54 protein-coding genes (1 of these 54 cut by a window edge) are annotated in these 57,195 nt (G+C 67.4%); 44 read left to right on the top strand and 10 right to left on the bottom strand.

Annotation, left to right across the window (positions count from 1 at the left end):
* From ACX12F_RS21155 to ACX12F_RS21100, 12 genes are all read left to right on the top strand, one after another.
* Positions 1-1,347, top strand: partial view of a tyrosine-protein kinase domain-containing protein gene (locus tag ACX12F_RS21155; protein ID WP_459366300.1) — the 3' portion only. The gene continues 162 nt to the left of window position 1, outside the view; the window shows 1,347 of its 1,509 coding nt (coding positions 163-1,509); the start codon falls outside the window, past its left edge; it ends in the stop codon at positions 1,345-1,347.
* A complete protein-coding gene (locus ACX12F_RS21150; RefSeq protein ID WP_459366299.1) occupies positions 1,347-2,630 on the top strand; it encodes a lipase family protein in 1,284 nt (427 codons plus the stop codon). Before ACX12F_RS21155 ends, ACX12F_RS21150 begins: the two co-directional genes overlap by 1 nt.
* Entirely contained in the window at positions 2,627-3,295 is a 669-nt protein-coding gene (locus ACX12F_RS21145) for a YveK family protein (protein WP_459366298.1), read from the top strand. Before ACX12F_RS21150 ends, ACX12F_RS21145 begins: the two co-directional genes overlap by 4 nt.
* On the top strand, positions 3,292-4,554 hold the full coding sequence (locus ACX12F_RS21140; RefSeq protein ID WP_459366297.1) for an alpha/beta hydrolase: 1,263 nt from the start codon (positions 3,292-3,294) through the stop codon (positions 4,552-4,554). Before ACX12F_RS21145 ends, ACX12F_RS21140 begins: the two co-directional genes overlap by 4 nt.
* On the top strand, positions 4,551-5,780 hold the full coding sequence (locus ACX12F_RS21135; RefSeq protein WP_459366296.1) for an acyltransferase family protein: 1,230 nt from the start codon (positions 4,551-4,553) through the stop codon (positions 5,778-5,780). Before ACX12F_RS21140 ends, ACX12F_RS21135 begins: the two co-directional genes overlap by 4 nt.
* Positions 5,781-7,037, top strand: coding sequence for a lipase family protein (locus tag ACX12F_RS21130; protein ID WP_459366295.1), 1,257 nt, complete (start codon positions 5,781-5,783; stop codon positions 7,035-7,037).
* On the top strand, positions 7,009-7,905 hold the full coding sequence (locus ACX12F_RS21125) for a sialate O-acetylesterase (RefSeq protein WP_459366294.1): 897 nt from the start codon (positions 7,009-7,011) through the stop codon (positions 7,903-7,905). The genes ACX12F_RS21130 and ACX12F_RS21125 overlap by 29 nt, the downstream gene beginning before the upstream one ends.
* Entirely contained in the window at positions 7,892-8,467 is a 576-nt protein-coding gene (locus ACX12F_RS21120) for a YdcF family protein (RefSeq protein WP_459366293.1), read from the top strand. The genes ACX12F_RS21125 and ACX12F_RS21120 overlap by 14 nt, the downstream gene beginning before the upstream one ends.
* Positions 8,468-8,586: 119 nt before the next feature.
* On the top strand, positions 8,587-10,104 hold the full coding sequence (locus tag ACX12F_RS21115; RefSeq protein ID WP_459366292.1) for a sugar transferase: 1,518 nt from the start codon (positions 8,587-8,589) through the stop codon (positions 10,102-10,104).
* A gap of 37 nt (positions 10,105-10,141) precedes the next feature.
* Positions 10,142-11,371: a lipase family protein gene (locus tag ACX12F_RS21110; RefSeq protein ID WP_459366291.1), complete on the top strand. Its 1,230-nt coding sequence runs from the start codon at positions 10,142-10,144 to the stop codon at positions 11,369-11,371.
* A complete protein-coding gene (locus ACX12F_RS21105; protein WP_459366290.1) occupies positions 11,361-12,161 on the top strand; it encodes a biotin--[acetyl-CoA-carboxylase] ligase in 801 nt (266 codons plus the stop codon). Before ACX12F_RS21110 ends, ACX12F_RS21105 begins: the two co-directional genes overlap by 11 nt.
* 20 nt (positions 12,162-12,181) lie before the next feature.
* A complete protein-coding gene (locus ACX12F_RS21100; RefSeq protein WP_459366289.1) occupies positions 12,182-12,700 on the top strand; it encodes a PH domain-containing protein in 519 nt (172 codons plus the stop codon).
* Here ACX12F_RS21100 and ACX12F_RS21095 read toward each other — a convergent pair.
* A complete protein-coding gene (locus ACX12F_RS21095; protein ID WP_459366288.1) occupies positions 12,655-13,269 on the bottom strand; it encodes a GtrA family protein in 615 nt (204 codons plus the stop codon). The two genes, ACX12F_RS21100 and ACX12F_RS21095, sit on opposite strands and share 46 nt — an antisense overlap.
* Positions 13,270-13,410: 141 nt before the next feature.
* Here ACX12F_RS21095 and ACX12F_RS21090 point away from each other — a divergent pair, with 141 nt between their 5' ends.
* Genes ACX12F_RS21090 through ACX12F_RS21075 form a run of 4 tightly spaced genes read left to right on the top strand, consistent with a single transcriptional unit; the run spans position 13,411 to position 17,186 of the window.
* Positions 13,411-14,616: a 5-(carboxyamino)imidazole ribonucleotide synthase gene (locus ACX12F_RS21090; RefSeq protein WP_459370447.1), complete on the top strand. Its 1,206-nt coding sequence runs from the start codon at positions 13,411-13,413 to the stop codon at positions 14,614-14,616.
* Positions 14,609-15,133 (top strand): 5-(carboxyamino)imidazole ribonucleotide mutase, encoded by a 525-nt coding sequence (purE, locus tag ACX12F_RS21085; RefSeq protein WP_459366287.1) that lies wholly within the window; start codon positions 14,609-14,611, stop codon positions 15,131-15,133. Before ACX12F_RS21090 ends, purE begins: the two co-directional genes overlap by 8 nt.
* An 11-nt stretch (positions 15,134-15,144) precedes the next feature.
* Positions 15,145-15,969, top strand: coding sequence for a class I SAM-dependent methyltransferase (locus tag ACX12F_RS21080; RefSeq protein ID WP_459366286.1), 825 nt, complete (start codon positions 15,145-15,147; stop codon positions 15,967-15,969).
* 56 nt (positions 15,970-16,025) lie between these two features.
* Positions 16,026-17,186 (top strand): acyl-CoA dehydrogenase, encoded by a 1,161-nt coding sequence (locus tag ACX12F_RS21075; protein ID WP_459366285.1) that lies wholly within the window; start codon positions 16,026-16,028, stop codon positions 17,184-17,186.
* 9 nt (positions 17,187-17,195) lie between these two features.
* Here the strand turns inward: ACX12F_RS21075 and ACX12F_RS21070 are convergent, their stop codons facing one another.
* Entirely contained in the window at positions 17,196-17,912 is a 717-nt protein-coding gene (locus tag ACX12F_RS21070) for a TIGR03089 family protein (RefSeq protein WP_459366284.1), read from the bottom strand.
* A 1-nt stretch (position 17,913) separates the two neighbouring features.
* Positions 17,914-19,350 carry an LCP family protein gene (locus ACX12F_RS21065; RefSeq protein ID WP_459370446.1) on the bottom strand — a complete coding sequence of 479 codons (1,437 nt, stop codon included), beginning with the start codon at positions 19,348-19,350 and terminating at the stop codon, positions 17,914-17,916.
* 186 nt (positions 19,351-19,536) lie between these two features.
* Here ACX12F_RS21065 and ACX12F_RS21060 point away from each other — a divergent pair, with 186 nt between their 5' ends.
* Both ACX12F_RS21060 and manB read left to right on the top strand, forming a co-directional pair.
* Positions 19,537-20,430: a glycosyltransferase family 2 protein gene (locus tag ACX12F_RS21060; protein ID WP_459370445.1), complete on the top strand. Its 894-nt coding sequence runs from the start codon at positions 19,537-19,539 to the stop codon at positions 20,428-20,430.
* Positions 20,431-20,501: 71 nt separating this feature from the next.
* Positions 20,502-21,578 (top strand): mannose-1-phosphate guanylyltransferase ManB, encoded by a 1,077-nt coding sequence (gene manB, locus ACX12F_RS21055; RefSeq protein ID WP_459370444.1) that lies wholly within the window; start codon positions 20,502-20,504, stop codon positions 21,576-21,578.
* Here manB and ACX12F_RS21050 read toward each other — a convergent pair.
* From ACX12F_RS21050 to cofD, 3 genes are read right to left on the bottom strand one after another with little or no spacing between them, the layout of a single operon-like run.
* Positions 21,560-22,105, bottom strand: a complete 546-nt coding sequence (locus ACX12F_RS21050; RefSeq protein ID WP_459366283.1) for an NUDIX hydrolase — start codon at positions 22,103-22,105, stop codon at positions 21,560-21,562. The two genes, manB and ACX12F_RS21050, sit on opposite strands and share 19 nt — an antisense overlap.
* Positions 22,102-23,451, bottom strand: a complete 1,350-nt coding sequence (locus ACX12F_RS21045; RefSeq protein ID WP_459366282.1) for a coenzyme F420-0:L-glutamate ligase — start codon at positions 23,449-23,451, stop codon at positions 22,102-22,104. Before ACX12F_RS21045 ends, ACX12F_RS21050 begins: the two co-directional genes overlap by 4 nt.
* Positions 23,448-24,449, bottom strand: coding sequence for a 2-phospho-L-lactate transferase (cofD, locus tag ACX12F_RS21040; RefSeq protein WP_459366281.1), 1,002 nt, complete (start codon positions 24,447-24,449; stop codon positions 23,448-23,450). The genes ACX12F_RS21045 and cofD overlap by 4 nt, the downstream gene beginning before the upstream one ends.
* A 579-nt stretch (positions 24,450-25,028) precedes the next feature.
* Between cofD and ACX12F_RS21035 the strand changes: the two genes are divergently transcribed.
* A complete protein-coding gene (locus tag ACX12F_RS21035) occupies positions 25,029-25,250 on the top strand; it encodes a WhiB family transcriptional regulator (RefSeq protein ID WP_459370443.1) in 222 nt (73 codons plus the stop codon).
* Positions 25,251-25,271: 21 nt separating this feature from the next.
* Here ACX12F_RS21035 and ACX12F_RS21030 read toward each other — a convergent pair whose 3' ends face one another.
* On the bottom strand, positions 25,272-25,694 hold the full coding sequence (locus ACX12F_RS21030) for a metallopeptidase family protein (RefSeq protein WP_138231813.1): 423 nt from the start codon (positions 25,692-25,694) through the stop codon (positions 25,272-25,274).
* A gap of 119 nt (positions 25,695-25,813) precedes the next feature.
* On the opposite strand from ACX12F_RS21030, the gene ACX12F_RS21025 reads away from it, so the two are divergent.
* From ACX12F_RS21025 to ACX12F_RS20970, 12 genes are all read left to right on the top strand, one after another.
* Positions 25,814-26,245, top strand: coding sequence for a DUF3499 domain-containing protein (locus tag ACX12F_RS21025; protein WP_459366280.1), 432 nt, complete (start codon positions 25,814-25,816; stop codon positions 26,243-26,245).
* 116 nt (positions 26,246-26,361) lie between these two features.
* The gene (locus ACX12F_RS21020) at positions 26,362-27,741 is read left to right on the top strand and encodes a phosphomannomutase/phosphoglucomutase (RefSeq protein WP_459366279.1); all 1,380 of its coding nucleotides are present in this window, start codon (positions 26,362-26,364) and stop codon (positions 27,739-27,741) included.
* A complete protein-coding gene (locus ACX12F_RS21015) occupies positions 27,738-28,829 on the top strand; it encodes a TobH protein (protein WP_459366278.1) in 1,092 nt (363 codons plus the stop codon). The genes ACX12F_RS21020 and ACX12F_RS21015 overlap by 4 nt, the downstream gene beginning before the upstream one ends.
* Positions 28,830-28,834: 5 nt before the next feature.
* Positions 28,835-30,061, top strand: a complete 1,227-nt coding sequence (gene manA, locus ACX12F_RS21010) for a mannose-6-phosphate isomerase, class I (protein WP_459366277.1) — start codon at positions 28,835-28,837, stop codon at positions 30,059-30,061.
* A 21-nt stretch (positions 30,062-30,082) separates the two neighbouring features.
* Complete coding sequence (locus tag ACX12F_RS21005; RefSeq protein ID WP_459366276.1) at positions 30,083-30,994, top strand: cation diffusion facilitator family transporter; 912 nt, start codon at positions 30,083-30,085, stop codon at positions 30,992-30,994.
* Between the two features lie 182 nt (positions 30,995-31,176).
* Positions 31,177-32,370, top strand: coding sequence for an alkane 1-monooxygenase (locus ACX12F_RS21000; RefSeq protein ID WP_459370442.1), 1,194 nt, complete (start codon positions 31,177-31,179; stop codon positions 32,368-32,370).
* 2 nt (positions 32,371-32,372) lie between these two features.
* Positions 32,373-32,546, top strand: a complete 174-nt coding sequence (locus ACX12F_RS20995) for a rubredoxin (RefSeq protein WP_459366275.1) — start codon at positions 32,373-32,375, stop codon at positions 32,544-32,546.
* Positions 32,543-32,728 carry a rubredoxin gene (locus ACX12F_RS20990; protein WP_459366274.1) on the top strand — a complete coding sequence of 62 codons (186 nt, stop codon included), beginning with the start codon at positions 32,543-32,545 and terminating at the stop codon, positions 32,726-32,728. Before ACX12F_RS20995 ends, ACX12F_RS20990 begins: the two co-directional genes overlap by 4 nt.
* Positions 32,725-33,381: a TetR family transcriptional regulator AlkX gene (gene alkX / locus ACX12F_RS20985; protein WP_459366273.1), complete on the top strand. Its 657-nt coding sequence runs from the start codon at positions 32,725-32,727 to the stop codon at positions 33,379-33,381. The genes ACX12F_RS20990 and alkX overlap by 4 nt, the downstream gene beginning before the upstream one ends.
* 99 nt (positions 33,382-33,480) lie before the next feature.
* Positions 33,481-34,941: an adenosylhomocysteinase gene (gene ahcY, locus ACX12F_RS20980; protein WP_459366272.1), complete on the top strand. Its 1,461-nt coding sequence runs from the start codon at positions 33,481-33,483 to the stop codon at positions 34,939-34,941.
* 276 nt (positions 34,942-35,217) lie between these two features.
* Positions 35,218-35,739, top strand: coding sequence for a hypothetical protein (locus tag ACX12F_RS20975; RefSeq protein WP_459366271.1), 522 nt, complete (start codon positions 35,218-35,220; stop codon positions 35,737-35,739).
* A gap of 57 nt (positions 35,740-35,796) precedes the next feature.
* Complete coding sequence (locus ACX12F_RS20970; RefSeq protein ID WP_459370441.1) at positions 35,797-37,617, top strand: CocE/NonD family hydrolase; 1,821 nt, start codon at positions 35,797-35,799, stop codon at positions 37,615-37,617.
* An 18-nt stretch (positions 37,618-37,635) separates the two neighbouring features.
* On the opposite strand, the gene ACX12F_RS20965 is transcribed toward ACX12F_RS20970, so the two are convergent.
* Complete coding sequence (locus tag ACX12F_RS20965; protein ID WP_459366270.1) at positions 37,636-37,929, bottom strand: hypothetical protein; 294 nt, start codon at positions 37,927-37,929, stop codon at positions 37,636-37,638.
* Positions 37,930-38,023: 94 nt separating this feature from the next.
* Between ACX12F_RS20965 and ACX12F_RS20960 the strand changes: the two genes are divergently transcribed.
* Complete coding sequence (locus ACX12F_RS20960) at positions 38,024-39,709, top strand: HNH endonuclease signature motif containing protein (RefSeq protein ID WP_459366269.1); 1,686 nt, start codon at positions 38,024-38,026, stop codon at positions 39,707-39,709.
* A gap of 172 nt (positions 39,710-39,881) precedes the next feature.
* Here the strand turns inward: ACX12F_RS20960 and dctA are convergent, their stop codons facing one another.
* Entirely contained in the window at positions 39,882-41,270 is a 1,389-nt protein-coding gene (dctA, locus tag ACX12F_RS20955; protein WP_459366268.1) for a C4-dicarboxylate transporter DctA, read from the bottom strand.
* 98 nt (positions 41,271-41,368) lie between these two features.
* On the opposite strand from dctA, the gene ACX12F_RS20950 reads away from it, so the two are divergent.
* The 7 genes from ACX12F_RS20950 to secA all read left to right on the top strand — a co-directional run bounded on the left by ACX12F_RS20950 (position 41,369) and on the right by secA (position 50,791).
* Positions 41,369-41,998: a dTMP kinase gene (locus ACX12F_RS20950; protein WP_459366267.1), complete on the top strand. Its 630-nt coding sequence runs from the start codon at positions 41,369-41,371 to the stop codon at positions 41,996-41,998.
* 87 nt (positions 41,999-42,085) lie between these two features.
* Positions 42,086-42,772, top strand: coding sequence for a two-component system response regulator MtrA (gene mtrA / locus ACX12F_RS20945; RefSeq protein ID WP_020102929.1), 687 nt, complete (start codon positions 42,086-42,088; stop codon positions 42,770-42,772).
* Between the two features lie 43 nt (positions 42,773-42,815).
* Entirely contained in the window at positions 42,816-44,468 is a 1,653-nt protein-coding gene (gene mtrB, locus ACX12F_RS20940; protein ID WP_459366266.1) for an MtrAB system histidine kinase MtrB, read from the top strand.
* Positions 44,465-46,225, top strand: a complete 1,761-nt coding sequence (gene lpqB, locus ACX12F_RS20935) for an MtrAB system accessory lipoprotein LpqB (protein ID WP_459366265.1) — start codon at positions 44,465-44,467, stop codon at positions 46,223-46,225. The genes mtrB and lpqB overlap by 4 nt, the downstream gene beginning before the upstream one ends.
* Positions 46,226-46,273: 48 nt before the next feature.
* Positions 46,274-46,903 (top strand): ComF family protein, encoded by a 630-nt coding sequence (locus tag ACX12F_RS20930; protein WP_459366264.1) that lies wholly within the window; start codon positions 46,274-46,276, stop codon positions 46,901-46,903.
* Between the two features lie 307 nt (positions 46,904-47,210).
* Positions 47,211-47,879: a ribosome hibernation-promoting factor, HPF/YfiA family gene (hpf, locus tag ACX12F_RS20925; protein WP_459366263.1), complete on the top strand. Its 669-nt coding sequence runs from the start codon at positions 47,211-47,213 to the stop codon at positions 47,877-47,879.
* 131 nt (positions 47,880-48,010) lie between these two features.
* Positions 48,011-50,791: a preprotein translocase subunit SecA gene (secA, locus tag ACX12F_RS20920; RefSeq protein WP_459366262.1), complete on the top strand. Its 2,781-nt coding sequence runs from the start codon at positions 48,011-48,013 to the stop codon at positions 50,789-50,791.
* Positions 50,792-50,798: 7 nt separating this feature from the next.
* On the opposite strand, the gene ACX12F_RS20915 is transcribed toward secA, so the two are convergent.
* Positions 50,799-51,287: an Rv3235 family protein gene (locus ACX12F_RS20915; protein ID WP_459366261.1), complete on the bottom strand. Its 489-nt coding sequence runs from the start codon at positions 51,285-51,287 to the stop codon at positions 50,799-50,801.
* A 196-nt stretch (positions 51,288-51,483) separates the two neighbouring features.
* On the opposite strand from ACX12F_RS20915, the gene ACX12F_RS20910 reads away from it, so the two are divergent.
* From ACX12F_RS20910 to ACX12F_RS20890, 5 genes are all read left to right on the top strand, one after another.
* Positions 51,484-52,896: a WS/DGAT/MGAT family O-acyltransferase gene (locus ACX12F_RS20910; RefSeq protein ID WP_459366260.1), complete on the top strand. Its 1,413-nt coding sequence runs from the start codon at positions 51,484-51,486 to the stop codon at positions 52,894-52,896.
* Entirely contained in the window at positions 52,896-53,726 is an 831-nt protein-coding gene (gene ppk2, locus ACX12F_RS20905) for a polyphosphate kinase 2 (RefSeq protein ID WP_459366259.1), read from the top strand. The genes ACX12F_RS20910 and ppk2 overlap by 1 nt, the downstream gene beginning before the upstream one ends.
* Positions 53,727-53,735: 9 nt before the next feature.
* Positions 53,736-54,251, top strand: a complete 516-nt coding sequence (locus ACX12F_RS20900) for a DUF6912 family protein (RefSeq protein ID WP_459366258.1) — start codon at positions 53,736-53,738, stop codon at positions 54,249-54,251.
* Between the two features lie 110 nt (positions 54,252-54,361).
* Positions 54,362-55,504, top strand: a complete 1,143-nt coding sequence (locus ACX12F_RS20895) for a ferredoxin reductase (protein ID WP_459366257.1) — start codon at positions 54,362-54,364, stop codon at positions 55,502-55,504.
* A 93-nt stretch (positions 55,505-55,597) separates the two neighbouring features.
* On the top strand, positions 55,598-56,854 hold the full coding sequence (locus ACX12F_RS20890; protein ID WP_459366256.1) for a fatty acid desaturase family protein: 1,257 nt from the start codon (positions 55,598-55,600) through the stop codon (positions 56,852-56,854).
* Positions 56,855-57,195 lie beyond the last annotated feature (341 nt).

Here is a 57,195-nt window from a genome sequence, read left to right as displayed (position 1 = left end):
GTCACCGAGGCCTACCAGAACAACCTGTTCTCGCAGGACCGCGTGAACTCCTACGCCACCCTCGCCATGAGCGAACAGGTCGCCGCCCGCGCGGTAGATCAGCTGAAGGCGAACATCTCGGCGGGCGAACTGCGCGCCAGGGTCACCGCCGTCCCGCTGCCGAAGACCGTGTTGCTGCAGGTCTCGGTGACGGACAGGGACCCCGGTCAGGCCCAGACCTACGCCAGCGCGGTGGCAGATCAACTCGCCGGACTGGTCGGTGAACTCGAGACGTCCCGCCGGGGCGGCAGCCCCGCTGCCGGCGCCATCGTGGTCGACGAGGCCGGCTATCCGACCAAGCCCCTCGGGTACTCGATGATCACCCGCGTCGGCATGGGCGTCGCCGGTGGCACCGTCCTCGGTCTCCTGGTGGCGCTCGTGCTCGGCATCGTCGACCGCCGTGTGCGCGGCCGCGAACGGGTGGCCGACGCCAGTGGTTCGCTGCTCATGGGTGCGTTGCCCTCGGACTCTGCGCGGAGCAAGGCTCCGGTGGTCGACCTGACCGCCGAGAGTGCCTACGCGGAGGCTTTGCGTGAGCTCCGCAACAATTTGCGGTTCACCGTGCCGGCAAACCGCGATGAGCCCGCTCGGGTGATCGCGGTGGCCAGTCCGTCGCCGTCCGACGGCCGCACGACGGTTGCCGTCGATCTGGCCGCCGTCCTCGCCGAGACCGGCAAGCGCGTCGTGCTCGTCGACGGTGACCTGCGCAACCCGGCGGTGGCGCAGCGCGTGGACCTGACGCCGGCGGCCCGCCAGGGGGCGGCCGATCGCGGCCTGAGCACCGTGCTGGTCGGCGAGAACACCCTCGCCGAAAGTTTGATTTCCGAGGTTCCCGTCGGTCAGCATCGGATCGCGGTGTTGCCCGCAGGTCCGGCCACCACGCGTCCGGGCGAGCTGTGGGCGGGCGACCACACCGAGAGCCTGTTCGCCGAACTGTCCGGCCAGTTCGACTACGTCGTCGTGGATACGCCGCCCCTGGGCAAGTACAACGACGGTGCCGTCGCGGCCGCGCTTTCGGACGGTGCGTTGTTGGTCGGCCGCATCCGCCACACCACCAGCAGCGCCCTCACTCGCGCTGTGCAGACCCTGAAGTCTGCCAACGCGGTGCTGATCGGCTCGGTCGCCACCGATGAACCGGGCGAGTTCAAGATCCACATCGGCGGGTCCGACGGCGCCAAGTCCGCTGGGACAAAGGCCGGCGGCGGCAAGAAGTCGGCAGGCAAGGCGGCTGCGAAGGCGGCGCCTGAGTCCGCGCCCCAGGCCGAAGACCCGTCCGAGGCCACAACGGCGGCGCATCAGAAGCCGTGATGCGTCAGGTTGAGTTGCGGCGCACGATACTGGCACTGGCTGCGGTGCTGGTCACCGTCGCTGCGTGCGGCCAGTCGGCTCCGGTGCCGCCGCGTCCGGGTGACGACGTCCGTCCCACCCGGGACCTCACCCCGATGTTCCCGGGTGCCGAGGCGCTCCCCGCGCCCGATCTCACCGATGACGGCCCCGGCTCCCTGGTCGAGTTGAAGCCCGTCAAGGGTGACCGGAGCTTCGACGAGGCAGGTGCCACCGCGGCGCGCATCGTCTACCGGTCGACCAGTGGCGTGGACGGCCGGCCGATCCAGGTCAGTGCACTGATCGCGGTGCCCCCGGGCCCGGCGCCGAAGGGCGGCTGGCCGATCATCTCCTTCGGACACGACACCACGGGGCTGCTGCCCAAGTGCGCGCCGACCCTCGCCCCGCAGTTCTGGGGCTATTCCACTGGTATGGCGGTCTATCTGCGGCGCGGCTTCGCCATCGCCCTGTCCGACTACCAGGGGCTGGGCATCGACCCGGGTTCGGCCGCCCGGCAGCACTCCATCCTGGATACGGCCAGCCTGGGGAACAGCATCATCGATGCCGCGCGCGCGATCCATCGCGCCGTACCGTCCACCAGCACCAACTGGGGCGCACTGGGGGCCGGTGAAGGCGGCCTGGCCGCGTGGGCCGCGGCAGAACGCAATGGGGCGTACGGCGCGGGCATGAACATGGTCGGCGCGGTGGCGGTCAACCCGATCGCCGATCTGGCACCGCTCGCCGACCCGGACCGCACGGCCGCGCTGGCGACCGCCGACCAGTACCGGCTGCAGATTCGGATGCTGCAGAGCCTGCAGACCATGCAGCCCGACTTCGACCTCGACGCGCACCGCTCGGCGAAACTCAAGGACCAGTGGGACCTGGTGGTCGACTGCGCCCCGCGCGACGTCGCGGCCGCACAACTGGCACTGAATCAGTTGACTCCCAACGATTTCCAGGCCAAGGACGCAGCCGCCGTGGCGGACCTGAAGCGTCGCCTGGGCGCTGTCGCATTGCCCAGTCCCGCGGCGGGGCCGAATGATCCGCCGGTGCTGGTGGCGTTCGGCACGGCCGACACGGTGAACCCGCCGGCCGGCATCCTGATGGCCGCCGGGGCCGCCTGTGCCCGCGGCCAGCAGATCGTGATGATGCGCGGCGTGGGGGACACCGGCCAGATCAACGACCAGACGATGCAGAACGCGCTGGCCTGGCTGCAGGCGCGGTTCGACGGCGAGCGCGTCTCCGACGTCTGCGTGGGTGCGACGTGATCACCCCGACCGGTGTCCCGCGGGTGCGCGACTACTTCCTGTTCGTGAAGAACAGTTGGGTGCTGGTGCTCGTCACCACCATCGTGAGCGCGCTGGTGGGCTGGGTGGGCTGGGACAACGCGAAGCCCGAGTACCAGTCGACCGCGTCGGTGTTCGTCAGGACCGAGGGCAGCGCGTCGCCGCTGGACGCCTATTACGGCGACGCCAACATGCTCGGCCTGATGGAGACCTACCGGCAGTTGGCCACCAGCTCACAGATCACCGCGCCGGTCATCCAGAAGCTGGGCCTGATCGAGTCCGACAAGGAACTCGCCGCCCGGATCGTCGTGCTGCCCAGTGCCACCGCGATGTTGAACATCACGGTCACCGGCGGTGACGCCGACCAGACCAACCAGATCGCGCACGAGGTCGCCACCGACCTGGTCGCGGTGGGCAACCGGCTGGCCCTGGTCGCCGGTACCAGCGCGACGCTCGTCGTCATCGACGACGCCAGTCCGCCGCAGCGGGTCGGCGGGTTGTCGTCCTTCGTGATGACCGGGGCGGTGCTGGGTTTCGCGCTGTGCGTCCTCGCGGTGATCGCGCGGGCGCTGATCCTCGATCGGGTGCAGAGTCGCGGGCACCTCGAACGGGTGGTCGGTGACGCGAGCGCCGGGACGCCGGGATGAACTCGCGGCGGCTGCGGCGCGCGGTATCGGCCGGCCTACTCGTCGCGGTGTGCCTGACCGCGCCGGCCTGCCAGAGCGCTTCGGCACCGAAAAAAGCTGCGCCCGGCACGGTCCCGGGAATCGACCTCAAGCCCGACACCACGGGTGCCGGCCAGGTACCCGGCGCGCTGGTATCGGCGTCCACGTTCCCCACGCTGGATCTGCGGCTGAAATCGGCGGTGTCGCTCGCGGCCCGCATCGAGTACACGTCGACCTCCGGGATCACCGGTGAGCACACCGAGGTGTCGGGTTCGGTGTTCGTGCCGAACGGCACGCCGCCGCAGGGCGGCTGGCCGGTTGTCGTCTTCGGCCACGCGACGTCCGGCCTGCAGCGCGAGTGCGGGCCGTCCGGTTCGTCGACGCTGGCCGGGCTGTCCCTGCCGATCACCACACTGGTGAAAGCCGGCTACCTGGTGAGCCTGCCGGACTACCAGGGGCTCGGCCCGGGCACCGCGGGCCATCCGTACGCCGACGCCACGACGGTGGGCTACAACGTCATCGACGCCGCGCGCGCGGCGCACAAGCTGGTGCCGGAGTCCTCGGACCGCTGGCTGGCCGTCGGGGTGTCCCAGGGCGGTCAAGCCGCCTGGGCAGCAAACGAACTCGCCGCCCACTACGGCACCGGGCTGAACCTCGTCGGAGCCGTCAGCTTGTCGCCGGCCACCGATCTCACCGGACTGGCCTCCGGAGCCGCGGCCGGCAGGCTGTCGAAAGAGCAGGGCGCCATCCTGCAACTTATTCTCGCCTCCCTCGCGGCCGAGAACCCGTCGCTGAACCTGCAGGACTATCGCCGCGGTGCGGTCGCCGAGCACTGGGACGTCCTCGGCTCCTGCCGCAGCGAAGATGCCGCAGCCCGGGCCGCGGCAATCGACAAGATCACGCCCGACGATCTGCGGCCCGCGAGCCCGGAGGCGGCAGCGACCCTGCAGGGACTGCTGGCGAAGCGGAGCCTGCCCAAGGAGCCGACGTCCGCGCCGATGCTGGTGATGTACGGAGGGCAGGACACGCTGCTGCCGCCGGACTGGACGAACAAGGCGCTCGCCGCCGCGTGCCGCCTGGGTGACGTCATCGACATCATGTTCCAGCCGGCCAAGGGGCACGCCGACATCGATGTGGCCTCGTCCTACGACTGGATCAAGGACCGCTTCGACGGCGTCCCCGCGCCGAACAGTTGCCCGTCTTTCCTATCCACGGTATCCACGCAGGGAGCAGGACAGTGAACGCGCCGACCTCGGCACCGGTCCGGACCCGGGCCCGCATCATCGGGCTGGACGGCGCCCGCGGACTGTCGTGCCTGGGCGTCGCCGTCATGCACGTCACCGGTCACTACTCGCCACACACCGCCGCCCACTGGAAGACCAACCTGGTGGGGTTGTCGCTGATCTTCTTCTACGCACTCAGTGGGTTCCTGCTGTTCCTGCCCTACGTGCGCAACCTGATCGAGCAGCGTGAGCTGCCGAGCACCGCGAATTTCGCCGTCCATCGCATCGCCCGGATCCTGCCCGGCTACCTGGTGATCTTCCTGCTCTGCAACTACCTGCTCCAGATCGTCTACGTGCAGAACGCGTCGCTGCAGCCGACCCGCACCGAGGACGGCACCGGCATGATCACCGACCCCTGGCAGCTGATCGCCAACCTGACCCTGACGCAGTCCTACTTCCCGAAGTACTTCCAGACGGGCCTGAACCCGTCGTGGTCGCTGACGCTGGAATACGCCTTCTACCTGTCGATCCCGCTGCTGGGCATGCTGTTGTTCGCCCTCGGCCGGCGCGCCAAGGTGCGGCCGTGGCTGATCGTGTCGCTCGGACCGGCGCTGCTGATCGCGCTCGGATTCATCGGCCGGGCCTTCGTGCCCTGGATGATCTCGGCGTTGCACCTGACCGACCCGACACAGATCAACTGGGGCGCCAACTGGGTCGCGGTCTACACCAAGACGTTCCTGACCAACTCGGACACCTTCGCGTTCGGCATGGCCGCCGCGGTCCTGGTCGTGGCCATGGAGCACAACATGATTCGGGACAAGCTCAGCCGCCGCGTCCGGCTCTACAGCTTCCTGGCGATGTTCCCGGTGGGCGTGGTGATGCTCGGGCTGATCGCCCTGGCCAACCCGTACGCCACCTCGGCCCTGGCGCTGCTGTGCGCGCTGGGCATCCTGGTGATCGTGGCGCCGCTGTTCCGCGGCGAGCGGTCCGGGCTGGCCGAGCTGCTGGACACCGCACCGTTCCGGTTCGTCGGCAAGGTCTCGCTGTCGGCCTACCTCTGGCACTTCCCGCTCATGCTGCTGCTCGGGCGCTGGGGCTTGATGGCCGGCGACAACCTGCCCGGCATGTTGCGCAACGTCGCGCTGGTCCTGGCGGTGACACTGGTGGTGTCGGCCGTCACGTACTACGCAGTGGAAGATCCTGTCATGAAGTTCGCCAAGCGGTACCGCACCAGGTGGTCCTGAATGCGCCGTGCGATCCAGTGGGGTGCTGCGGTTGCCGCACTGCTCCTGATCGCGGCGTCGCTGCCGGTGATGTGGCAGGTCGGTAGCTGGGCGCTGGACAAACTGCGGCACGGTGGGATCGGCGACCCGGTGCCGATCCGGACCGCCGACCTCACGGCCTCCGGCCCGGGCAGCCTGATCAGCGCGATGACCATGCCCGCCCTGACCAACTCGGTGGAGGGCAAGGATCTGCAGGCCGCCCGCGTGGTCTACCGATCCACCTCTGGTGACACCGACGCACCGACGGTCGTGTCGGGATCGGTGTTCACTCCCATGGGCCGGGCGCCCGACGGTGGCTGGCCGGTGATCGCGCTGGCCCACGGCACCACCGGCATCGACCAGCCCTGCGCGCCGTCGCTGTCGGTGAATCTCCTGGGCAACGTCGCACTGGTACAGGGCTTCGTCCACCTCGGCTTCGCGGTCGCGCTCGCCGACTACCAGGGACTGGGTGCCCCCGGCGTCCACCCCTACACCGACAGCCGGACCGCGGGCCGCAACGTCATCGACTCCGTCCGGGCCCTGCGCCACACCTTCCGCGACATCTCCAGCAAGTGGGCCGTGTTCGGCGGCTCGCAGGGCGGCGGCGCGGCGTGGGCCGCCGACGAACAGGCCAGGACGTATGCTCCCGAACTCGACCTGATCGGCGCGGCCGCCAGCGTGCCGTCGGCGGATGTGGCGGGCATCGTCGACAAGGCCGGCATCTTCGATCAGGGCAAAGCCGGAACCATGACCAAGGACCAGGAAGCGGCGTTCCAGGCCATCATCGAGTCGCTGGCCCGGCTGCATCCGGACCTGAACCGCGACGACTACCGCCGGGGCGCGGCGGCCAGGTATTGGAAGGTGCTGACGGCGTGCTCGGGGCCCGACGTCGCCTACCGCGCCACCGCCATCGATGCGATCGGGCCGGGCGACCTCGCGCCGGTGGATGCGGCGGCAGCCGACCGGTTGCGTCGCTACCTGCAGGCTTGGGCGCTGCCGCAGCAGCCGTTGTCGGCCCCCATGTCGGTGGTCTACGGCGGCAAGGACACCTTCCTGGACGCGGAGTGGACCAAGGCCGCTATCGCGCGCGCGTGTTCGCTGGGCGGTACGGTGGTCTGGAATTTCCAGCCGGACGGTGGACACGCCGATATCGACGGTCCGGGTCAATTGCGGTGGCTGGCAGAACGATTCAGGGGAGGCGAGGCGGTCAATGACTGTCCTGCGCAGGGGACCACGTAATCCCGACGGCGACAGCCCGATTCATCAGCAGTTGCTGATCGAGGCGAAGTGCATCGTGAAGCGCCTCATCGCGCCCCGCGGCACACCCGTCGAGGCCCCGGAGCGGCCGTACCTGATCCTGCCCATCCTCGGGCAGTCCAACGCATTCGGCATGGGGCTGCCCGTCGAGCCCGACGGTTTGGACCGGCCACATCCGCTGGTGCACCAGTGGGCGATGTGCGGGCCGTCCAAAGGCACCGCGGTGCTGGCGACGCAGCCACTGCTGCACGAAATACCGTGCAAATACGTCGGTTTCGGCCCGACATTCGCCAAGCAACTCGCCGAGGCGACCGGGCGCCCGGTGCTGGTGATTCCCGGCGCCCGGGGCGACACCTCCTTCACCCCGAAGAACGGGCACACCTGGGATCCGGCCGACCGCAAGACCCGGGTGAACCTGTACCGCCGGGCCGTGGCGGCCATCGATGCGGCGCTGGCACGTTTTCCGGGTAGTGAGATCGCCACCGTCCTGTGGCACCAGGGGGAGACCGACGTGCCGCTGATCTCCGGCGCGCAATACCAGGCCAAGCTCGACTCGCTGATCGGGGACATGCGCGCGCGGTACGGCGCCGGCCTCCCGTTCGTCCTCGGACAGATGGTGCCCGAGGAGATGGAGTTGAGCGGCAAGCCCTACGCGGCCATCGACGCCGTGCACGCCGATACCCCGAACCGCTGGCCGCTGAGCACCTTCGTGCCGGGACCGCGCGATTCGTACAACAGCCCGGATGATCGGCATTACAGCGCCGCCGGCCAGCGCGAGTTGGGTCGCCGCATGTGGCAGCAGTACCGCGAGATGTGTGGCGGGCAACTGGCGGAATATGCCGCGCGCTGAACTCGGCCGAGTCATTCGTCGTGTCATCGCTGTGGTCACCATCGTGGTGCTCGTCGATGTCGGGCTGGCCGGCGTGGCGTTGTTCGCCAACGCCAAATCCGATCCACTGCAGCGGGCCGACGCGATCATCGTCCTGGCCGGCGAACATGACGGCCGCGAACAGTACGCGCTGAACCTGGCCCGGCAGGGCTGGGCGCGCACCGTCGTGCTGTCCGATCCGTACGTGCCCGGCGATCCGCAGATGAAGAGCGCCTGCGCGCCGGCGCCGGACATCGAGGTCATCTGCCGGAAGCCGGAGCTCCTGACGACCCGCGGCGAGGCCATGATGATGCGCCGGCTCTCCGAAGGCCGCGCCTGGCACCGGATCATCGTGGTCAGCTGGCGGTATCACCTGCCGCGCGCGCGGTTGGTCTTCCGCCAGTGCTATTCCACCAACCCTGGTTCGGTGGTTGCCGTGGCCCTGCCCCGGGACTATGACTTCTCGCCGATCGGGTGGGAACTGACGTTCTTCTATCAGTTTGCCGGGTTTGCAAAGGCCGCCCTCCAGGGGCACTGCGCTTGAGCTGCCTATTTTTCCGATCGGTGGTATTTTCGAGCAAACGATGCGATAGTAGTCGCAGTCCGCTGAGCGGGGACTATCTCAAAAAGCCAGCAAATGGGGAGGGGTAAGCGGCAGTGTCGGTGGCAGAAGAGCTCTTCGTTCCAAAGGCTTCTCCCGCGCCTCCCGTGCGCGCGGTTGCGCCTTTAGCTGACCGGGCCTGGCAGACGCGCTACCGCTGGTGCCTGATCGCATTCGATCTGCTCGTGGTCGTGTTGGCCCTGGCAAGTGCCCAGTTCGTCAAACTCGGTACACCGGATGCGTCCCTGGAATTCACCTCGACGTATCTGCACGTCTTCTCGTACTACTCGGTGCTGTCCCTGTTCGTCGCGGTGATCTGGCTGGCGATGCTGGCCGCGTACCGCACCCGGTCGCCGCGCATCGTCGGCGCCGGCGTGGAGGAGTACCGCCGGGTGTTCTCGGCGACGCTGGCCACCGTCGGCATCATCGCCGTCGCACTGATGATCTTCCGCCCTGAGTACGCCCGCGGCTACCTGGCCGTCGCGCTGCCACTCGGCCTCGTCGGCCTCGTCGTCGCCCGCACCATCTGTCGCCGGGTGCTCGCCCGGCTGCGTCGACGCAACAAGTGCGTCGCCAAGGTGCTGGCGGTCGGCGACCCGCGCGCCGTGCGGAATCTGGTGCAGTCCCTGCACCGCGAATGGTGGTACGGCTACTCCGTCGCCGGCGTCTGCCTCACCGGACGCAACGAAGGTGGCACCTTCGACGTGGCCGGGGTCGGCGAGCTGCCGGTGCTCGGCAACGAGTCCCAGGTCTCCGACGCCATCGCCACCGCCTCCTTCGACGCCGTGGCGCTGACCACGACCGATCATCTCGGCCCCGAAGGCGTGCGTGAGCTGTCCTGGGAACTCGACAAGCTGGGTATCGACATGGTCGTGTCCCCGAGCGTCATGGACGTCGCCGGCCCCCGGCTCACCATGCGTCCGGTCGCCGGCCTGCCGCTGATCCACGTCGAGCGTCCGCAGTACAGCGGGACCAAGAAGCTGCAGAAGCGCGCCTTCGATGTGTTCGTCGCGCTGTTCGCCCTCACGGTGACCTCGCCGCTGATGGTGCTTGCGGCCATCGCCATCAAGCTCACCAGTCGCGGCCCGGTGTTCTACCGCTCCGAGCGGATCGGCCTGGACGGCAAGCCTTTCCAGATGACGAAGTTCCGCACCATGGTGCAGGGCGCGGACCGCATGGTCGACGAGTTGATCAGCCTGGACCTCAACGAGAGCGGCAGCGGTGTGCTGTTCAAAATCCACGAGGACCCACGCGTCACGCTGGTCGGAAAGTACCTGCGGCGCTACAGCATCGACGAACTGCCGCAGTTCTTCAACGTGCTGCGTCGCGACATGAGCGTGGTCGGCCCACGGCCGCCGCTGCGCCGCGAGTTCGACACGTACAACGAGCAGGTTCGCCGCCGGCTGCTGGTGCTGCCCGGGATCACCGGGCTTTGGCAGGTGAGCGGCCGGGCCGACCTGTCGTGGGAGGACTCGGTGCGGCTCGACCTGTCGTACGTCGAGAACTGGTCCATCACCAACGATCTGCTGATCGCGGCCAAGACCTTCCGCACCATCATTGGCGGTTCTGGCGCCTACTGAACCCGCGCGGGCGACCGTCGGTGAATAATGCCCTTTGATGCGTAAAGCCCTGCCGTGGATAGTGGTGGCCGTCCTGGTCCTCAGTGGCGTCACCGCCGCGAGATACCTGCGACCGCTGGCGCTCATCGGGACCTCGAAGGTCCTGGACATGTTCATCCCGCTGTCGGGTGCGCCTGAGCCCATCGGTGCTGCCGATCTCACCGGCTCGGGCCCGGGCACCCTGCTGTCGGCGACCACCATGCCGGGGGTGACCAGCACCTTCGACGGCCAGGGGATTCGCGCCGCCCGCGTGGTGTACCACTCCACTTCGGGTGACACCGGCGCGCAGACCGTCGTCTCCGGGTCGGTGCTGACCCCGCTGGGGCAGGCACCCAAGGGCGGCTGGCCGGTGGTCGGCCTCGGCCACGGCACCCTCGGCATCGACAACAACTGCGGACCGTCGCTGTCACCGACCCTGATGAACCTGCTGCCCATCGCGAAAGTCGTGACCAATCTCGGGTATGCCGTCGCGTTGCCCGACTACCAGGGGTTGGGCGTCAAGGGCATTCACCCGTACTCCGACGCCCGCACCGCCGGCCTCAACCTGATCGACGCGGTCCGTGCGGCGCGGCATGTGTTCAGCGACCTCTCGACGACATGGGCGGCGTTCGGCGACTCCCAGGGTGGCGCCGCGGCATGGGCGGCCAACGAACAGGCCGAGCCCTACGCCCCCGAGCTCAAGTTGGTAGGCGCCGTCGCCGTGTCGCCCGCCGCCGATGTCAGCGGCCTGGTCGCCAAATCGCAGACGGGCACGTTGACCAGTGAGCAGCGGCCGGTGCTGCAGGCGCTGATCGAATCGCTGGCCCGGTTGCACAGCGACCTGAACCGCGACGACTACCGGCACGGTGGCGCCGCCCGTTACTGGAATGTGCTGACCGACTGCAGTGCGGGCGGGGCCTATAAGCGTGCCGTCGCCGCCGGGCAACTCGGGCCGCGCGACTTCCTTCCGGCCTCGCCCGGCGCCGCCGACCGGCTGCAGAATCTGTTGCAGGCATGGGCTATTCCGCAACGGCGGCTCACCGCGCCGCTGTACGTCTGGTACGGCGGTCAGGACCCGTTCATCGACGCCGTATGGACCAAGGCGGCGATCGGGCGGGCCTGCTCGCTCGGTGGCACCGTGACGACAGAGTTCGACCCGTTGGGTGGACACAACCCGCCCGCGGCGCAGGAGATGCTCGACTGGATGGCGGATCGGTTCGCCGGGAAGAAGGTAACCAATGACTGCTGACCTGCTGCCGCTGGACGCCGCGGCGATCCAGGCAGAAGCCGGCGCGGGCTGGCGAGTCGAGGTGGTGGCCGAAACCGGTTCCACCAACGCCGATCTGGTGGCGCGGGCGCAGTCCGGCGAGAACGTCGCGGGCGTGGCGCTGTTCACCGAGGACCAGACCGAGGGCCGGGGACGTCAGGGCCGCAGCTGGTCGGCGGTGCCGCGGTCGCAGATTCTGGCGTCGGTCGGCGTGGACACCACCGATGTACCGAGCGAAACCTGTGGCCTGTTATCGCTGGCGGCGGGGTTGGCCGTCGTCGAGGCGGTCGCCGAGGTGACCGGCGTGCATGCCGTGCTCAAATGGCCCAACGACGTTCAGGTGGGCACCGGCAAACTGGCCGGCATCCTCTCGGAGGTCGCGGGCTCCGGCGCGTACCCCGTCATCGTCGTCGGTATCGGGCTGAACGTGTCGTTGGCGGCTGACGAACTGCCCGACCCTGCGGCCGTCTCTCTGCTGAGCGTCGGTGTGGCACAACCGGATCGGCAGCGGCTGGCAGCGGTGCTGTTGAATCGTCTGCACGCCAGGATCGCCGAGTGGCGAGCAGGCGGAAACGTCGAGTTGCTGGCCGTCTACCGCAAGCACAGCTCCACCCTGGGGCGGTCGGTGCGTGCCGAGTTGCCCGGTGGGCGCGAGGTGGTCGGGCAGGCGACAGAGATCGACGCGGGCGGTGCACTGCTGATCGATTCGGCCGACGGCGTCGTCACGGTCTCGGCCGGTGACGTCGTGCATTTGCGTCCCGCCACAAGCTGAGCACGGCCTAGAGTCTGGGTATGGGTTACCCGGACAACGTGCTGGCCGCCGACGAACATGTTGTGCTGCATCGGCACCCGCACTGGAAACGACTGATCGGGCCGGTGCTGGTGCTGCTGGCCGGGACGGCGCTGGCCGCCTTCGTCGCGGCGGTGGTCAATCACACCAATTGGGACGCGAACGCCAAGAACATCATCTTCGCGGTGCTCGGGGTGATCTGGCTGGTGGTGGTCGGGTGGCTTACCGTGTGGCCGTTCTTGAATTGGCGCTCAACGCATTTCGTGATCACCGACCGCCGGGTGATGTTCCGGCGCGGGGTGCTGACGCGGTCGGGCATCGATATTCCGTTGGCCCGCATCAACAGTGTGGAGTTCCGGCACCAGATACTCGACCGGATACTGCGCACCGGCACCCTGATCATCGAGTCGGCATCCCAGGATCCGCTGGAATTCCATGACATTCCGCGCGTGGAACAGGTCCACTCGCTGCTGTATCACGAAGTCTTCGACACTCTGGGGTCGGAGGAGTCGTCCAGCTGAGGGTCGTCCGTGAGCTCGTCGTAAGCCTCGGCGAAACCGCCGATGGTCATGGTCGCCTCGAGCGTCATGTCGGGCGCGTGCTGCGCCATCTCGTCGGGGAACACCCAGCGGCGGAACGCCCAGAACCGGAACGCCATCTGCAGCAGGTTGCCGATGACGTACGCCGACACGAAGTCCGCGATGTTCTCGACGGTCAGCGACACGTTGGGCACCCGCAGCTGCAGCACGTAGCTGGAAACCCACAGCGGCGCCATGCTCAGCAGCACGCCCACACCACTGACCGCGAAGAACAGCAGGGCCTCGTGATGGCGTTCGCGGCCGCCGCGGTTCTGGAAACTCCATTCGCGGTTCAGCACGTACGACGCGATCACCGCGACGATGCCGGAGATGATCTTGGCCGTCACCGGCTTGGGCTCGAGCACGGTGAGCTTGAGCGTGTAGAAGATCCCCGAGTCGATGACGAACGTGGTGGCGCCGACTATGGCGAACTTGATGAGCTCGTGATGCCGTTCGGCAAACGGCCGAATCACTCGCGGTAGCCGGGCGATGGTGGCCTCGGTGAACGACATAAGCGGCAAGTTTACGGATAGTCGGTGCATTTCGCGTACCCGTGCAGGTAGTGGCTGGTAGCTAGCCGGCGTAGGCAGATTCGGGGGACACCTTTGGTGCGTGACAAACTAGGCGCCGTGACGCAACCCCCCGTCGTGGCAATGATCGGTGGCGGCCAGTTGGCCCGCATGACGCACCAGGCGGCCATCGCGCTCGGCCAGACCCTGCGGGTGCTGGCTGTCGCGGCCGACGAGCCCGCAGCCCAGGTGAGCCCGGCGGTGGTGCTGGGTTCGCACACCGACCTCGATGCGCTGCGCCGGGTGGCGGCCGGAGCGACGGTGCTGACGTTCGACCATGAGCACGTGCCCACGGAACTGCTGCAGACCCTCGTCGCGGACGGGGTCAATGTGGCCCCGCCGCCGTCGGCGCTGGTGCACGCACAGGACAAATTGGTGATGCGCCGGCGGCTGGCCGAACTCGGCGCGCCGGTGCCGCGCTACCGGGAGATGGCGACGGTCGCCGATCTCGATGCCATCGACGAGCTCGCCGGCGAAATCGGCTCTGGGACCGGCGTCGGCCTCGTCGTGAAGGCGAGCCGCGGCGGCTATGACGGCAAGGGCGTCACCTTGACCGATGACGTCACACAGGCCCGCGCCGCCGCCGAGGGCTATCTGGCTGGCGGGGTCGCCGTGCTGGTCGAGGAGAAGGTCGCCATGCGCCGCGAGCTGGCCGCGCTGGTGGCGCGTTCGCCGTTCGGGCAGGGCGCGGCGTGGCCGGTGGTGCACACCGTGCAGGAGGACGGCATCTGCGTCGAGGTGATCGCGCCGGCACCGCAGCTGGACGCGGAGGTCGCCACGTCGGCCGAACAGCTGGCCCTGCGGATCGCGGACGAACTCGGTGTCGTCGGAGTGCTTGCGGTCGAGCTCTTCGAGACGGTCGACGGTGCGCTCCTGGTGAACGAGCTGGCCATGCGGCCGCACAACTCCGGGCACTGGACCATGGACGGCGCGACGACCAGCCAGTTCGAGCAGCACCTGCGTGCGGTGCTGGATTATCCGCTGGGCGCGACCACGCCGCTGGCGCCGGTGACGGTGATGGCCAACGTGCTGGGCGCGCCGACCCCGCCGCAGATGAGCATGGACGAGCGGTTGCATCACCTGTTCGGCCGGCTGCCCGAGGCCCGGGTGCACCTGTACGGCAAGGGGGAGCGGCCCGGCCGCAAGATCGGCCACGTCAACATCGTCGGCGCGCCGGGTGGCTCGCTCGACGACGAGGCGTACGTGGCGGAGGTACGCGAGCGGGCCACGCGGGCCGCGCATTGGTTGTCGCATGGCGAGTGGACGGACGGATGGAGTGCACATGAGTGAGCACGCAGGCCAGAAGGCCGGCCCTCGGGTCGGCTTGATCATGGGCAGTGACAGCGACTGGTCGGTGATGGAGGATGCGGCCACCGCGCTTGCCGAGTTCGAGGTGCCGTTCGAGGTCGGCGTGGTGTCGGCGCACCGCACCCCGCAGCGCATGCTCGACTACGCCAAGACCGCCGCGGACCGGGGCGTCGAGGTGATCATCGCCGGCGCCGGTGGCGCGGCGCACCTGCCCGGGATGGTCGCGTCGGCCACCCCGCTGCCGGTGATCGGCGTACCGGTGCCGTTGGCCCGCCTCGACGGCATGGACTCGTTGCTGTCGATCGTGCAGATGCCCGCCGGCGTCCCGGTGGCCACGGTGTCGATCGGTGGCGCGCGCAATGCGGGCCTGCTGGCGGTACGCATCCTGGGGTCGGCCGATGCCGGTTTGCGTGCCCGGATGCAGCGCTTCCAGGAGGACCTGGAGCAGATGGTGCTCGCCAAGGACGAGGCGCTACGGAATCGGTTGCTGGGCAAGTAAGCTCACCATCGATGAAATCTTCATTCGCGCGGTACCGCAGCGTCGGCCACAAGTTCGTCACGGGATTCATGGAGCCGGAGGTGCTCCTGGTCGCCGGTGCCCTGGATGAGGCCCAGCGGGCCAGGTCCGTCGGCGGCGCCGTCGCCGAGATCGGCGTGCACCACGGCAAGCTGTTCATCGGTCTGAACCTGTTGCAGCGGGATGACGAAAAGTCGGTTGCCATCGACATTTTCGGCGACCAGGACCTCAACATCGACGGCTCCGGTGCCGGTGACCTGGCGAAGTTCACCAGCAACGTCGACGTGTGGTCGTCGATGGACGGCGTGGTGATTCACCAGGGCGACTCCACCAAGCTGGCACCCGAGGTGCTGCTGGAGGAGGCGGGTGGGCCCATCCGGTTCTTCAGCGTCGACGGTGGGCACACCGAGGAGATCGTCTACAGCGACATGCAGCTGGCCGAGGCCACGCTGGCAGACGGCGGCATCGTCATCGCCGACGACGTCTTCAACGAGTTCTGGCCCGGCGTCGCGGTGGGCACGCTCAAGTACCTCGATGACGGAGCCGGCCTGGCCCCGTTCGCGATCGGGTTCAACAAGGTGTTCTTCACCCAGCCGGAGTACTGCGACTACTACCAGGCCGAACTGGAGTCGGCAGCGCACCGTTCGGCTCGGATCCAGCACACCACCTCGGTTTTCGCCGGGCATCCGGTGCTGTTGCTCGGTCCGGTGACGGCCGTCGACGTCCTGCGCCGCAGTGAGACGCTGCGCAGCGTCTATCACCGCACTTACCGCGAGCTGGTCCGTGGTCTGCAGAAGGTATCGGGTCAGGGGCGGTAAAGTTACCGGCGAGTAGCAACCCGCATCTCGCCAAATGGGCAGGCAAGGAGCCGTCAATGTCTATCGGTAACCCGTCATTCGATCTGTTTCAGCTGCCGGAAGAGCATCAGGAGCTCCGGGCCGCGATCCGCGCCCTGGCCGAGAAGGAGATTGCTCCTTACGCCGCCGAGGTCGACGAGCAGGCCCGGTTCCCCCAGGAGGCCAGTGACGCGCTGACCGCGTCGGGCTTCAACGCCGTCCACGTGCCCGAGGCGTTCGGCGGCCAGGGCGCGGACTCGGTCGCCGCGTGCATCGTCATCGAGGAAGTCGCCCGGGTCGACGTCTCGGCGTCGCTGATCCCCGCGGTCAACAAGCTCGGCACCATGGGTCTGATCCTGAACGGGTCCGACGAGCTCAAGCGCAAGGTGCTGCCGGACCTGGTCGACGGCAAGCTGGCGTCGTACGCGTTGTCCGAGCGCGAGGCCGGCAGCGACGCCGCGGCCATGCGCACCCGCGCCAAGGCCGACGGCGACGACTGGGTCCTCAACGGCGCCAAGGCGTGGATCACCAACGGCGGCGCGTCCACCTGGTACACCGTCATGGCCGTGACCGATCCCGACAAGGGCGCCAACGGTATCTCGGCGTTCATGGTGCACATCGACGATGAGGGCTTCACCATCGGCCCGAAGGAACGCAAGCTCGGCATCAAGGGCAGCCCGACCGTCGAGCTGTATTTCGAGAACTGCCGCATCCCCGGCGACCGCATGATCGGTGAGCCCGGCACCGGCTTCAAGACTGCACTGGCGACGCTGGATCACACCCGCCCGACCATCGGGGCGCAGGCCGTCGGGGTGGCCCAGGGTGCCCTCGACGCGGCGATCGCGTACACCAAGGACCGTAAGCAGTTCGGCAAGTCGATCAGCCAGTTCCAGGGTGTCGAGTTCATGATCGCGGACATGGCGATGAAGACCGAGGCGGCGCGCCTGATGGTCTACAACGCCGCCGCCCGCGCCGAGCGTGGTGAGCCCAACCTGGGCTTCATTTCCGCGGCGTCGAAGTGTTTCGCCTCGGACGTGGCGATGGAGGTGACCACCAACGCCGTGCAGCTGTTCGGTGGCGCCGGCTACACCGTCGACTTCCCGGTGGAGCGCATGATGCGCGACGCGAAGATCACCCAGATCTACGAGGGCACCAACCAAATTCAGCGGGTCGTGATGTCCCGCGCCCTGCTGCGCTGACGTCAGGCGCTACAGGTCGGCAGTGACCTTCTCCGTCGCGCGGCGCCGATCCAGGGTGCCCGCGTCGGGGTGGGCCACCTGCACCAGGGACGCGCCGCCGGCGAACACCGCCAGCAGATTGGCCACGAGTTCGTCGGCGGTACCCCACGGGGCCGTCGACAGGAGGCGGGTGTCGGCGGTGAATCCCTTTGCCGCGGCCGTGCTCCGGGCCTCGGCGAGGACGTCGTCGACAGCACGGCCGGCCAGCGCCGGACCGGGCGTGCGTTCGGGCACGATCTGATCGCCGTGCACGCGCACGGATGTCGCGTAGTCGGTGACGCCGATCGGCAGGTCGGGGACGGGCTTGCCGAACGGGTCGAGGGACAGCACGACGACCTCGGCGGCGCCGGTCTCGTCGGCCGCGTCAATCAGGTCGGCGGTGCACAGCGCCACGTCACACTCCGTCGGAAGTGGTTGTCCGATAACCACTTCCGCGCCGATGTACCAGATGCCGAACAACACGCCCGCGGTCTGCCAGTGCGCGGGCAGCAGCACTGCGACCCGGCTGCCCGGGCCGGCACCGAGTTCGTCACGCAGCAGGTTGGCGGTCTTGGCGGCCCAGTTGCCCAGCGTCACCGCCGACACCTCGATGCGTTCGCCGGTGGCGTCGTCGTAGTACGTGATGCGCGGCCCGGCCGGGTCGGCGCGCAGCAGCGGGTCCAGGAGTGCGCTGGAGAGGTTGGTCACGTCAGTCGACGCACTTCGGATCGGACGTCCCCGCGGTGATGATGGGGGACGGCGCCACCGGGGCGCTGGAGCCGGAATCGGTGGTGTCGGAAGCGGATTGAGTCACGGTGTGGCTTCCGCCCTCCAGACCGGAGCCGGGGCCGGCGTAGTCGTGCGAAAGCACCACGCGCACCGCGCCGCTGGGCACCGAGGCGTTCTCCACGACGGGCAGATTGCCCAGTTGCTCGGCAATGGCGCGCGCTCCGAGGTCGTCCGCCTTCGCGGCCTGGATTTGGCTCGAGGTCACGTGGTCGGCCTCGTTGTTGCCGACTTTGCCTGCGACGAAGCCCTTTCCGGTGAGGACCTCCGACACCGCGGCGGCCAGTCCGTTGATGTCACTGTCGTTGACCACGTCGACGGTGGTGTTGCCCGGTGTGTAGGCCAGCTTCTCGGTCTTGCCATCGGCCTGGTCCTGGAGCAGGCCGGCCACCCACTGCTGCACCTGGTCGGGGTCGACCCGCACGACGCTCTGGGTGCCGTCGTCGCTCCAGCCGTCCTCGGCCAGCACCGGGATGGTGGCGAACGCGACGTTGCCCCCCGCGAGCTTCTGCATCTGCTGGACGAAATCCATGATGTCCCAACCGTCGGACAGCACGACGGACCGCTGTACGGCCTGCCGCAGCCGGCTCAGGGTGCTGGGGCTGGACAGGGTCTGCCCGGAGATGATGTCGTGCGCCAGCGACGCCATGAACACCTGCTGGCGCGTCACCCGGTCCAGGTCGCCGCGGGGCAGATCATGGCGCTGGCGCACGAAGCTGAGTGCCTGCGCGCCGCCCAGCTTCTGCCAGCCGGCCGGGAAGTTGGCTCCCGACAACGGTTCGTCGACGGCATTCTTCAGACACACGTTGACACCGCCGAGGGCGTCGGTGATCAAGGCGAATCCCAGCAACCCGACTTCGGCGTAGTGATCGACCGTGACGCCTGTGAGTTTTGCCACGGTTTTGATCAGTGCCTCGCGTCCGGCCTCGACGGCTTTGGGTTCCGCGGTGGCGGCATCCTCGCCCTGCTGTTCGACGAGTTCCTTCATCTTCTCGAGCTTCACCTGCCCGAAGACGCCGTTGATCTTGGTCTTGCCCAGCCCCGGCGCCTGTACATAGGAGTCGCGCGGGATGGAGATGGCGGTGGCCGAGCGCCCGTTGTTGGGGATGCGTACCAGGATGATGGTGTCGGTGTTGGTGGACACGTCGTCGCCGGCCCGCAGCGTAGCGAGTTCCTCCTCTGACAAGGGGTTTCCGTGCGCGTCGGTGCGGCTGTCCATGCCCACCAGGAGGATGTCGACGGCACCGTCGTCGCCACCGCCGCCGAGGGCCGCGGTGCTGATGCGGTTGATGCCAGATTCCAGCGAACGCAGGCTGCTCCAGGCCATGCCGGTGCCCACCACCACGAGCACCGTCGTCATGACGGCGAGGATGCGGAACAGTCGACCTGGCACCAGGACAGGCTACTGGCGAGCGGTTGCTGAGGCCGGTAGCCCGGGGTTCGGCGGGTCACACCCTGGTGCGGCTACGGCCGTCGGCCCGCTAACCTCTAGCCCGTGATCGAGCAGCCTTCCGGACCGCCAAGGACGCAGTCCGACAGATCACCTGTGCCGGACCGCCCGCTGCTCGTGGTGACGGTGACCTATTCACCTGGCCCGCATCTGGACCGTTTCCTGAAGACATTGGCGCACGCCACCGAGCGCCGGCTGCTGGTGGTGATGGCCGACAACGGATCGACCGACGGCGCGCCCGAGGCGGCCCTGGAGCGATATGCCGACGTCGAGCTGTTCCGCACGGGCGGCAACCTCGGCTACGGCACCGCGGTCAACCGCGCGGTGGCGGCCTACCTCGACACGCCGGACAGCGTCGTCGACCAGGAGTTCTTCGTGGTGGTCAACCCGGACGTGCAGTGGGGCCCGCACAGTATCGACGAGCTGTTCGCCGGTGCGGCGCGCTGGCCGGCCGCGGGTTCGGTGGGGCCGCTGATCCGCGACCCCGATGGTTCGGTCTATCCGTCGGCGCGGCATCAGCCGAGCCTGATCCGCGGCGGCATGCACGCGGTGGTGGGCCCGTTCTGGAAGTCCAATCCATGGACGGCGGCCTACCGCCAAGACCGGCTGGAGCCCAGCGAACGTGCGGTCGGTTGGCTGTCCGGTTCGTGTTTGTTGTTGCGCACCAAGGCGTTCCGGCAGATCGGCGGGTTCGACGAAAACTACTTCATGTACATGGAGGACGTCGACCTCGGTGACCGGCTGGGGCGCGCGGGCTGGCAGAACGTGTACGTGCCGGCCGCCGAAATCCTGCACGACAAGGGGCATTCCACCGGGCGCGACCCGGCCCGGAATCTGGCCGCGCACCACCGCAGTACCTACACCTTCCTCGCGGACCGGCATCCACACTGGTGGCAGGCCCCGCTGCGGTGGACCATCAAGTCGGCCCTGACCGCGCGTGAGCGCGCGGTGGTGGGCAATTCCAGGCGTAAGCGCCGTCGGGCAAACTAGGCTACCTGCGACGACGTTGAGTCATGCTGAAAGGACGCGAGTTGAGTGATCCCGAGCTGAATGCGGCCGCGGTGAATCCGGTTGACGTCGACGCGGTCATCCTGGTGGGTGGGCAGGGCACGCGGCTGCGGCCGCTGACCCTGTCGGCGCCGAAGCCGATGCTCCCGACCGCGGGTGTGCCGTTCCTGGCGCACCTGCTTGCCAGGATCGCGGCTGCGGGCATCCGCCATGTGGTGCTGGGCACTTCGTACAAGGCCGAGGTGTTCGAGCAGGAATTCGGCGACGGTTCCAAGCTGGGCCTGGAGATCGAATACGTCGTGGAGGACGAGGCCCGGGGCACCGGTGGCGGTATCGCCAACGTGGCGCCCAAGCTGCGCCACCCGACCGCCATGGTGTTCAACGGCGACGTGCTCTCCGGTCTGGACCTCGGCGCGATGCTGGCCAGCCACCTGGAGCGACAGGCCGATGTCACGCTGCATCTGGTGCGGGTGAGTGACCCGCGGGCGTTCGGTTGTGTGCCAACCGATTCCGAGGGTGTGGTGACGGCGTTCCTGGAGAAGACCCAGGACCCGCCGACCGATCAGATCAACGCGGGCTGCTACCTGTTCCAGCGTGCGGTGATCGACGAGATCCCCACCGGCCGTGAGGTGTCGGTCGAACGCGAGGTGTTCCCGAAGCTGCTCTCCGACGGCTTCAAGGTGTGCGGTTACGTCGATGCCACCTACTGGCGCGACATGGGTACCCCCGACGACTTCGTCCGCGGCTCAGCGGATCTGGTGCGCGGTATCGCGCCGTCGCCGGTGCTTGACGGGCACCGCGGCGAGAGCCTGGTGCACGAGGGCGCTGCGGTGGCGCCCGGCGCACTGTTGATCGGCGGGACCGTGGTGGGCCGCGGCGCCGAGATCGGTGCCGGTGCCCGGCTGGACGGCGCGGTGATCTTCGACGGCGTGAAGATCGAGGCCGGGTCGGTGATCGAGCGGTCCATCGTGGGGTTCGGCGCCCGGATCGGCCCGCGTGCGCTGATCCGCGACGGCGTGATCGGCGACGGTGCCAACATCGGCGCCCGCTGCGAGCTGCTGCGCGGCGCGCGGGTGTGGCCGGGGGTCACCATCCCGGACGGCGGAATTCGTTACTCGACGGACGTCTGAGCGGCCCGCGCGAGCCGTTCCAGACCAGGGTCCGGGCCCGGCAGGGCGTCCAGCGGCCACCAACGCAGATCCAGGGATTCGTCGCTGCAATGGATTTCGGCGTGCTCCGGCGCGACAGCCAGATATTGCACGTCGAGGTGCCGGGTCGGCACGCCCAGTGAGCATGTCAGGGCGTGGACGTGCAGCGCGGCAGGTGCCTGCGCGATCCGCAGTCCGGTGATGCCGGATTCCTCGGTGGCCTCGCGCAGCGCGGCGGCCCGGATGTCGGTGTCGACGTCTTCGCAGTGGCCGCCGAGTTGCACCCAGCGGCCCAAGCGCGGGTGCAGGGTGAGCAGGGCCCTGGTCCGGGTGTGGTCGAGCACGAGCGCCGACGCGGTGATGTGCCCGGGCTCGCACGCGCGCCGGCAGGCGTCGGGGCGGGCTGCGACGAATGCCGCGACGGCGTGCCGCAGGCTGTCCTGATCGGCGTCGGGCGCCGGCCAGTTCCGTAGCGCCTCGACCACCGAGGCATGCAGAGAGTCGCTCATCGGCGGACCAGCAGCTCGTGCGTCGCCACCGGCTGCCGCGGCTGACGTGGTTCGGCGGTCTCGAGGTGGTGGCCGATGGCGATGGCGCCCAACGGTTCCCAGTCGGCCGGCAGGTCGAGCTCGGCGCGCACGATGTCGGCGGCGAAGATCGTCGAACCGATCCAGCAGCTTCCGACATCGCGGGCCGCCAGGGCGACCAGTAGCCCCTGCACCGCCGCGCCCACCGCGACGGTGAACATGGTGTGCTCGGCGTCGGTGCGGGCCACGTCCGGATAGCTGTGCGCGCCGTCGGGTACCAGGAACGGGATGACGAGTTCCGTTGCGTCGTAGAGGATTTGACCGCGGCCGACACGCCGGTCGACGGAGTCGGCCGGGCGACCATCGGAGGTGAGGTCGGTGCGCCACTTGTCTTTCATGCGGTCCAGCAACCGGATTCGTGTGTCGTGGTTCTGCACCCAGACGAAGCGGACCGGGCGCGTGTGGTGCGGCGCGGGCGCCGTGAGGGCCTCGGCGACGGATTCCTCGATGAGTTCCGGTGCCACCGGCTCGGCGCTGAAGGTACGCACCGAACGGCGCATCAGCTGAGCCTGCCTGCGGCCCAATGCCAGTGCTTCCTCGGTGCCCAGCCAGAACAGGTCCTCCTGACCGGCGCGCACCAGGGTCCGGCCGTTCGAACCGTCGTCGCGCGGTGACAGGCCACGCACCACGGCGACCGGGATGCCGGTCAGCTTGCCCTTGACCAGATCGGCGGCGGCCGCGATCTCGTCGGCGATGGCGACCTCCGTCACCAGCAGTTCATTGCCGTGGGTGTCCTGGACGCCCGAATACCCGTGCAGTACAGCCAGGCCGGCCGCGCCGATGGCGGCATCGATCTGACCGTTGCGCCAGGCCCGGCCCATGGTGTCGGTGATGACGACGGCGACGCGCACGCCGAGCCGCTCGGCCAGGCCGGCGCGCAACCGGGCCGCGCTGCCGTCGGGATCGACCGGCAGCAGGGCCAATTCGGTTGTGCTGACATTGGATCCGTCCACACCCGCGGCGGCCTGGACCAGTCCGATGGCGTTCTCGGTGATCAGGGTGCGGCCCTTGCGGGCCAACACGCGCACGGCCTCGTCGTCGATCAGCCTGCGCCGCAGCGCGTCCCGTTCGTCGGGATCGGTCGGCGCCGCGACGATCCGGCCTTCGGATTTGGAGAGCACCTTGCTGGTGACCACGAGCACGTCGTCATCCCGCAGCCAGGGGGCGGCTGTGGCGATGGCGGCGGCCACGTCGTCACCGGGACGGAACTCGGGAAGCCCTGGCACCGGAAGGATTTCGATGGCGGCCGCGGCCCCATGCTCTGTCACAACGAGATCCCGGCCAGTTGCAGTCCGGCGCGGACCATCTCGGCCGTGGCGGTGGGGTCGGTCATCAGCAGCGGCACGGCTTCGACGTTGACACCCTCGATCTCGGCGTGGTCCCCGGCGTCGATCAGCCAGCCGTCCAGGATGCCGGTCCCGCTGCGAGCGCCGTAGTGCGCGCCCACGGCTTCCGAGGTGCTGTCGACACCGATCACCTTGAGACAGTCATCGGCCATCCCGCGCAACGGCTTTCCGGCCACGATCGGGGAGTATCCGATCACCGGCGCCGGGGTGGACCGCAGCGCGCTGCGCAGACCCGGCACGGCGAGGATCGCGCCGATGCTGACGACCGGATTGGAGGGCGCCAGCAACACCACGTCGGCGCCCGCGATGGCGTCGGCGACTCCGGGTGCGGCTTTTGCCTTCTCGGTGCCGATGAACGCGAAACTGTGGGTGGGGATCTGCGCGCGGTAGCGAACCCACCATTCCTGGAAGTGGATGGCGCGCTGATTGCCGGATACGGGATCGGTTACGACCACGTGCGTTTCACTGCGGTCGTCGCTGGCGGGCAGCAGCCGCGCCCCGGGCTGCCAGCGGTCGCACAACGCCTCGGTCACCTGGGACAGCGGATAACCGGCCCGCAGCATCTGGCTGCGCACCAGGTGGGTGGCCAGGTCGCGGTCGCCGAGTCCGAACCAGTCCGGCTGCACGCCGTACGCGGCCAGCTCTTCCTTGGCGTGCCAGGTCTCGTCGCGGTGGCCCCAGCCGCGCTCGGGATCGATGCCACCGCCGAGGGTGTACATGCAGGTGTCCAGGTCGGGGCAGATGCGGACGCCGTACATCCAGGCGTCATCACCGACGTTGACGATCGCGGTGAGTTCATGGGGGGAGGGGGTCGAGGAGTTCATGCCGGGGTCGGCGAATTGCCCCAACCCCAGCAGCTTCTGGACGCCGAGCAGAAAACGGGCGCCGCCGACGCCACCGACCAGAACCGTCACCTTCACGTCGACTCACCCTAGGCGATGGCGCCCGGGTGAAATGACGCGCCCGGGACCCAATTTGGCGCGCAGCAAACTTTAAACCTCAAGATTCACTTGAGTAACAGGCGTATCTGCAACCGAGATGGCCAACTGCGTTGTGTAACAGCGTGTTATTGGTCACTATCGCGACACGCCGCGGTAACGACGCGCCGTAATCAGGTCACAAGATGGTAGGAAATGCGCTTCATCCGCTTGACCGTGGCAGCTAACCCGTGTGTAATCACACCAGTGTCATTCCCGGTTTGTTTACCGGTTCCGGTGCAGCAGACCGAGTTTCGACCGTTTGTTCGAATATTGGTCGCCACTCACGGCACGCAGGGCAAGTAGTTGGACTCCGTATATGAGAACTACGTAAAGCAGGGGAGGAGGCGGCAAATGTCTTACGAACACGCAGATTTCGATCATGTCGTTCCATTCGACGGGCGGATGCTCGGCTCTATTGGGACCGCACCGCACACGAACACCGGGCCTGTCCAGCACGTCGTCGCCGGACGGCCGCAGCTGAGTCTGGTGCCCGAGCACATCGACACCGAGCCCGAGCTCATGGAAGACCAGTGGCAGGAGCGTGCCCTGTGCGCGCAAACCGACCCTGAGGCGTTCTTCCCCGAGAAGGGTGGCTCGACCCGGGAAGCCAAGCGCATCTGCCTGGGCTGCGAGGTGCGCGACGCGTGCCTCGAGTACGCCTTGGCGCACGACGAGCGCTTCGGCATCTGGGGCGGTCTGTCGGAGCGTGAGCGCCGGCGGATCAAACGCGGCGTCATCTGACGCGCCGCCGTCGGATCCGGCCTAGTCGTCCAGGATGGTCGGGTCGATAACCGACGGCTCAACGCCGAGATAGGTGGCTACCTGCGCCACCAGAATTTCGTGCAGCAGGTCGGCGAGGTCAACGGAGTCCTTCGCCCTCCGCTCAATGGGCTTGCGGAACAAAAGAATTCGCGCCCGTGTCGAATTACCCCGGATATCCACCCCGGCCGGGATGAGCCGCGCCAGCGCCACCGGCCCGTCGGCGATCACTTCGGGCGGCCACTGGATCGCATCCGGATCCTTGGGGGAGATCCGCGGGATCTCGTCGACCGCGACATCGAGTCCGGACACCCGATTGCTCCAGCGGCGTTCGATCGGTTCGTACGCCTCCAGCACCGCCATGTCGAATCGCTCGGCGCGACTGCGCCATCCGGGAACGGTCGGGGGGAGGAGCGGGCCGCGCATGCCGCGACGGCGGCGCACACGCGAGTGGGCCATCGGCCGATAGTAACGGTTGGAGATCGACGTGCTCGTGACGCGCGTGTCCGGCGGTGGGCGCGTCGGCGGCGCGATAATCTCGCCGAGTGAATGTTCCCCGTCGCTGCTGCCGGCCAGGTTGCCCGCACTACGCCGTGGCGACGCTGACGTTTGTCTACTCGGATTCCACGGCAGTCGTAGGTCCGTTGGCCACCGCGTCGGAGCCGCATTCGTGGGACCTGTGCGTATCGCACGCGACCCGCATCACCGCGCCCCGCGGGTGGGAGCTGGTCCGCCATGCCGGTCCGCTGCCCACGCCCTCTGACGACGACGACCTCGTCGCACTCGCCGACGCGGTGCGCGAAGGCCGCGATTCGCCGTCTCGCGGAGGCATCCCAACAGGATTCACCGATCCGTTACCCGGCGGCCACGCCGGAGCCCACGGCGGCGCGGTCATGGCACCGCCGGTCCCACGCACGCAGCAGAACGGGCGTCGGCGCGGACATCTGCGGGTGTTGCCCGACCCGCCTGAGGGTTAGCGGCACAACTCCTGCCGGAACCCCACCGACCGTCCCCGGGCAGAAGAGTCAGCCGATAGGCTGACTCCAACAGGCCCGGCACGCAGTGGTCTGCGAACGATGAGATCGGGAGGGCTATGTCTCGGCCTGCTGCTTCTGTACAGCGCGTCATCAAGGCATATGACGTACGCGGGCTGGTCGGCGAGGAGATCGACGAGTCGTTCGTCGCCGACGTCGGCGGGGCATTTGCCCGGTTGATGCGCGCTGAGGGCGCCACCCGGGTGGCGATCGGCTACGACATGCGGCCCAGCTCACCGTCATTGGCCACGGCGTTCGCGGGCGGGGTCACCGCGCAGGGTCTGGACGTGGTCCGGATCGGGCTGGCGTCCACCGATCAGCTCTACTTCGCCTCGGGCCTGCTGGATTGCCCGGGCGCCATGTTCACGGCGAGCCATAACCCGGCCGCCTACAACGGCATCAAGTTGTGCCGCGCCGGTGCGAAGCCCGTCGGCAGTGAAACAGGTTTGGCCACCGTCGCTCATGAGGTCACGGACGGCGTGCCCGGGTATGACGGCGCCGCCGGCACGGTCGAGGAGCGCGACGTCCTCGACGAATACGGCGCCTTCCTGCGTTCGCTGGTCGACGTGTCGGCGCTGCGCCCGCTGCGGGTCTCGGTCGACGCCGGAAACGGGATGGGCGGGCACACCACCCCGGCCGTGCTGGGCTCGGTCGAGTCGATCACCTTGCTGCCGTTGTACTTCGAGCTGGACGGCACGTTCCCCAACCACGAGGCCAACCCGCTGGATCCGGCCAACCTGGTGGATCTGCAGAAGCATGTCGTCGCGAACGGTGCGGACATCGGCCTGGCCTTCGACGGCGACGCCGACCGCTGCTTCGTGGTCGACGAGAAGGGTGAGCCGATATCGCCCTCGGCCGTGACGGCGCTGGTCGCCGATCGCGAGCTGGCCCGTGAGTCCGGCGCGACCGTCATCCACAACCTGATCACCTCGCGCGCGGTGCCCGAGCTGATCGCCGAGCGCGGCGGCACGGCGGTGCGCTCGCGCGTCGGCCACTCGTACATCAAGGCACTGATGGCCGAAACCAACGCGATCTTCGGCGGTGAGCATTCGGCGCACTACTACTTCCGCGATTTCTGGGGTGCCGACTCCGGCATGCTCGCCGCGCTGCACGTCCTGGCTGCACTCGGGGAGCAGGATCGTCCGCTGTCCGAGCTGATGGCCAAGTACCAGCGGTACGAGGCGTCGGGCGAGATCAACTTCACCGTCGCCGACGCCCCGGCGTGCGTGCAGGCGGTCATCGCGTCGTACGGCAGCGAGATCGCCTCGACCGACGAACTCGACGGCGTGACCGTCGACCTCGGTGGCGGGCGCTGGTTCAACCTGCGCACCTCCAACACCGAGCCGCTGTTGCGGCTCAACGTCGAATCGCGTACTCGCGGGGAAGTCGACCAGATCGTCGAACACATCGCGGCGCAGATCAGGGCGTCGACCCCATGAGTGCCGCCCCGGCGACCCTGGACCTCGACGACGTCGACGGTCTGATCGCGGCCGACCGCGACGGCCTGCTGCGGGCGGCGTCGATGGCCGGCGCACAGACCCGCGCGGTCGCCGCGGCGCTCACCGAAGGCGAACTCGACGAGCTGCGTTCCGATCAACGTCCGCGCACCGTCACCTGGGTGTGCGGGCGCGGTGCATCCGGAGCGTCCGGTGCGGCGGGCACTGTGCTGGCCGCGGCGCTGGGGGCGACGTCGGCGATCCCGCTCGTGGTCACCCCGGACGTGCCGCCGTGGATCGGCGCGCTGGATGTCGTGGTGGTGGCCGGTGACGACCCGGCCGACCCGGCGCTGGTGGCCGCGGTCGCGACCGGGGTGCGCCGCGGTGCGCGGGTGATTGTGGTGGCGCCGGGCGTTGGTCCGTTGCGGGATGCCGCGGCCGGCCGCGCGGTGGTGCTGCCGCCGCGGCTGGGGGTGCCCGACGACTTCGGTCTCACCCGCTATCTGGCCGCGGGGCTCGCCACGATGATGGTCGTCGACCCGGCACTGCGCATCGACCTGAACGCCCTGGCGGACGAGCTGGATGCGGAAGCCCTGCGCAACAGCGCGGCGCGCGAGCTTTTCACCAACCCGGCCAAGAACCTCGCCGAGCGGATGTCGGGCCGGCAGGTGGTGCTCGCCGGTGAGGGCGCGGCCATGCTGGCTCTGGTCCGCCACGCTGCGACGGTGCTGCTGCGCGTGGCCCATCAACTCGTGACTGCGACCGGCGGGTCCGACGCCCTGGTGGCCTTGCACGGTGGGCTCGGCCGGCAGACCGTCGAAATGTCTTACGAAGACGCACTTTTCCACGACCCCGAGATCGACGGGCCCGTGCCGGCCCGGGTCCGCACCGTGGTGCTGTGTGCCGATGAGGACCGCCCCGGCGTGATCGCCCGGATGGACGCCCTCGGTGGTGACGTTGACGTGCTCAGCGCGGACGACGTGCCGGATGCGGGGCTACAGGTACCGGGTAGCAGTTTGGAACAACAGATCGCGATGCTGGCGGTACGGCTGGAGATGACGGCCGTGTACCTGAAACTGGTTCGAGGTTAGACAAAGTGCATCTGTTACGAGGCGCCGTCAGGAACTACGCCTGGGGGTCGCGTACCGCCCTGGCCGATTTCGCCGGAAGGCCCAGTCCGACAGCGCATCCCGAGGCCGAACTGTGGCTGGGTGCGCACCCCGGCGACCCGGCGCGCGTGGAGACGCCCCAGGGGGAGGCGTCGCTGCTCGAGGTCATCCGGGCCGATCCCGACGGTGAGTTGGGGCCCGAGGTCTGCGCCCGGTTCGGTGAGGTGCTGCCGTTCCTGGCGAAGGTGCTGGCCGCTGACGAGCCGTTGTCGCTGCAGGCGCACCCGAGTGCCGAGCAGGCCGCCGAGGGCTTCAACAGTGAAGAGCGCCAGGGCATTGCCGTCAATGCGCGCAACCGCAATTATCGGGACCGCAGCCACAAGCCCGAGTTGATCGTGGCCCTCGGCCCGTTCGAGGCGCTCGCCGGCTTCCGGCCCGTGGTGCGCACCGTCGAATTGATGAGGGCGCTGGCGGTGTCCGATCTCGATCCCTACATCAATCTGCTGGCCGGCCAGTCGGACGCGGCTGGGCTGCGGGCCGTGTTCACCACCTGGATCACGTTGCCGCAGCCTGATCTCGACGTGCTGGTGCCTGCCGTGCTCGACGGTGCGGTGAACTACATCCGTTCCGGGGCAACCGAGTTCGCGACCGAAGTCAAGACCGTACTGGAACTCGGCGAGCGCTACCCGGGTGATGCCGGGGTGCTGGCGGCCATGCTCCTGAACCGCATCAGCCTGGTCGCCGGGGAGGGTATCTACATGCCGGCAGGCAACCTGCACGCCTATCTGCACGGCCTGGGGTTCGAGGTGATGGCCAACTCCGACAACGTGTTACGCGGTGGTCTGACGCCCAAGCACGTGGACGTGCCCGAACTGCTCCGGGTGCTCGATTTCACCCCGACGGACGGCCGGCCGGTCCATCCGCGGCCGACCGATGGTGGCGTCGAGGAAGTTTTCGACACCCCCGCTTCGGAATTCGCGGTCTCGATCCTGCGGATCGACGGCGATCGATTGGGCGGCGAGGTCGAGGTACCCAACGGGCATGCCGGCCCGCAGATTCTGCTGGGCACGCAGGGCCGCGTGCAGGTGCATTCCGCCGGCGGCGAGCTGACCCTGAACAAGGGCGCCGCGGCCTGGATCGCAGCCGGGGAAGGGCCCGTGCGGCTGGTGGCCGACGAACCGTCGACGGTGTTCCGCGCGACGGTCGGGATCTAGAAACCTACGAAAGGGCAGGTCATGTCGGCCTCGGGGAGTGCGCGCGCGATCGTCGCGGCGCTGTTGGCCAATGCCGGGATCGCGGCGGCGAAGTTCGTCGGCTTTCTGATCACGGGCAGTTCGTCGATGCTGGCGGAGTCGGTGCACTCGCTGGCGGACACGTCCAACCAGGGACTGCTGCTGTGGGGGCAGCGGCAGGCGCGCAAGGACGCCGACCATCTGCATCCCTTCGGCTATGGCCGTAGCCGCTACTTCTATTCGTTCGTCGTCGCGCTGGTCCTGTTCAGCCTGGGCGCGATGTTCGCGCTGTACGAGGGCTATCACAAGATCACCCACCCCGAGCCGCTGTCGTCGCCCGTCGTCGCCGTCGCGATCCTGCTCGTGGCCATCGGCCTCGAGGGCTACAGCTTCAACACCGCGCTGACCGAATCGCGTCCGCTCAAAGGAGCCGGCAGCTGGTGGCGGTTCATCAGGACCTCGCGTAACCCGGAGCTGCCGGTGGTGCTGCTGGAGGACAGCGGCGCCCTGATAGGTCTGGTGCTGGCCCTGGGCGGCGTCGGCCTGTCGATGCTGACGGGTGATCCGGTGTGGGACGGCATCGGTACCGCGGCCATCGGTGCGCTGCTCGGCGTCATCGCGGTGGTCCTGATGGTCGAGATGAAGAGCCTGCTGATCGGGGAGGGCGCGACCGTCGACGAGACCGGCGCCATCCGCGCCGCACTGGAGCAGACGGCGCACGTCGACCGCGTCATCCACCTGCGCACCCAGTACCTGGGGCCGGAGGAGATGCTCGTCGGCGTGAAGATCGCGCTGGCCCCGAAGACCGACCTGGCGACAGTCGCCGCGACGATCGATGCCGCCGAGGTCGCGATCCGGGCCGCCGTGCCGAATGCCCGCATCATCTACATCGAGCCCGACCTCTACCGCGGCTGACCGGTGACGGCTGCCACAAGCCGTTTTACAAAATTGCCTCCAGTGTCTAGACGAGCGACAAATTGCGGTCTATAGTCAAGATCGCAAGTAGTCGGCAAACCAATGGAGGTGGACCCGTGTCAGTCGAGGTATCCGACGTCAACGCCCCGCAGTGGCGGGATCGCAAGCGTCATCTATGGCTCATGGGCCTGATCGCGCCCACGGCACTGTTCGTGATGCTCCCGCTGATCTGGGCGCTGAACCAGGCGGGTTGGCACGCGGCGGCGCAGGTGCCGCTGTGGATCGGTCCCGGTCTGCTCTACGTGCTGCTGCCGATCCTGGATCTGAAGTTCGGGCCCGACGGGGAGAACCCGCCCGACGAGATGATGGAGCAGTTGGCGAATGACAAGTACTACCGCTACTGCACGTACGCCTACATTCCCTTCCAGTACGCCAGCGTCATCCTCGGTGCGTACCTGTTCACCGCCAAGGACCTGAGCTGGCTCGGCTTCGAGGGCGGGCTGGCCTGGTGGGCCAAGCTCGGCGTCGCGCTGTCGGTCGGCGTGCTGGGTGGTGTCGGTATCAACACCGCGCACGAGATGGGGCACAAGAAGGAGAACCTGGAGCGCTGGCTGGCCAAGATCACGCTGGCGCAGACGTTCTACGGGCACTTCTACATCGAGCACAACCGCGGCCACCACGTCCGCGTCGCCACCCCGGAGGACCCCGCCTCGGCCCGCTTCGGTGAGACCTTCTGGGAGTTCCTGCCGCGCACGGTATGGGGCGCCCTGAAATCCTCCCTGGAGCTCGAAGCCCAGCGCATCCGTCGCCTCGGCCGCAGCCCGTGGGATCCCCGTACCTACCTCAAGAACGACGTCCTCAACGCGTGGCTCATGTCGCTGGTGTTCTTCGGCATCCTGATCGCGGTGTTCGGCCCGGCGCTCATCCCGTTCGTCCTCATCCAGGGCATCTACGGATTCAGCCTGCTGGAGTCGGTGAACTACCTGGAGCACTACGGTCTGCTGCGGCAGAAGACCGAGAGTGGCCGCTACGAGCGCTGCGCCCCGGTGCACAGCTGGAACTCCGACCACATCGTCACCAACCTGTTCCTGTACCACCTGCAGCGCCACAGTGACCACCACGCCAACCCGACGCGGCGCTACCAGACCCTGCGCAGCATCGACGGCGCGCCGAACCTGCCCAGCGGCTACGCCACCCTGATCGGTCTGACCTACATCCCGCCGCTGTGGCGCCGGATGATGGACCACCGGGTCGTCGAGCACTACGACGGCGACATGACCAAGGTCAACGTCCACCCGCGGGTGCGCGACAAGGTGATGGCCAAGTACGGAGCGGGTGTTGGCGATGAGCGCTCGCGCGCGGAGCAGGTGGCTTGAGTATGAGCGTGTACGTCTGCCCGGGCTGTGGTTATGTCTATGACGAGGCCAAAGGGGCGCCGCGCGAAGGATTTCCGGTCGGCACGGCGTGGGACGATATCCCCGACGACTGGTGCTGCCCGGACTGTGCCGTCCGCGAGAAGGTCGATTTCGAATCGGTAGGAGTGAGTTCATGAGCGAGTCGTTCAAGAAGTTCGTCTGCCTGCAGTGCGGCTTCGAGTACGACGAAGAGAAGGGCTGGCCGGAAGACGGCATCGCCCCGGGCACCCGCTGGGCCGACATCCCCGAGGACTGGAGCTGCCCGGACTGCGGCGCCGCCAAGGCCGACTTCGAAATGGTGGAGGTTGTGGCGTCGTGACCGCCGCGGCCGCAGTACCGGACGGACCCGAGGTGCCGCGCCCCGCGGCACCTCGGGTGCCGTACGCCGAGGCCTCGCGGGTCCTGCTGCGGCACTCGATCCTGGATGGCATGCGAGAGCTGTTGCTGGCCAAGGACTGGTCGTCGATCACGCTGTCGGATGTCGCCCGCGCTGCCGGGATCAGCCGGCAGACCATCTACAACGAATTCGGTTCACGGCAGGGGCTGGCCGAGGGCTACGCGATGCGCCTCGCCGACCGCCTGGTCGACGCCGTCGAGCACGCCATCTACGCCAACGTCGGTGACATTCATGCGGCGTTCCTGCAGGGCTTCCGGACGTTCTTCACCGAGTCGGCGTCCGACCCGCTGGTCATCTCGTTGCTGACCGGTGTCGCAAAGCCGGACCTGCTGCAGATCATCACCACCGACAGCGCGCCGATCATCTCGCACTGCTCACAGCGCCTCACGGAGGCTTTCCGCGGCAGTTGGGTGCAGATTTCCGACGAAGATGCGGGGGTGCTGGCTCGCGCGATCGTCCGACTCGCGATCAGTTATGTGTCAATGCCGCCGGAAGCGGACCACGATGTGGCCGCTGACCTGGCCCGGCTCATGACGCCGTTCGCCGACCGTTACGGTAGTAGAGATACCCCGTAGCCGTCAGCGCGCCATTCGAGAAGGTTTCTTGGCGCCTGTCCCGCGAGCCCGCAGGCCATGGGGTCACTTCAGTGGAACGAATGAATGGGGCTCTAATCCATGACGGAATTGAAGGCAGACGTCCGTAACGGCATCGACTACAAGGTTGCCGACCTGTCCGAGGCCGAGTTCGGCCGCAAGGAGATTCGCCTCGCCGAGCACGAGATGCCCGGCCTGATGGCGCTGCGCCGTGAGTACCACGATGTCCAGCCGCTCAAGGGTGCGCGCATCTCCGGCTCGCTGCACATGACCGTGCAGACCGCAGTGTTGATCGAGACGCTGACCGCTCTGGGCGCTGAAGTGCGCTGGGCGTCGTGCAACATCTTCTCCACCCAGGACCACGCGGCCGCGGCCGTCGTCGTCGGCCCGCACGGCACCGTCGAGGACCCCAAGGGCACCCCGGTCTTCGCCTGGAAGGGTGAGACGCTGGAGGAGTACTGGTGGTGCGCCGAGCAGATGCTCACCTGGGACGGCGAGCCCTGCAACATGATCCTCGATGACGGTGGCGACGCCACCATGCTGGTGCTGCGCGGCGCGCAGTGGGAGAAGGCGGGCGTCGTGCCTCCGGCCGAGGAAGACGACTCGGCCGAATGGAAGGTTTTCCTGGAGCTGGTCCGCAACGGCTTCGAGAACGACAAGACCAAGTGGACCAAGATCGCCGAGTCGGTCAAGGGTGTCACCGAGGAGACCACCACGGGCGTGCTGCGCCTGTACCAGTTTGCCGCTGCCGGTGAGCTGGCGTTCCCGGCCATCAACGTCAACGACTCGGTCACCAAGAGCAAGTTCGACAACAAGTACGGCACCCGCCACTCGCTGATCGACGGCATCAACCGCGGCACCGATGTGCTGATCGGTGGCAAGAAGGTGCTGATCTGTGGCTACGGCGACGTCGGCAAGGGCTGTGCCGAGTCGCTCGCCGGCCAGGGCGCCCGCGTGCAGGTCACCGAGATCGACCCGATCAACGCGCTGCAGGCGCTGATGGACGGCTACGACGTGGTGACCGTCGAGGAGGCAATCGGCAACGCCGATATCGTGGTCACCTCGACGGGCAACAAGGACATCATCCTGCTCGAGCACATGAAGGCCATGAAGGACAAGGCCATCCTGGGCAACATCGGCCACTTCGACAACGAGATCGACATGGCTGCCCTGGAGAAGTCGGGTGCCACCAAGCTGAACATCAAGCCGCAGGTGGATCTGTGGACCTTCGGCGACAGCGGCAAGTCGATCATCGTGCTGTCCGAGGGCCGTCTGCTCAACCTGGGCAACGCCACCGGCCACCCGTCGTTCGTGATGTCGAACTCGTTCTCCAACCAGGTCATCGCGCAGATCGAGCTGTGGACCAAGAACGACGAGTACGACAACGAGGTCTACCGCCTGGCCAAGCACCTCGACGAGAAGGTCGCGCGCATCCACGTCGAGGCTCTCGGCGGCTCGCTGACCAAGCTGACCAAGGACCAGGCCGAGTACATCGGCGTCGACGTCGAAGGCCCGTACAAGCCGGAGCACTACCGCTACTGAGTCTGTTTGCGCTGTTCGCGCGAGCACACGCGAAAACCCCCTTTTCCCTCGGGCATCGGGGGTTTTTGCTTGTTCGCGCCGGTCTGCGGGACACTTCGAACCGGCACATCTTGCTGAATTAGCTCATGGCAACGGTTGGAGCCTGCCTACTGGGCAAAGCCAAAATTACAGACCGCACGGCACGGCTTTGGTGTTTGCTGAAAGATCCGCTGGCGATTCGGATATCGGCGGTAGAATTTCTGCACACCAGGGCACCCTCGTGAAGGGACGTCGGCCATGCGGAAGAACCGATGGGGAACAGTCATTGCGTTGCTGGCTGTGGTCGGGTCGGCGTTGACCGGCTGTGACAGCGTCAACCTCGGCAGCCTGGACGTCTTCGGCACTGCGTCGCAGACGGTGAAGGGCCCGCCAATTCCACCTCAGATGGTTCGGCATGATGTGCAGCAATTGATCTGGCAGTTCCCGCAATTGCGCAAGCCCGACGAAGCGGTGTGGGTCACCTGGAACAACAGCGGCGATCCCAGTCAGGCCGGCAAGGTGAACTGGATCGACGCGGTGGTCAAACTGTCGCCTGCCGAGACCTCTCGGCTGTTGGCGGAGTACCACCCGGTCGCCACCGACCGGCAACCGACGGTGCAGAAGGTCCTGCAATCGGAGTTGCCGGACGGTCCATACCTGTCTGGTCCTGAGCTGAACAAGCTCTTCTCCAGCCCAACCATGTCCACCCAGGCGTTCCTCGACCGAGACCACAACATCCTGGTGCTGACGACGACGTCAGGTGGACGCGTCCTGCCGTAACCGTCAGGTTTGGCAAGGTACTAGCGTGGGAGCGTGCGCGCGCTGATCCGCCTGACGGTGTTCACGGTGGTGCTGGCCCTGCTGGCTGCCTGCAGTGCGGACCGCCCGCCCGGCTCTCCATTTCCCGCTGCAGCGGGTAGGGGCTCGTGCGCCGTCGATACCGAACGCGATGTCGGCGCGACCATGCGCGACGGTGTCGTGCTGCGCGCTGATGTCTACCGCCCGCGGACCTCCGACCCCGTGCCGGTGCTGCTGATGCGCACGCAGTACGGCAAGTCCGGGGCGCAGACGTCGCCCGACCGGTACCAGCCGCCCGACTGGTTCGCCTCGCACTGTTATCTCGTTGTGGTGCAGGATGTTCGGGGCCAGGGGAGTTCCGGCGGGGTGTTCAGTGAGTTCACCAACGACATGGCCGACGGTTACGACACCGTCGAGTGGGCCGCCGGTCTGCCAGGGGCGAACGGCAAGGTCGCCATGTACGGATCGTCGTATGTCGGTGCGACGCAATGGCTTGCAGCGGTGACGGCCCCGCCGCATCTGGTCACGATCGCGCCCGCCAATACGGCGTCCGATTACTACGACGGCTGGACCTACGAGGGCGGCGAGTTCCGCCTGGCATTCGTACAGCCGTGGGCCATCGAGTCGATCGCGCTCGGTGCCGCCGAGAACCGTCGGGATGCCGAAGCGCAGCGGCTGTTGCGGGACGCGGCAGCCGATCCGACGCGGTGGTTGAATTTCCGCCCGCAACAGGACCTTCCGCCGATGCAGCCCCATAATCCGGCGGTGGCGCCGTGGTACTTCGACTGGGTCCGGCACAACACGCGCAACGCCTTCTGGCAGCGGCTCAGCATCCGCGATCGGTATCCTGCGGTACGAATTCCGGTGCTGCACTTCGAGGGTTGGTACGACGCCTTCCTGGCCGGCGGCATCGAGAACTTCGCCGGGATGGTGGCCCACGGCGGCAACGACGTTGCGCGCGCGAACCAGCGTCTGGTGATCGGGCCCTGGGATCACGTCGCGTGGGGGCGCCCCGATTCCGAGCCCGCGCCGATGCTCAAAGACATCGGGGCGGTGGGCAACAGCCCCATCAACGAGCTGATGCTGGCCTGGTTCGACCACTTCTTGAAGGGAGTCGACAACGGTGTGGCGGGCAAGCCGCGCGTCGATTACTTCGCCATGGGTGCCAACACCTGGAAGACCGCCACCAATTGGCCGCTGCCGCAGACGCAATGGATCAACTACTACCTGTCCGGCGCCGGGGGCATCGCCGACCGCGACGGCAAGCTGTTGCCGGTGTTGCCGGCGGCGCAGCCTCCCGACACCTACACCTACGACCCGCTGAATCCGGCACCGAGTGCGGGTGGGCATTCCTGTTGCAGTGCGAAGTCCGGTCCGCAGGGGCCCTACGACCAGACGCCGGTGGAGCAGCGCTCCGATGTGCTGGTCTACACGGGCGATCCGGTGGCCCATGACACCGAGATCACCGGGCCGTCCACCGTGACGCTGTGGGCCCAATCCTCGGCTGTGGACACCGATTTCACGGCCAAGCTGGTGGTCGTCAAGCCCGACGGTACCGCGGTCAACCTCAACAACGGGATTCTGCGGGCGTCGTTCCGGGACTCGCTGTCGGCGCCCACGCCGGTCGTGCCCGGGCAGCCGTACCAGTACCGCATCCAAATCTGGCCCACCAGTTACCAACTTAGTGCGGGGGACCGGGTGCGGGTGGAGATCTCCAGCAGCGACTACCCGCAGTTTGCACCCAACCCGAACACCGGGGCGCCGTTCGGCCGCGACGCCGCGACTGTCGTGGCGACGCAGACCATCCTGCACGATGCGGCGCATCCGTCATCGATCACGTTGCCGGTGATCGCGAACTGAAAGCCGTTATTTTCTCGGCTATTTGGTGCAATCCAGTGACACCGTGATGGTCCGCCGCACCACGATGGGGACAACGACATCGTGGCCGTGGCCGTTGTCCACGCGAATGAGCCTCGTCTCCTCCTGTGGGTTCCGGATGCTGGTCACCACACACCGATCCAACGGCGCGGCGCCCACCCGGTCGACGTTGACGTGGAATCCCTCGGCCTCCAACCGGCCGATCGTGACGATCGCAGACTCCGCCTGCGCCTGTGCGATGGGCGCCAACGCGGCAGCGGTGGCGGTGGTCAGGATGATGAGTGCGGTACGCATGACGGTCCTCCGGTCCTGTATCGGTGACACGTACCGGTAGGGAAAAACGTTCGAATCGCGGCGCTTGTCAGATCCGCCTGGCATAATAGAACGTATGTTCGAACATGTGGGGATCGGGGCTGGCGGTGCGCTGGTCCACGATGCCTCCGTGGTTGACGCGATCATCCATTTCGCGCGGGTGGAGGCGGTATCGGCCTCGGGTCGTTTCGCGGCGATCGCTGATCTGGTGGCGTTGCGGGTTGATGGTCAGGGTGATCGGCAGTGGTGGGCGTGTGATGGTTGGGATGCCGCGGTCGCTGAAGTCGGGGCCGTGCTGGGAATCGGGCGCAAGGAAGCCTCCGGGCAACTGTCTGTCGCGGTCGCATTGCGAGACCGGTTGCCGAGGGTGGCGGCGGTGTTCGCCGATGGCGGGGTGTCGGCGCGGACGGTCGGGACGATCTGTTGGCGCACCCGGCTGGTGGAGGATCCCAACACGTTGGCGGTGATCGATGCTGCTCTGGCGGGGGCGTTGTGTGAGTGGGCGGGGTTGTCTCGCAAGAAGATTGAGAAGAAGATCGACGGTTGGGTGCACAAGTTCGACCCGGCTGCGGTGCTGAAGGTGCGGTCGGTGGCCCGCTCGCGTGGGGTTGGGGTCGGCAAGCCTGATGATGAGACCGGGGTGGCGTCGATCTGGGGTGCGCTGCTGGCCACCGACGCTGAGTTGTTCGATCGGGCCTTGACTGCCCTGGCGGGCCAGGTGTGCGAGAACGATCCGCGTACGTTCGCCCAGCGCCGCGCGGATGCGGTCGGGGTGCTTTCGGTGCGTGGGGACCGGTTGGCCTGCCTATGCGGCATCCCGGACTGCCCGGCCGCTGGGCCCGACGCCCGCGCCACCGCTGTGGTGATTCACGTCCTCACCGATGCGCTGCCCGCGCCGGTGGCTGATCGGTTGCTCAGCGGGGATCCGGCTGCGCCGCTGACCCCGCCCGTGCCTGAGCCCGAGGCTGAGTCGGTCATCGAGACGACACCCGACATTCCGGCCGCGGCAGATGTCGCGCCCACGCTGGTGCCCGACGCGGCAGCGACGCCGGTCGCGGCCACCGCTTCGGCCAAAGTCTCGGCTCCGGTGCGCACGCCGGTCGGCTACATCCTCGGTGGCGGCGGGGTCCCGCCGGCCGTGCTCGCGGACTTGGTGGCCCGCGGGGCCAAGGTCCGCACGGTGGCTTCAGCCACCGGATTGGGTGGGGTAAACCGCTACCGGCCGTCGGCCGCGGTTGATGAGTTCGTGCGGATGCGGGCGATGACGTGCATGTTCCCGGGCTGCGATCAGCCGGCCACCGCCTGCGACCTCGACCACACGATGCCGTGGCCGGGCGGGCCGACCCATCCGGGCAACTTGAGCCCGAAATGCCGCAAACACCACTTACTGAAAACCTTCTACGGTGGGCCCGACGGCTGGCGTGACCGACAACTCGCTGACGGGACGATTGTGTGGACTGCACCCACTGGCCACACGTATACCAGCGTGCCCACGAGTCGAATCCTGTTCCCCGACAAGGTCACCGACACACCGCTACCGGATCCGCCGCCGCCGGACGGCACTGATCTGGATACCCCACCGGCGCCGGGGCGCGGTGTCATGATGCCCGTTCGGCGGCGCACCCGCGCCCAGAACTCGGCGCAGCAGATCGCCTACGAACGCGCCCTCAATGAAGCCGACATCGACGCTCGCGAAGCCGAAGAACAACAGGAATCGACCGAACACCCGCCCGCAGATAGCGACATCCCACCACCACTGTGAGTGATGCGTGGATACCCCTGAAAAAGCAAGACTTTCAGGGGTATCCACGCATCAGCATTGACGACGGTGAACCATTGCTGCCCAAGTTCAATGCCCGATATTGCGTCATCGACCAACACCATTCGCAGCCAACGGCGTTCGGTTTCCGACGCACCGCTGTTCCGGACGTAACTCAGGTGGGCGACCACGCTGGTGGCGTCACGGCCGTATCCCTCATGGGGTCGGGGTCGTCGAGCGGGGGAACTTCTTGGCCGTCGAGGACCTTGCGCAGACGGTCTTTGTCGAGCTGTCCCTCCCAAGCGGCCACCACGAACGTCGCGACGCAGTTGCCCAGGAGGTTCACCGAGACGCGCATCGAGTCCATGATGCGGTCGGCGCCCAGGAGTAGCGCTACCGCGGCGACCGGGATGGACCCGTGGCCGATGGCGGCGACGGTCGCTGACAGGGCGAGGAATGACGAGCCGGGAACTCCGGCCATGCCCTTCGATGTCAGCATCAGCACCAGCACCGCGGTGATCTGCTCACCAACGCTCAGGTTCACGCCCAATGCCTGGGCCAGGAACAGCACACAGATCGAGAGGTAGAGAGTCGCTCCGTCGAGATTGAACGAGTAGCCGGTCGGCACCACCAGACCTGTCGTGGTGCGGGAACAACCGGCATTGGTCAGCTTGGACATGATCCGCGGCAACACGACCTCGGTGGAAGCGGTGCCCAGGGCAAGGAACAACTCATCCTTGATGTAGACCAAGAATCTGTACAGGTTGACCCCAGCGAAGACCTTCGCAACAACCCCGAGGACCAAGATGAAGAGGACGGCGGCGAGATAGCAAGCGCCGATCAGCTTGGCGAAACTCCCCAGGGAGCCGATGCCGTACTGGCCGATGATGTAGGCCATTGCCCCGAAGGCGCCGATCGGCGCAAGTCGCATCACCCAGCCGATGACGGTGAAGAACAGGTGGCTCAGATGGTCGACGATTTCGAGGACGACGGGCGGGCCCTTCTCGCCGAACTTTGCCAACGCCAGCCCGAACAAGACGGCGAAGAACAGCACCTGGAGCAGATTGTTCTCGGTGAACGCCTTGAACACCGACTCCGGGATGATGTCCAGCAGAAAATCGGCGGTGTGCGGCAATTCCTTGTTCTGCGTCTTCTTCGCGATTGCGTCGGCCCCGGCCGCCAGGGTGGCGGCGTCGACATGGAAACCTGCGCCGGGTTTGACGACGTTGCCGATCACCAGACCGAAGAGCAGCGCGAAGGTGGTCACCACCTCGAAGTAGATCAACGCTTTCACGCCGATTCGGCCGACTGATTTGAGATCACCGACGTGCGCGATTCCCAGCACGACGGTGCAGAAGATGATCGGCGCGATCAGCATTTTGATCAGCTTTATGAAGCCGTCGGCGAACGGCTTGAGGTCGGCGCCGACTTTCGGCTGCAACCAGCCGACCAAGATCCCGGCGATGATCGCGACGAGCAGTTGCACGAAGAGCGACGTGTACCAAGGTGCCTTGGTGGCGAGTCGGATCATCTCGCTTTTGGGTGGTTCGATCTTGGTCGCCATCGCGCGAAAGTACTGATCCGCCGTCACCGCACGATTTCTGCGATGTTTCTGTGAGGTCGCGCAACAGATATATCGGATTGAGCAATTAGTCTCGCCACGTGCTGATCGCAATCGAAGGCGTGGACGGTGCAGGGAAGAACACTCTGACCCAGGGGTTGCGGGCGGAGTTCGAGGCCCGCGGCAAGTCGGTGACTTCTGTGGCGTTCCCGCGATACGGCCGTTCGGTCGAGGCGGACATCGCCGCCGAGGCGCTGCACGGCCGCCACGGAGACCTCGCCGACTCGGTGTATGCCATGGCGATGCTGTTCGCGCTCGACCGCGCGGGCGCCAAGGCTGAGATCGCAGCGATGAACGACGCGCATGATGTTGTGATCCTCGATCGGTACGTCGCTTCCAACGCCGCGTACAGCGCGGCGCGGCTGCATCAGGACGCGGACGGCGACGTCGTGGCCTGGGTGCGGCAGCTGGAGTTCGAGCGGTTGGCGTTGCCGGTGCCGGACTGGCAGCTGTACCTGAACGTGCCGACCGGCCTCGCCGCGGAAAGGGCGGCGCGCCGGGAAGCTCAGGACGCCGCCCGGACTCGGGACGCCTACGAGCGCGACGGGGGTCTGCAAGACCGCACAGCTGCGGTTTACACCGCGCTGGCGGCTGAAAATTGGGTCGGCCGTTGGGCTTTGGTCGCTCCGGACGTGGACCCGGGGGAGTTGGCCACGACGCTGCTGGGCTGATCCGGTCGCGGCGTTTACCAGCCAGTTGTCAGGCAAGTGGCAAAACACCCATCGGAGATCACGGCTTTATCGCAATCTGGTGACACCATGGACGCCATGAGGCAACGCATTCTGGTCGTCGACGACGACCCATCTCTGGCCGAGATGCTCACCATCGTGCTGCGGGGCGAAGGCTTCGACACCGCCGTCATCGGTGACGGCAGCCAGGCGCTGACTGCGGTCCGTGAGCTGCGCCCTGATCTGGTGTTGTTGGACCTCATGCTGCCTGGGATGAACGGCATCGACGTGTGCCGTGTGCTGCGCGCCGACTCGGGCGTGCCGATCGTCATGCTGACCGCCAAGACCGACACGGTCGACGTGGTCCTGGGCCTGGAGTCCGGCGCCGACGACTACGTCATGAAGCCGTTCAAGCCGAAGGAGCTGGTGGCACGCGTGCGGGCGCGGTTGCGCCGCAACGACGATGAGCCGGCAGAGATGCTGTCCATCGCCGACGTCGACATCGACGTGCCGGCCCACAAGGTGACCCGTCAGGGTGAGCAGATCTCGCTGACACCGCTGGAGTTCGACCTGCTCGTCGCGCTCGCCCGCAAGCCGCGCCAGGTCTTTACTCGTGACGTGCTGCTCGAACAGGTGTGGGGCTACCGGCACCCGGCAGACACCCGCCTGGTGAACGTCCACGTGCAGCGGCTGCGGGCCAAGGTCGAGAAGGACCCGGAGAACCCACAGGTGGTGCTGACCGTTCGAGGAGTGGGATACAAGGCCGGACCGCCGTGATCGGACGGCTCGTCGAGCCCGAGCCCGTGACCGCAGGGCGCCGGTGATCTGGGGATCCCGGCGCCGCATCCGTGGCGGTTTCGGCTCGGGCGCTTTCGTGCGCGGATTGGGCGCCGTCGGCCGGGTGGTCGGTTACGCCTGGCGCCGCTCGCTGCAACTGCGTGTGGTGTCCCTGACGCTGGGGTTGTCGCTCGCTGTCATCCTGGTGCTGGGTTTCGTGCTGACCAGTCAGATCACCGACCGCATCCTGGAAGCCAAGGTCCGCGCCGGTACCGAGGAGATCGAGCACGCCCGCACCACCGTGAGCGGCATCGTCGGTGGTGAGGAGACGCGCTCGCTGAACAGCAGCCTGCAGTTGGCGCGCAACACCCTCATCGACCGTAAGGTCGATTCGGGCTCACGCCTGGCGGGTGCGTTCGACGCCGTGCTCGTGGTCCCCGGCGACGGTCCGCGCGCGGCCACGTCGGCCGGGCCGGTGGGGGAGATCCCGAACTCGCTGCGCGACTTCGTCAAAGCCGGCCAGGTCAGTTACCAGTACGCGACCGTCCACACCGACGGCTTCTCCGGTCCGGCGTTGATCGTCGGCAGCCCGACGTCGTCGCAGGTCACCAATCTCGAGCTCTACCTGATCTTTCCGCTGAGCAACGAAGAGAGCACCATCGCGCTGGTGCGTGGCACCATGGCCACCGGTGGCATCGTGCTGCTGGGTCTGCTCGCGGCCATCGCGCTGCTCGTGGCCCGGCAGATCGTCTTGCCGGTGCGCTCGGCATCGCGCATCGCCGAGCGGTTCGCCGAGGGCCACCTCACCGAGCGCATGCCCGTACGCGGCGAGGATGACATGGCGCGCCTGGCGGTGTCGTTCAACGACATGGCCGAAAGCCTGCACAAACAGATCACCCAGCTCGAAGAGTTCGGAAACCTGCAGCGCCGCTTCACCTCGGACGTCAGCCACGAACTGCGGACGCCGCTCACCACGGTGCGCATGGCCGCGGACCTGATCTACGACCACAGTGAGGAACTGGACCCGGCACTGCGCCGCTCGACCGAGTTGATGGTCAACGAACTCGACCGCTTCGAGACGCTGCTGGCCGACCTGCTGGAGATCTCCCGGCACGACGCAGGCGTGGCCGAGCTGTCGGTGGAGTCGGTCGACCTGCGCGACACCGTGCAGAGCGCTCTGGACAACGTCGGGCACCTGGCAGACGACGCGAACATCAAGCTCGCCGTGCATCTTCCGGACGAGGCCGTCATCGCCGAGGTGGATCCGCGCCGGGTGGAGCGCATCCTGCGCAACCTGATCGCCAACGCGATCGACCACGCCGAGAAGAAACCCGTGCAGATCAAGATGGCCGCCGATGTGGATACCGTGGCAGTGACGGTCCGCGATTTCGGCGTGGGTCTGCGACCCGGCGAGGAGAAAATGGTGTTCAGCCGGTTCTGGCGGTCCGACCCTTCGCGGGTGCGGCGCTCCGGCGGCACCGGCCTCGGGTTGGCCATCAGCATCGAGGACGCCCGCCTGCACCAGGGCCGGCTGGAGGCCTGGGGCGAACCGGGTCACGGCGCCTGCTTCCGGCTCACGCTGCCGCTGGTGCGTGGCCACAAGGTGACCACCAGCCCGTTGCCGCTCAAACCCACTGGGCCCAAATCGGTTACGGCCCTTTCGTCCGGTGAGCTGCCGGCGGGGGAGTCGTCGTGAAAGGGGCATTGGCGGTCTGTGCGGTGCTCCTGCTGGTCCTGACCGGATGCGCCGGCGTCCCCAACTCGTCCGCGCCGCAAGCCGTGGGCACCGTCGACCGGCCGGCACCGCGCAATCTGCCGACACCGTCTCCCGGCATGGACCCCGACCTGCTGCTGCGCGAATTCCTCAAGGCCACCGCCGATCCCGCGAACCGGCACCTCGCCGCGCGCCAGTTCCTCACCGAGTCCGCATCGCGCTCGTGGGACGACGCCGGTAGCGCCCTGCTGATCGACCGCGTCGTGTTCGTGGAAACCCGCGGCACCGACAAGGTTTCGGTGACCATGCACGCTGACATCCTGGGCTCGCTGTCGGACGTCGGGGTCTTCGAGACGGGGGAGGGCGCGCTGCCCGATCCGGGGCCCATCGATCTGGTGAAGACCCCGCGAGGGTGGCGCATCGACAAGCTGCCCAACGGGGTGTTCCTGGACTGGCAGCAGTTCCAGTCCACCTACAAACGGGACACGCTCTATTTCGTCGACCCGACCGGCAAGACCGTCGTGCCCGACCCGCGCTACGTCGCGGTGTCCGATCCAGACCAGCTGGCCACCGAACTCGTCACCAAGCTCCTGTCCGGGCCGCGGGCCGAGATGGCCGGCAGCGTGCGGAATCTGATGGCCGCGCCACTGCGGCTGCGCGGCCCGGTGACCCGCGCCGACGGCGGCAAGACCGGCGTCGGACGCGGGTACGGCGGCGCCCGCATCGAGCTGGAGAGCTTGTCGACGACCGACCCGCACAGCCGGCAACTGCTTGCGGCGCAGATCATCTGGACGCTGTTCCGGGCCGGGGTCAACGGTCCGTACGTGATCAACGCCGACGGTGCCGCCCTCGACGACCGGTTCGCCGAAGGCTGGAACACCTCCGACGTCGCGGCGACCGATCCGGGTGCCGATCCGGGTGCTGCGGCGGGCCTGCATGCCCTGGTGGGTGGCTCGCTGGTGTCCCTGGAAGGCGAGGGTGCACCGCGGGTCGCCGGGGCCTTCGGGCAACTGCCCGGGCAGACGTCGGCCGCGCTGTCCCGCAGTGGGCAGGAGGTCGCCTCGGTGGTGACGTTGCGCCCGGGTGCCCCCGACATGGCGCAGTCCCTGTGGGTGGGCCCGGTCACCGGTGACGCCGCGCAGGCGCTCGACGCGCACACCCTGTCGCGGCCCAGCTGGTCGCTCGACGACGCGATCTGGATCGTGGTCGACGGCGCCAACGTCGTCCGGGCCATCCAGGAAGCGGCGTCGGGCCAGCCCGCGCGTATCCCCGTGGATTCGTCGGCCGTGGCCACCAAGTTCCCGGGCCCGATCAGCGGGCTGCAGCTGTCCCGCGACGGCACCAGGGCCGCGATGGTGATCAACGGTCAGGTGATCCTGGCCAGCGTCGAGCAGGGTCCGGGCGGTCAGCTCGCACTGACGTACCCGCGCCGGCTCGGGTACGGCCTGGGCAACACGGCGCTGGCGCTGTCGTGGCGCACCGGTGACGACATCGTGGTGACGCGTACCGACGGGGCGCATCCGGTGTCGTACGTCAACCTCGACGGCGTGAACTCCGACGGGCCCACGCGGAATCTGGCGGTCCCGGTGTCCACGGTGGCGGCCAACACCTCGACCGTGTACCTCGCCGACCAGCGCGGTGTCCTGCAGCTGTCGGGTTCGGCAGCGGACAACAACCTGATGTGGACCGATATCCGGCCGCTCATGGTCGCCGGCGCGTTGCCGGTGCTGCCGGGCTGAATCGGCCGCTGAGCCTGCGCTGTCGTACCCCCGCGCCATGCTGGTCCCATGCTCGACCTCGTCCTGCCCGTCGAATGCGGTGGCTGCGGCGCGCCGTCGACCCGCTGGTGTCCCGCCTGCGCGGCGGAACTGACCGTCCGCCCCGACGAGCCGCACGTGATCACGCCGCGGGAGGATCCCGGGGTGCCGGTCTTCGCGCTCGGGCGTTACGCCGGGGCCAGAAGGCGCGCGGTCGTGGCGCTCAAAGAACATGGGCGCACGGACCTCGTGGCGCCGCTGGCCGACGCGGTCGCCGTCGCGTTACACACCCTGGTCGCCTGGGGCCTGATCGTGCCGCCGCTGACGGTGGTGCCCGCGCCGACCCGGAGCCTGGCCGCCCGGCGCCGCGGCGGTGACCCCGTGGCGAAGATCGCCCACGCGGCGGCTGCGGCCCTGCCGGGAGTGACGGTCCAGCCGGCGCTGGCCATGCGGGCCTTCACGCGTGACTCCGTCGGCCTGTCCAGTGCACAGCGACAACGCAACATCAACGGCCGGGTCCGGCAGCGGGCACCGGTGCGCGGAGAGGTCGTGGTGTTCGACGACGTGGTGACGACGGGCGCGACTGCGGCCGAGTCGATTCGGGTCCTGCAAACATCCGGAGCCCAGGTCTCCGCGGTGCTCGCAATAGCACACGCCTGAGCTTCGAGACGGTAGGACACGGCCGGGAGACCACCTACATCAACTCGAGATGAAGTTCTCAAAACCGGTATGCGAAATCAGTGGCACGACTAGGTGAACTCGGACTACCGTCGGCTGCAACCACCCGTGAAGCCTCACGGCGGTACCGGCATATTCACTCGGTACCAAATCGCTGACAGCGGTAGGAGGTGAGTACTCAACACCTTGCGCCGGGCTGCGGCGACTTGCAGACCCGCTCGGCGCGTAGTTCAGACCGTGTGCAAGAAGAGTCACACGTGCACTGCGAGAGAGAAGCGAGTTGCTAAGCATGACAACCCAATCCGTGGATTCCGCCCGCTCGACCATGTTTGCCGACGACACTGAGCCTGTGCCCGAGCCGCACGCCGACGTCGTCGTCAAGGGCCGCAACGTCGAGGTCCCCGAACACTTCCGCATCTACGTTTCCGAGAAGCTCTCCCGGTTGGAGCGTTTCGATCGCACCATCTACCTGTTCGACGTCGAACTCGACCACGAGAAGAATCGGCGCCAGCGCAAGAACTGCCAGCATGTCGAGATCACGGCACGCGGTCGCGGGCCGGTCGTGCGTGGCGAAGGCTGCGCGGACAGTTTCTACGCGGCCCTCGAATCGGCCGTCGGCAAACTCGAGAACCGGCTGCGCCGCAGCAAGGACCGCCGCAAGATTCACTATGGCGACAAGACTCCGGTGAGTCTGGCCGAGGCGACGTCCATCCTCCCGCCCGAGGACCTGCCCGCGGCGTCAAGCTCGTCGGCCGGCACGGAGCTCGACGACCACATTCCCGGCCAGGTGGTGCGCGTCAAGGAGCACCCGGCCAACCCGATGACGGTCGACGACGCGCTCTACGAGATGGAGCTGGTCGGACATGACTTCTTCCTCTTCCATGACAAGGAGAGCGACCGGCCGACGGTGGTGTACCGCAGGCACGCCTACGACTACGGGTTGATCCGCCTGTCCTGACGTTCCACCGATGCGCCCCCGGCCGAACCGCCGGGGGCGCACTTTTATCTGCCGATTCCCCCGGTCACCTACGATGGTCACGTCTAACCAGCTGACGTGTATCCGTTCTCAAGACCCACAGGGGAAATAGCGTGCTGTCGAAGTTGCTCCGCATCGGTGAAGGCCGCATGGTCAAGCGCCTGCAAAAGGTCGCCGACTATGTCAACACCTTGTCCGATGACGTCGAGAAACTGACGGACGACGAGCTGCGCGCCAAGACCGAAGAGTTCAAGAAGCGCATCGCCGAGGGCGAGTCGCTCGACGACCTGCTGCCCGAGGCCTTCGCCGTCGCCCGCGAGGCCGCGTGGCGCGTGCTGGACCAGCGCCACTTCGATGTCCAGGTGATGGGCGGCGCGGCGCTGCACTACGGCAACGTCGCCGAGATGAAGACCGGTGAGGGCAAGACCCTGACCTGTGTGCTCCCGGCCTACCTCAACGCCCTCTCCGGCAAGGGTGTGCACGTCGTCACCGTCAACGACTACCTGGCCAAGCGCGACAGCGAGTGGATGGGTCGCGTGCACCGCTTCCTCGGCCTGGAGGTCGGGGTGATCCTGTCGCAGCTGACGCCGGAGGAGCGTCGCGCCGCGTACAACGCCGACATCACCTACGGCACCAACAACGAGTTCGGCTTCGACTACCTGCGCGACAACATGGCGCACTCGACCGACGACATGGTCCAGCGTGGACACAACTTCGCGATCGTCGACGAGGTCGACTCGATCCTCATCGACGAGGCCCGTACCCCGCTGATCATCTCCGGACCCGCCGACGGCGCGTCGAACTGGTACACCGAGTTCGCGCGCATCGCGCCGCTCATGGAGAAGGACGTCCACTACGAGGTCGACATCCGCAAGCGCACCATCGGTGTGCACGAAGCCGGCGTGGAGTTCGTCGAGAACCAGCTCGGCATCGACAACCTCTACGAGGCCGCCAACTCGCCGCTGGTCAGCTACCTGAACAACGCCATCAAGGCCAAGGAACTGTTCCAGCGCGACAAGGACTACATCGTCCGCGACGGCGAGGTCGTCATCGTCGACGAGTTCACCGGCCGCGTGCTGGTCGGCCGCCGCTACAACGAGGGCATGCACCAGGCCATCGAGGCCAAAGAGCACGTCGAGATCAAGGCCGAGAACCAGACCCTGGCCACCATCACGCTGCAGAACTACTTCCGCCTCTACGAGAAGTTGTCCGGCATGACCGGTACCGCGGAGACCGAGGCCGCTGAGCTGCACGAGATCTACAAGCTTGGCGTGGTACAGATTCCCACCAACCGGTCCATGATCCGCCAGGACCAGTCCGACCTGATCTACAAGACCGAAGAGGCCAAGTACATGGCCGTCGTCGACGACGTGCAGGAGCGCTACGAGAAGGGCCAGCCGGTCCTGATCGGTACCACCAGCGTGGAGCGCTCCGAGTACCTGTCCAAGCAGTTCACCAAGCGCCGCATCCCGCACAACGTGCTCAACGCCAAGTACCACGAGCAGGAGGCGAGCATCATCGCCGAGGCGGGCCGGCTGAAGGCCGTCACCGTCGCCACCAACATGGCCGGCCGCGGTACCGACATCGTGTTGGGCGGCAACGTCGACTTCATCGCCGACGCCCGCCTGCGCAAGCGCGGTCTGGACCCCGTCGAGACGCCCGAAGAGTATGAAGCGGCCTGGCACGAGGAGCTGCCGAAGGTCAAGCAGCTGGTCGAGGAAGAGGCCAAGAAGGTCCGCGAGGTCGGTGGCCTCTACGTGCTGGGCACCGAACGCCACGAGTCCCGTCGTATCGACAACCAGCTCCGTGGCCGGTCCGGCCGTCAGGGCGACCCGGGTGAGTCGCGGTTCTTCCTGTCACTGTCCGACGAGCTGATGCGCCGCTTCAACGGCGCCACCCTCGAGGCGCTGCTGACCCGGCTGAACCTGCCGGACGACGTGCCGATCGAGGCCAAGATGGTGACCCGCGCGATCAAGAGCGCGCAGACCCAGGTCGAAGGGCAGAACTTCGAGGTCCGCAAGAACGTCCTCAAGTACGACGAGGTGATGAACCAGCAGCGCAAGGTCATCTACCGCGAGCGCAAGATGATCCTCGAGGGCGAGGACGTCCAGGAAACAGCCCACAACATGCTGGTCGACGTCGTCACCGCGTACGTCGACGGCGCCACGTCCGAGGGCTATGCCGAGGACTGGGACCTGGCCAAGTTGTGGGATGCGCTCAAGACGTTGTACCCGGTGGGCCTGGACTACCACGACCTGGTCGACTCCGACGCCGTCGGCGAGCCGGGCGAGCTGACGCAGGAGGAGCTGCGCAACGCGCTGATCGCCGACGCCGAGAAGGCCTACGCCAAGCGGGAAGCCGATCTGGAGGCCATCGCCGGCCCGGGTGCCATGCGGCAGCTGGAGCGCAGCGTGCTGCTCAACGTCATCGACCGCAAGTGGCGTGAGCACCTCTACGAGATGGACTACCTCAAGGAGGGCATCGGCCTGCGTGCCATGGCGCAGCGCGACCCGTTGGTCGAGTACCAGCGCGAGGGTTTCGACATGTTCACGGGCATGCTCGAAGGGTTGAAGGAAGAGTCGGTCGGCTTCCTGTTCAACGTGCAGGTCGAGGCGCAGCAGGCGCCGCAGGTGGCGCCGGTCGCCGCACCGCAGGGGTTGGCGCAGTTCGCCGCCGAGGCCGAGCAGAACGCCGCGGCCGAGCAGGCCGCGCCGGCAGCGTTGCGCGCCAAGGGAATTGAGGACAAGGCCGGCAACAGAGGACAGGCCATGACCTACAGCGGTCCGGCCGAGGACGGCTCCGCGGAGGTTCGCCGGGAAGGCGGCCGGCACGCCGCCGGACCGGGTTCCCGCCGGGAACGGCGTGAGGCCGCGCGCAAGCAGAAGCGGCGCTAGCCACTCGCTAGCCCAGCTGCAGGGCCACGAATTGCCAACGCCCGCCGAGGATTTCGATCCGGCCGGCGGCGGCGTGCAGTCGTGGCCCGCGGCTGAAGGTGGCGAACATCTCGACGGCCGTGGCCAGCCCGTCCTGTTCGCGGGCCGTGCGGAGCCGTACCCGCCGCAGTACGGCCGCGCCGTCGTTCCGGGGGTGGCGGGGCCAGGACGACATGGCGTCGAACAACGTCGCGGTCACCAGTGGACGCAGCTGCGCCGTCGGACGGCGCCGGTCGCTGACCTCCAGAACCCGGCGCAGCGCGGTGTCGGCGAACACCAGCGCGGCCGTGGGCGGCGCGGCCTCGAGCTGGTATGCGACAGCGGATTCGGTGATCGGATCGGACACCACGTGCAGCCGGTTGATCGCACGAACCGCCGTTCCCGTCGCATCCGGCGGCGGCTCGTAGTCGACGATCGGTGCCGTCAGCTCGATGTCGATGCGGGTCGATGCGGTCATGAGATCTCTCCAGCGGTCGGTCAGGGGTGTGACGCATCTGCTGGAGAGTTGCAGACCGCTAAATCATCGCACCGGTTTCAGCTGGCGCTCGACGCCAATTCGCCGATCCGGTGCTGCGGGGGACGGGTCACGGGGATACCGTGACGGGGTCGTTCAGGAGTTTGTACCTGGCCGGTGACAAGGAGGAGCGGGCTGCATGGTGACCCGGTTGTCGGCGTCAGATGCGTCGTTCTTCGGGCTAGAAGACTCATCGACACCCATGTATGTCGGGACGCTGTCCATCCTGCGGCGGCCGCGGGCCGGCCTGAGCTACGAGACGTTGTTGGCGACCGTCGAGGCCAGGCTTCCGCAGATTCCGCGCTACCGGCAGAAGGTCCGCGAGGTCACGCTCGGCCTGGCCCGGCCGGTCTGGGTCGACGACCGCGACTTCGACATCACCTACCACATCCGGCGTTCGGCGCTGCCGTCTCCGGGCAGTGATGCCCAGCTCCACGATCTGGTGGCCCGACTGGGGTCACGGCCCCTGGACAAGACCCGGCCGCTGTGGGAGATGTGCCTGGTGGAGGGACTCTCCGACAACCGCCTCGCCATCTACACCAAGACGCACCAAGCCCTCGTCAACGGCATGACGGCGCTGGAGGTCGGGCACGTCATCGCCGACCGGACCCAGAAGCCGCCCGAGTTCGGAGAGGACATCTGGATCCCGGGTCGCGAGCCCAGCGACGTCTCCCTGCTGCTGGGTGCCATCGGGGAGTGGATCACCCGGCCGACGGCGCAGTTGGCCGCCGTCCAGTCGGCGGCCGCGGACATGATCTCGAGCACCGAGCAGTTCGTCGAGGCCGGCCGGCGCGTCATCGACATGGCCCGCACGATGGTGCGCGGTACCGCCCCGAACAGCCCGCTCAATGCCACAGTGTCGCGCAACCGGCGCTTCACCGTGGCCAAGCACGAACTCGAGGAGTATCGCCAGCTGCGGACCCGCTTCGACTGCGACGTCAACGATGTCGTGCTGGCGGTGGTGACCGGTGCGCTGCGCAACTGGCTGATGTCGCGCGGCCAGTCGGTGTCGACGGGCATGACCGTCCGGGCCATGGCGCCCATGTCGGTGTACCCCGAAACCGACCACCTGGAGACTGCCGGTCCGGGCCAGGCGATCAGTGAGGTGACGCCGTTCCTGGTGGACCTGCCCGTGGGCGAGAACAACGCGCTGGTCCGGCTGTCCCAGATCGCGCACGCCACCGAGACCCAGGCCACCACGACCACTCCGGTCGACGCGCGCACCATCGTCACGCTGTCGGGTTTCGCGCCACCGACGCTGCACGCCATGGGTACCCGGGTCGCGACGAGTTTCCCGGCGCGCCAGTTCAACCTGTTGATCACCAACGTGCCGGGCGCCCAGAAGCAGATGTACGTGGCAGGCACCAAGCTGCTGGACACTTACGCGGTCCCGCCGCTGTTGAGCAACCAGGTGCTGGCGCTCGGCATCACGTCGTACAACGGGAGTCTCTACTACGGCATCAACGCCGACCGTGAGGCCATGAGCGACGTCGACGTATTCCCGAGCCTCCTGCGTGAGGCGCTCGACGAGCTGAGAGAGGCGGCACGCTGATGGTGTCCAAGAAGGCCCGCAAGATCCCGAACGACGTCTACGCCGCCGAGATTTTCCGGCTGCAGACCGAGCTGGTGAAACTGCAGGAGTGGGTTCGTGCCACCGGCGCACGCATCGTGATCGTCTTCGAGGGCCGCGATGCCGCGGGCAAGGGCGGCACCATCAAGCGAGTCACCGAATACTTGAGTCCGCGCATCGCGCGGGTCGCGGCGCTACCCGCGCCGAGTGACCGGGAGCAGGGCGAGTGGTACTACCAGCGCTACGTCGCGCACCTGCCGGCCAAAGGCGAGATCGTGCTGTTCGACCGGTCCTGGTACAACCGGGCCGGCGTGGAGACGGTGATGGGTTTCTGCACCCCGCAGGAACACGAGCTGTTCCTGCGGCAGACCCCGATCTTCGAGCAGATGCTGATCGACGACGGCATCATCCTGCGCAAGTACTGGTTCTCGGTGTCCGACACTGAACAACTCAAGCGGTTCCGGTCCCGCCTCAACGACCCGGTCCGGCAATGGAAGCTGTCGCCGATGGACCTGGAGTCCGTGTACCGCTGGGAGGACTACTCGCGGGCCAAGGATCAGATGATGGTCCACTGCGACACCCCGCAGAGCCCGTGGTTCGTCGTCGAATCCGATATCAAGAAGCACGCGCGGCTCAACATGATCTCGCATCTGCTGTCCACGATCCCGTACACCCCGGTCGAGCATTCGAAGGTGGAGCTGCCCGAACGTCCGGTGGTGAGCGGGACTTACGTGCGGCCGTCGCGCGAGCTCACCACCTATGTGCCAGATCACGTGGCCGAGCTGATGGGCGATCCCGAGAGATCCCTTTAGAGTGCCCTGGTGCGCGTCTACATTCCGGCGACCCTGGCCATGCTCACGCAACTGGTGGCCGACGGGGCGATGCCGGCCCGCAGCGGTACCGCGTTCGCGGTGACGCCGACCCTTCGTGAGGCGTACGCGCACGGCGACGAGGACGAGCTCGGTGAGATCGCGCTCCAGGAGGCGGCGCTGGCCTCACTGCGGCTGCTGGCGGGCGAAGGAGTAGGCGAGGAAGCCGGGCTGCCGCCGCGGCGGGCGGTGCTGGTGGCCCAGGTGGAGGGAGTCGACGGCGTCACCCTCCGTCCTGATCTGGACGACGCCGTGGTGCGGCTGGCCGGACCGGTGGCGCTGGGCGACGTGATCGCGGCGTACGTCGACAACTCGACGGCAGAGCCGGCGGTGCTTGCTGCGGTGGCGGCGGTCGATGCCGCCGACCTCGGCGACGAGGACGCCGAGCTCACCGTCGGAGACGCCCAGGATCACGACCTGGCGTGGTATGCCGCGCAGGAGTTACCGTTTTTGTTGGAGCTGCTGTAGCCCTCGCGCCTGGCTGGCACGGGCAGCTACTTGCGCGTAGGTTACGGTACCGTAGGTTAGGACAGCTGATCGGGACGCGATCAGTAGTGACCACCTGAGCGGGAGTGAGCGTGGCCAAGAACACCATCAAAGTTTCGGCCAATGTGGTCGACACGGTGCGGCCCACGGTGGCCGGCGCCAAGGAGCGGCCGGGCTGGCATGCCTTGCGCACGCTCGTCGGCCGGATCACGACGCCGCTGTTGCCGGACGACTACCTCAAGCTGGTCAATCCGCTGTGGTCGGCTCGGGAGCTGCGCGGCAAGGTCGTCGAGGTGCGTCGGGAGACCGAGGATTCGGCAACCCTGGTGATCAAGCCGGGCTGGGGCTTCTCGTTCGACTACCACCCGGGGCAGTACATCGGCATCGGCTTGTTGGTGGACGGCCGCTGGCGGTGGCGCTCGTACTCGCTGACGTCGAGCCCCGTGGAGTCGCGCGGCGACCACACCATCACCATCACGGTGAAGGCCATGCCCGAGGGCTTCCTGTCCACCCACCTGGTCGGTGGCGTGGCACCGGGCACCATCGTGCGGCTGGCGGCGCCGCAGGGCGAGTTCGTCATGCCGGATCCGGCGCCGGGCAAGGTGCTGTTCCTGACCGCCGGCTCGGGCATCACCCCGGTGATGTCCATGCTGCGCACCCTGGCGCGCCGGGACCAGATCACCGACATCGTCCACCTGCATTCGGCTCCGACCGAGGCCGACGTCATCTTCGCCGACGAATTGGCGCAGCTGGCCAAGGATCACCCCAGTTACCAGCTGCGAGTGCGCGCCACCCGTACCGAGGGGCGCTTGGACCTGTCCAAGCTGGACGAGGAAGTCGCCGACTGGCGGACGCGCGAGGCGTGGGCGTGTGGCCCGGAGGCCATGCTCCACGACGCCGAGCGTGAGTACGGCGCGGCCGGGCTCGGGGTGCGGCTGCACCTGGAGCGGTTCGCGGCATCACGGGCTGCGGTCGAGGGCACCGGTGGTTCGGTGACGTTCGAGCGCAGTGGCAAGACCATCGTCGCCGATGCGGCGACGTCGCTGATGGAAGCCGGTGAACAGGCCGGCGTGCAGATGCCGTTCGGCTGCCGGATGGGCATCTGCCAGTCCTGTGTGGTGGGTTTGCTGGAGGGCCACGCCCGGGATCTGCGGACAGGGGAAGAACGGGAACCCGGAAGCCGGGTGCAGACATGTGTTTCGGCTGCGGCCGGCGACTGTGTGTTGGATATTTAACAACACGGTAGAACTGCGAAATTCAGAATTTGCTGTCTAGTAACCTACGGTTGAGTAGGTTACGCTAGCGTAGGTAATTGGAAGGAGGTCGATATGGCAGTCACTGACGTACCGGAATTCACGCACCTGACCGAAGCTGATATCGAGGCTCTGGGCGTCGAGCTGGACGCGATCCGGCAGGACATCGAAGAATCCCGCGGCGTTCGCGACGCGCGGTACATCCGCCGCACCATCGCGGCACAACGTGCACTCGAAGTGGCCGGCCGTCTGCTGCTGTTGCGCAGCTCGAAGCGGGCGTACTGGTGGGCCGGGGCGAGCACCCTGGGCGTGGCCAAGATCATCGAGAACATGGAGATCGGCCACAACGTCATGCACGGCCAGTGGGACTGGATGAACGATCCCGAGATTCACTCCTCGACATGGGAGTGGGATATGAACGGGGTCTCCAAGCACTGGCGGTTCACCCACAACTTCATGCACCACAAGTACACGAACATCCTGGGGATGGACGACGATGTGGGCTACGGCCTGATCCGCGTCACGCGTGACATCAAGTGGAAGCCCCACCATCTCTTCAACCTCGGGTTCAACACCGTGTTGTCGCTGCTGTTCGAGTGGGGCGTCGGTCTGCAGCACCTGGAGCTCGGCAAGATCTTCAAGGGCCGCGACGACCGCAAGGCCACCATGATCCGGGTGCGCGAGTTCGGCATCAAGGCTGTGCACCAGCTGACCAAGGACTACGTCGCGTACCCCGCGATCACGGCCCTGTCTCCGGGTGCCACGTTCAAGTCGACGATGAAGGCCAACTTCGTGGCCAACCTCATCCGCAACGTGTGGGCCAACGCGGTGATCTTCTGCGGCCATTTCCCCGATGGCGCCGAGAAGTTCACCAAGACCGACATGGTCGGCGAATCCAGGGGTGAGTGGTACCTGCGCCAGATGCTGGGCAGCGCCAACTTCAACTCGGGTCCGGCGCTGGCCTTCATGAGCGGCAATCTGAGCTACCAGATCGAGCACCACCTGTTCCCGGATCTGCCGAGCAATCGGTACGCCGAGATCGCGGTCCGCGTTCGGGCGCTGTGCGAGAAGTACGACCTGCCGTACACCACCGGGAACTTCCTGGTGCAGTACGGCAAGACGTGGCGCACCATCGCGAAGCTGTCGGTGCCGGACAAGTACCTGACCGACACCGTCGACGATGCCCCGGAGACCCGGAGCGAGCGCATGTTCGTCGAGCTCGACGAGAGCTTCGGCGTCGTCGACCCGACGACCGGCAACAAGCGCGGTCTGAAGACGGCCATCGCGACCGTGCGTAGCCGCCGTTGGGCCAAGCGCGCAGCCGCCGCTTGAGCAGGCTTTCGCGAGCAGGCACAAAAAACTGCCCCTCTTCTCCGGAAGAGGGGCAGTTTTGGTTCAGCCGACGTTGCCGCGGTGCTCAGGCGGGGCAGGCGTGAATGTCTGGCTGCCGGGATTGACATGGTTCTCGGTCGGAGACACCGATGTCGTAGTTGTGGTCGTTGTGGTCGTCGTGGGGCTGGGGGATTGACCTCCGTTGCTACAACTGGCCAGCAACGCACTCGATGCGATCAATGCGCTCATACCCAGCGTGGCGCTCAGGCGCCGGATCGTCCGTGAATTCATAGTGGCCGATGCTATGACTCATTCGGTCATGGCGGCAGGGGCGAAATCGT

This window comes from Mycolicibacterium sp. HS_4_1, from assembly GCF_054515875.1.
This window is presented reverse-complemented; position numbering and strand designations above follow the sequence as displayed.

Excerpts from the sequence above, each read along its gene's own strand:
- ACX12F_RS21150 (WP_459366299.1), top strand. The coding sequence starts at position 1,347 with ATGCGTCAGGTTGAGTTGCGGCGCACGATACTGGCACTGGCTGCGGTG.
- ACX12F_RS21140 (WP_459366297.1), top strand. The coding sequence starts at position 3,292 with ATGAACTCGCGGCGGCTGCGGCGCGCGGTATCGGCCGGCCTACTCGTC.
- ACX12F_RS21130 (WP_459366295.1), top strand. The coding sequence starts at position 5,781 with ATGCGCCGTGCGATCCAGTGGGGTGCTGCGGTTGCCGCACTGCTCCTG.
- ACX12F_RS21125 (WP_459366294.1), top strand. The coding sequence starts at position 7,009 with ATGACTGTCCTGCGCAGGGGACCACGTAATCCCGACGGCGACAGCCCG.
- ACX12F_RS21120 (WP_459366293.1), top strand. The coding sequence starts at position 7,892 with ATGCCGCGCGCTGAACTCGGCCGAGTCATTCGTCGTGTCATCGCTGTG.
- ACX12F_RS21110 (WP_459366291.1), top strand. The coding sequence starts at position 10,142 with ATGCGTAAAGCCCTGCCGTGGATAGTGGTGGCCGTCCTGGTCCTCAGT.
- ACX12F_RS21105 (WP_459366290.1), top strand. The coding sequence starts at position 11,361 with ATGACTGCTGACCTGCTGCCGCTGGACGCCGCGGCGATCCAGGCAGAA.
- ACX12F_RS21100 (WP_459366289.1), top strand. The coding sequence starts at position 12,182 with ATGGGTTACCCGGACAACGTGCTGGCCGCCGACGAACATGTTGTGCTG.
- ACX12F_RS21095 (WP_459366288.1), bottom strand. The coding sequence starts at position 13,269 with ATGTCGTTCACCGAGGCCACCATCGCCCGGCTACCGCGAGTGATTCGG.
- ACX12F_RS21090 (WP_459370447.1), top strand. The coding sequence starts at position 13,411 with ATGATCGGTGGCGGCCAGTTGGCCCGCATGACGCACCAGGCGGCCATC.
- purE (WP_459366287.1), top strand. The coding sequence starts at position 14,609 with ATGAGTGAGCACGCAGGCCAGAAGGCCGGCCCTCGGGTCGGCTTGATC.
- ACX12F_RS21080 (WP_459366286.1), top strand. The coding sequence starts at position 15,145 with ATGAAATCTTCATTCGCGCGGTACCGCAGCGTCGGCCACAAGTTCGTC.
- ACX12F_RS21075 (WP_459366285.1), top strand. The coding sequence starts at position 16,026 with ATGTCTATCGGTAACCCGTCATTCGATCTGTTTCAGCTGCCGGAAGAG.
- ACX12F_RS21065 (WP_459370446.1), bottom strand. The coding sequence starts at position 19,350 with ATGACGACGGTGCTCGTGGTGGTGGGCACCGGCATGGCCTGGAGCAGC.
- ACX12F_RS21050 (WP_459366283.1), bottom strand. The coding sequence starts at position 22,105 with ATGAGCGACTCTCTGCATGCCTCGGTGGTCGAGGCGCTACGGAACTGG.
- ACX12F_RS21035 (WP_459370443.1), top strand. The coding sequence starts at position 25,029 with ATGGAAGACCAGTGGCAGGAGCGTGCCCTGTGCGCGCAAACCGACCCT.
- ACX12F_RS21030 (WP_138231813.1), bottom strand. The coding sequence starts at position 25,694 with ATGCGCGGCCCGCTCCTCCCCCCGACCGTTCCCGGATGGCGCAGTCGC.
- ACX12F_RS21020 (WP_459366279.1), top strand. The coding sequence starts at position 26,362 with ATGTCTCGGCCTGCTGCTTCTGTACAGCGCGTCATCAAGGCATATGAC.
- ACX12F_RS21015 (WP_459366278.1), top strand. The coding sequence starts at position 27,738 with ATGAGTGCCGCCCCGGCGACCCTGGACCTCGACGACGTCGACGGTCTG.
- ACX12F_RS21005 (WP_459366276.1), top strand. The coding sequence starts at position 30,083 with ATGTCGGCCTCGGGGAGTGCGCGCGCGATCGTCGCGGCGCTGTTGGCC.
- ACX12F_RS21000 (WP_459370442.1), top strand. The coding sequence starts at position 31,177 with ATGGGCCTGATCGCGCCCACGGCACTGTTCGTGATGCTCCCGCTGATC.
- ACX12F_RS20995 (WP_459366275.1), top strand. The coding sequence starts at position 32,373 with ATGAGCGTGTACGTCTGCCCGGGCTGTGGTTATGTCTATGACGAGGCC.
- ACX12F_RS20990 (WP_459366274.1), top strand. The coding sequence starts at position 32,543 with ATGAGCGAGTCGTTCAAGAAGTTCGTCTGCCTGCAGTGCGGCTTCGAG.
- ahcY (WP_459366272.1), top strand. The coding sequence starts at position 33,481 with ATGACGGAATTGAAGGCAGACGTCCGTAACGGCATCGACTACAAGGTT.
- ACX12F_RS20975 (WP_459366271.1), top strand. The coding sequence starts at position 35,218 with ATGCGGAAGAACCGATGGGGAACAGTCATTGCGTTGCTGGCTGTGGTC.
- ACX12F_RS20965 (WP_459366270.1), bottom strand. The coding sequence starts at position 37,929 with ATGCGTACCGCACTCATCATCCTGACCACCGCCACCGCTGCCGCGTTG.
- ACX12F_RS20960 (WP_459366269.1), top strand. The coding sequence starts at position 38,024 with ATGTTCGAACATGTGGGGATCGGGGCTGGCGGTGCGCTGGTCCACGAT.
- dctA (WP_459366268.1), bottom strand. The coding sequence starts at position 41,270 with ATGGCGACCAAGATCGAACCACCCAAAAGCGAGATGATCCGACTCGCC.
- mtrA (WP_020102929.1), top strand. The coding sequence starts at position 42,086 with ATGGACGCCATGAGGCAACGCATTCTGGTCGTCGACGACGACCCATCT.
- ACX12F_RS20930 (WP_459366264.1), top strand. The coding sequence starts at position 46,274 with ATGCTCGACCTCGTCCTGCCCGTCGAATGCGGTGGCTGCGGCGCGCCG.
- hpf (WP_459366263.1), top strand. The coding sequence starts at position 47,211 with ATGACAACCCAATCCGTGGATTCCGCCCGCTCGACCATGTTTGCCGAC.
- ACX12F_RS20915 (WP_459366261.1), bottom strand. The coding sequence starts at position 51,287 with ATGACCGCATCGACCCGCATCGACATCGAGCTGACGGCACCGATCGTC.
- ACX12F_RS20910 (WP_459366260.1), top strand. The coding sequence starts at position 51,484 with ATGGTGACCCGGTTGTCGGCGTCAGATGCGTCGTTCTTCGGGCTAGAA.
- ppk2 (WP_459366259.1), top strand. The coding sequence starts at position 52,896 with ATGGTGTCCAAGAAGGCCCGCAAGATCCCGAACGACGTCTACGCCGCC.
- ACX12F_RS20890 (WP_459366256.1), top strand. The coding sequence starts at position 55,598 with ATGGCAGTCACTGACGTACCGGAATTCACGCACCTGACCGAAGCTGAT.